Raw genomic sequence first — 56,096 nt, 5'->3', positions numbered from 1 at the left:
CGCCGCCGCAATCGTCGCCGCCACCAGCGCCGCGTCGGTCACCGTGTTGCGGTACTCGCGGTCGAGGTCGGTGCCGCCCATGCCAACCCGCGGATTGCGGTAGCGCATGGCACTCGGCACGTCCTTGAGTGCGGCGAAATGCATTTCGGTCAGTCCGGTTCTTTCCCGCACCTCGGCAATGTTGTTTGGATCGAGCCCGCCGCAGCCGAGGATGATGATGCGCTTCCCCGCCTGTCGGACGAGGTCCGCCAGCAGGGCCACGCCCTCCAAAGCGGTGTCGCGCTGGCCGCTGGTCAGCACGCGGCCGACCTTGCTGCGGATCAGCGCTTCCAGCGCATCAGTCGGATCGCGTGTCATGTCGAAGGCACGGTGGCAGGTGACGTTCAAATTCCCTGCCGCCTGCACCAATTCGCTCATCCGCTTTTCGTCGACAGTAGCGTCGGCATTCAGGCAGCCGACGACGACACCGGCGACGCCAAGCTCGCGCAGCGCGCTGATATCGGCGAGCATCGAACGGTACTCGGCGTCACTGTAGAGAAAATCGCCGCCGCGCGGCCGCACGATGACGTGGAATGGGGTCGTCGCCAGTTCGACGGCTGCGCGCACCATGCCAAAACTCGGTGTGATGCCGCCCTCGACGAGGCTGGCGCAGAGCTCGACCCGGTCGGCGCCGGCGGCTTGCGCGGCGAGCAACCCATCTATGCCTTCGACGCAGATTTCGATCAGCGGCAGGCGGGGGCGTTCGGTGTCGGTCACAGGGCGTTCCGTTGCTGACTCATGGTTTGCTGCCCTAGCATTGGGTCCTTTGCGGTGAAAGCCGGAACTATTGGCTCAGCCGGTGCTTGAGCCTGAGAGGGAATACGCGCTGTCACCCATCCAGACACGGCAGCACCGCGGCGCATCAGATCCGCAAATTGTGCGCGTTGGCGCGGACGAAATCGATGAACGCCCGCAGTTTTGGCGGGACGAGGCGGCGGCTGGGATAATAGAGGTGGAGCGGTTCGTAGCTGGGACAGAACGGCTCCAGCACCTTGACCAGCGCGCCTGAGGCGAGAAGCGGCGCAGCGAGGCCTTCGACGGCAAAGGCCAGGCCAAGCCCTTGCGCGGCGGCGGTGATGCAGAGCGGTAGGGTGTTCACGATCAGACGTGCGTCGGGCGTGAACTCGACCTGGCGTCCAGCGACAACGAACTCCCAGGGCGAGATGGCGCGGGTGCGGGTAAAGGCGAAGGCGATGCAGCGGTGGGCAGCGAGGTCGGCGGGTCGTTTTGGCGTGCCGTTACGCGCCAGGTAGTCGGGGCTGCCCAACACCACCGTCTGCAACGGCCCGCCCAGACGCGCGCCGATCATATCCTTCTCGAGAAGCTCGCCGATCCGCAGGCCGGCATCGAAGCCCTGCGCGGCGATATCGACGAAATTGTCGTCGAAGATCAGGCTAAGCCGCACCTCCGGGTAGGCATCCATGAACGGCCCCATCAGCGGCTCGATCAGCAGCGGCGCGGCGATCCACGGCAGGCTCAGCCGCAGCGTGCCGGCGGGGCGGTCGCGGGTCTCGCGCAGTGCCGCGCCGGCCGCCCGGATCTCCTCGGCCGCTGGGCGCACGTGGTCAAAATAGTGGGCGCCGGCTTCGGTCAGGCCGACGCTGCGGGTCGTGCGGTTGAGGAGCCGCACCCCGAGACGCTCCTCGAGGCCCTTGACCGCCTCGCTGAGCGAGGCCGGGGCGACGCCGAGTTCGGCAGCGGCGCGGGTGAAGCTTTTTGCTTCCGCGACCTTCACGAAGGCGACGATGCCGCTGAACTGATCGAGTCGCATTGTGAGGATATTCCAAATAGCCTTGTCGAACTCTACGGGTTTTTCCGGCGAACCAAAAGCGTCATGTTGGTCCGACGAACGGGCTTCGCTGTGGCGACGGCCCGAAAGGCAAGACGGCCCGAAAGGGAAGGAGACAGGACCGATGACCAGGCTTGCTTCGCTCGCCGCCGGCGCTCTCTTGGCGGTGTCCGCCGCCCCCGCGAACGGCGGCCCGCAGGAAGACCGCAACATCCAGTTGATCAAGGACTATTACGCAGCCTATGCGACCGGGAACCCGGAGGCGGTTCGGCCCTTCCTGGCGGCCGACATCGTGTGGCGCATTCCCGGCCACCATCCGCTAGCCGGCGACAAGCGCGGGCCGGAGGAAGTGGTCGCCTTCTTCCGTGGCCTGGCCGAGGGCAAATTCAGGGCTGAGCCGATCTTCTTCCAGGCGCAGGGCGATCTCGTCGTCGACATCCATCGCGGCTGGTCGAACGTCGGCTCGGGTCCCGAGATCGACCAGCTTTACGCCCTGATGTTTCGCATCAAGGACGGCAAGATCACCGAGGCGCAGAATTTCTTGACCGACATGTACCAGTCGGACACCTTCTACTGGACGCACTTCCCGCTGAAGCCACTACCCGGCCGACTGGCGGATGACCGCTGAGACGGCGGCCGTCGCTCCGCGCTTTTCGCTCCAGGCCAAAGGAGATTTACGATGTTGAAAATCCTGACGCTGGCCACGGCAACCGCCGTCGCCCTCGGCTCAAGCGCCTTCGCCGCATCGCGCGTCGAGCGCGTTGCTTTCGCCTCGCACGGTGAGCAGATCGTCGGCGACCTCTATCTGCCCGAGGATCTGGACCCGGCGAGACCTCGACCCGCGCTGGTGGTGACCGGTGCCTGGATGACGGTGAAGGAACAGATGCCGGCCCGCTACGCCCGCGAGCTGGCCGACCGCGGCTTCGTCGCCTTGAGCTTCGATTTTCGCGGCTGGGGCGAGAGCGGCGGCGCCCGCCGCCAGTATGAGGACCCCAGCGCCAAGGTCGCCGACATCGAGGCGGCGGTCGCCTATCTCGCGGCCCGGCCCGAGATCAGCAAGGACCGCGTCGGCGGGCTCGGCATTTGCGCCAGCTCCGGCTACATGGTCACTGTCGCCGCCAAAAATGCCGCGATCAAGTCGGTCGCTTTGGTCGCGCCCTGGCTGCACGATGCCGAGGTGGTCGAGCAGACCTATGGCGGCAAGGACGGCATTGCCAGGCTTGAAGCCGTGGGTGATGCGGCCGAGGCCGCCTATCGCCGCACCGACAAGCAGGCTTTCCTGCCCGCCGCCAGCCTGGCCGACGAGCGGGCGATCATGTTCAAGGTGCCTTACTATACAGAGGCTGGTCGCGGCATGATCCCGGCCTGGCGCAACGAGGCCGACCCGGCCTTTTGGCGTGGCTGGCTGACATTCGATGCGATCCAGGCTGCCCGGCGCCTGCATCAGCCCTTGCTGATGGTGCATAGCGAGGCGGCTGCCATCCCGCAGGGCGCGCGCAAATTCTATGCGCGGCTGACCGGTCCGAAGCAGCAGCTGTGGCTCGACAACGTCACCCAGTTCGACTTCTACGACCGCGCTGCGCCGGTAAAGTCGGCGAGCGACGTCGTTGCCGCGCATTTCCGCGCCACGCTGGGCAGTGCAGGGGAGGCGGGACAATGAGCCCCGTCACCCGCCGGTTTGTTTTGGCCTTGGCAGTTTTTGCCGCGACGCTTGCCGCTCTGCCCGCCTTGAGCACCATGCAGTCCACGGCTGCGCTGACGAGCGAAGACAAGACCGCCATCGCCGAGGCGGTGGCGGGGATCGGCCTCTATGCCGATTTGCGCGAATGGGATCGGGTAAAATCCTATTTCACGACCAGCGTCACGACAGACTATAGCAGCCTTTTCGGTGGCGAGGCCGCGACCAGCAACCGCGACGCGCTGATTGCTCAGTGGCAAGGCCTGTTGCCGGGCTTCGACGCCACCCAGCACCTTATCACCAACATCGTTGTCGAAGGCGCGGGTAACGATGCGGTCGCGCGCAGCCATGTCCGCGCCAGCCACTGGATCGGCGCCCGGTTCTGGACGGTCGGCGCCAACTATCTGCACCGGCTGGTGCGGACGCCCGAAGGCTGGCGCGTCAGCGCCATCTCGATCCATCGCTTGTACGAGGAGGGCGACCGCGCCGTGCTGGCCGCCGCTGCGGACCGGGTGGAGGCGGTGGCGAAATGACAACGCAAGCTTGCGTCGGCAATCGGCGCCGACATTGGTGGTCCGGCCACTGCCCGATCATTTCATTTCGATGTGAACTCGTTTTGGTTCGGGAGCTTTGCCTCTCCTGAACATGCCCGGCGTCATGCCATGCATGGTCCGGAACGCACGGGAAAGATGGCTCTGGTCGGCGAAACCTGCCGCAATGGCGGCCTCAGCGAGGCCGAGCCCCTGTTCGATCAAGAAACTGGCGCGACGCAGTCTCCGGTCGCGGATATAGGTTGCAGGCGTCAGGCCAATCGCTTTCTTGAAATCCCGGATGACCTGGAACCGGGTGACGCGCGCGGCGTCGGCAAGCCGCTGCAGGTCGAGCTGCGAGCCAAGGTCGCTTTCGACAAGCTCCGCGTAGAGCGAGAACCTCTGTCGCGATCCCGAGCTTTCAATCTCCTCTACCCGCCCGCTGCAATCGCCATGCCGAACGATGAGATGCCTCAATGCGACGAGCAGCGACGTCTCGGCCTGCGTCGCGTCCTGGGACGTCGAGCTCTGGTGTGCTGCCATCAATGCTGCGGCGAGATCGCTGTCTTCGATATTCGGACGTGAGAAGACCGGATCGTCAGCCCTGCCCAGCTCGTGGGCGAGGCCCGCCATCAGCGGCACCGGGGGATAAAACGTCCGATAGGCCCAGCCTTCGTCCGCACCCTGTTCCCCGTCATGCCACTCCTCGGGATTGACGACGGCAATGGTGCCTGCCGGAGCGACTATTTTGTGGCGCCCGATGCGGATGCGTTCGCAGCCGGCCGTGATCAGCGCGATCACATAGGTTGGGTGCGTGTGCAGCTCATAGCGATGCTGCGTGAAGCGCGCCTTGAACAGGCCAAGCTCAGGGGAGCAGGGGTGGCGCCAGTATTTCCTGGTCTCTGTCGCGTCCACGGCTTTTGTCCCTGCAGCGGTCAATCTGGTTCAAGACGCCTGTTGTGCGACCATCTAATCGTGATCCAGCGGATCAAACCCGCGCTTTGCCGGCGCGGAAGGAGAGCATCATGCTGCACAATGACCCGATCGCCGCTCTGACACCAGAGGTCATCGCCTGGCGCCACCATATCCATTGCAATCCCGAACTCGGATTCGACGAGAACGAAACGGCACGTTTCATTGCCGAGAAACTGCGCGCCTTCGGCTTCGATGAGGTGCATGAGGGGATCGGCGGCACCGGGGTCGTCGGCGTCCTTCGCAGCGGCACGGGCACACGCGCCATCGGTCTTCGCGCCGAGCTGGACGCGCTTCCCATCGTGGAGAGGACCGGTTTGCCCTATGCGTCCAGGAACGAGGGCGTGATGCACGCCTGCGGCCATGACGGCCACACCGCCATGCTGCTCGGCGCGGCCAGCCTGCTCAGCCAATCCCGCGCCTTCGACGGCACCGTCTACTTCGTCTTCCAGCCAGCCGAAGAAAACGAAGGCGGCAGCCTGCGCATGATCGAAGACGGCCTGTTCGAGCGTTTCCCGGTCGAGGCGATCTATGCCGTCCACAACTGGCCGGGCTTGGAGCAGGGGACGATCGCCGCTCGCGCTGGAGCACAGATGGCGGCCGTCGACAATTTCAAGCTGACCTTCGAGGGTTTTGGCGCACATGCCGCCATGCCGCAGCTCGGCGACGACCCGATCCTGGCCGCGGGCGCCTTTGTCCAGGCCGTTCAGCGTATCGTCAGCCGCTCGGTCGATCCGCAAACCGCGCTGGTCGTCAGCCTCACCCAGATCCACGGTGGCAAAGTCGGCAACATCGTGCCGGGCAGGGTCTGGCTGCAAGGCACCTGCCGGTTTTTCGAGCCCGGTCATTCCGATCATTGCGAGAAGCTGATCGGCGAGATCGCCCACGGCATTGCCGCAGCCCATGCGGTCAAGGCCACGCTCGACTACAAGAAGGGCTATCCGCCGCTCATCAACACGGCTGACGCCACGGCCCGCGCCATCGCGGCAGCCGCCGCCACCGTCGGCAGCGAGAACGTCACGACCGAGTTCAGCCCGAGCCTCGGCTGCGAGGATTTCGCCTTCATGATCCGGGAGGCAGGCGGTTGCTACGCGTGGATCGGCGTCGGCGACGTCGGGCCCGGCGAGGGCCTGCACGGCAACCGCTACGTTTTCAATGACGAGATCGTGCCGACCGTGCTGGGCTACTACGTCAATCTGGTCGAGCAGACGCTTCCCGCCTCGTGAACCGTCACAGGGAAAACTGATAGCTCAGCGGGAAGTGCCGATGTGAATGCGTTTCGTCGGCGATAGGCCGGGAAGGAGTCAGGCGCTAACCTCCCGACACAACTCAGCCGGCTGTGGCCACGAGTTGCGTTACGCGAACAGGATTTTCCAGCACTGCCTGTGCGGTATCGGCCTGATTTTCATCGACCTGCGCCATCACGAAAATGACGCCTTGTTCAACATTCGGCTCACCCGGCTGTCTGGCAACATCGGCAGATGCCTGGAGAAGCCCACCAGCAAAGCCGCCGCAGGCCCCACCGACAAGAGTTAGGCCAGCCACCGCTCCGACAGGATCAATGCCGGTGGCCTCAAAAGCACCCAGGCCGATTAACAGGCCAGCGGCCGCACCAAGCGCGGCACCGCCCGGACCGCGCAGGACAGCCCTGATTTCGTCGTCGTAAGGTCCGATGACGCTGATCTGTTCTTGAGAAACTCCTGCTGCCTGAAGCGCGGCAACGGCACACGCTGCCTGGTCGCGGGAATCGAAAAGTCTGCTGATTGTTCGCATTTTGACACTGCCCATCGCATAGTCGCCCGCCGCTCGTTTCAAAGCGGCGGGCGTCTCCTCCCCTCGCGTTCAGGTCACTGAATGATCTTGACGATCTTGCGTGTGCCGGGATCAACAAGAACGGTGCGATTGTCAACGACGACGTAGCGATACTCGACGTCGGGAACCTCGTGAAGCTCGACCGTCTCGGGTATCGTTGAACCGATATTGAGTTCCACCCCAGGGAGTTCCACGGATGCGAGCGGCTGCTTTTTCACATATTCCCTGATCACGGTCTCCTGTTCAGGCGCGATGATCACGTCCTGAGCGGCAACAGCGCCAACACTGGCCAGCAGAAAAAGGCCCGCGGCTGCGGTGGAAAGATGCATTCTCATAACTGCCTCCTTTATGTCTGTGACTTGCAAGCCCATTTGCGCTGGACGGCATCAGCGCCTTGCTTACCCAAACTGGAGGCAGCCGCAAACGTTCCTTAGCTGGGCTTCGGTCCGATTTGGCAGGCCTTTGCGTAGGACCTAAGTCTGACGCGTCGCGCCGAAAGGACGATGCCGCGGGTTTCGGGGCGCACCGACTGCACGCTTCAATTGCTATGAACCATGGGCGCTATGAAACCGTAGGCGCTTTGAACCGTAGGCGACAGCGGAACGGCAAGACGGCCCCCCCCGGCCAAGCGGCGGGCGTCTCCACCCCACGCCAATTAAGTCACACGAAGATTTTAAAGATCCAGCGTGTGCCTGGATCGACAAGAACGGTCCGATTGTCGACGACGACGTAGCGATATTGGACGTCGGGAACTTCATGAAGCTCGACCGTCTCGGGCAGCGCCGAGCCGATATTGAGCTCCACGCCAAGCAGGTTCACCGAGGCGAGCGGCTGCTTTTTCACATACTCCCTGATGACGGTCTCCTGTTCGGGCTGGATGATCACGTCCTGGGCAGCCACGGCGCCGACACTTGCCAGCAGCAGAAATCCTGCGGCTGCAGTGGAAAGATGCATTCTCATAAGTTTTTCCTTCCTGATGAGCTGTCTTGCGCTGGGACGCATCTTCGTCGCGCCAAGCTCACCTTCAACAACGAGACAGCTGCAAACGTTCCGCGGCTGGGCTTCGGTCCGACCAGAGACGCCGTGCCGATGGACCTAAGTCTGAATTGTCGTGCGCAAAGGGCGACGATGGCGTGTGGCCCGGAACCACGACTGCCAGCACTCGTTGCTCGCCGTGCGTCACGGGAGGAATCGATGGAGAATAGTGTTCACCAAGCCCGCTGGCTACTTGCACCGGTCTTCGCTGTCTCCATTGCCTTCCTGGCAATTGGAATAGTCGTCAGCTGATGAACGACCGACTTAACGATGTGGCTGATGGACGAAGATATCTGCGCAGCTAAGTCCCTTCCTGCGCCGATAAGGGACCCCCGCCATTCCTCGATTTGGCGGGTGGTCCCTCGTTTGCGTCCAATGTTCAAACGAGCTTTAGTGGGAAAACGGAAATGGACGACAACAACAAAGATCGATCGTTTCTCGACCGCGACCGCCTTTCGGTGGACCAGTATTACGAGGTGGAGCATTTCGCGCGAGAAAATGGCGTTTCGCCCAGCCAGGTCAGCAGGCTGATCAAAAAGAACGGCAACGATCGGGTGACCCTTACGCAAGCGGTGAGAGCATTGCGCGACCGGAAGTGAAAGCCGCCGCACCTTCCGCCGCGCTGCCAGGGGCGACCGGTGCCGGCAGCACGTGGTTGCGGAGTCATATTTGCTGCCTCGCTCAACCATGGCAGTGGCGCTTGCGCAAAAAACCGCAAGGTTGCGGTTTTCGTCCAGCCCGCAAGCCCTAAGTTCCCTTGTTATTGATCGGTGCAGATCAAAGATGGCGTCATTTAGCGTCGTTCGACGACAGATTGGCTGGTTCTCACGAATCGTGCCGCTGGCGCGACGCGCCGCCGACCGGGCCGGTGGAGATATGGGGAGATATGGCGCCATACAGACCGACAAGATTGCTCGATCGGTGGAATGCACTGTCGCTGGCCACTCAGTTTCTGCTCGCCGGCGGGCTGTTCTCGCTGTCGGCGATGATCGTGGTGGGAATGTCCGTGACAAGCCAGATTGAAGCCGCGGTCACCCGGAACTCGGCCGCCTCTACCGCTCTTTACGTCGACAGCGTCATCGCGCCGCTGCTTCCCGACATGCGCAGGAGCGAGATGCTGGACGAGAGCGTTGCGCACGCGCTGGATGAAACGCTGGGACAAGGCGCGCTCGGCAAAAGGCTCGAATCGTTCAAGCTATGGCGCCGCGATGGCACCATCCTCTATTCGAGCAATAAGAATTTGGTCGGGAAGCGCTTTCCACTCAGCGACAATCTCCGGGCCGCATTCGCCGGCGACATCGTTGCTGAATTGGACAGGCACTATGACAACCAGGCTGAGAGGGACAGCGGCCTGCATCTTCTTGAAATCTATAATCCGATGCTTCAGCCATGGTCGGGCGAAGTCGTGGCTGTTTTGGAATTCGACGAGATCGCCACCGATTTTGAGAAGGATCTCCGGCAGGCACTGGTTCGGACCTGGTTCGATGTCGCAGCCGTCACCGCGGTTTTTTTCCTCGGTCTTTCGGTGATCGTTTTTCGTGGCAGCCGCACGATTCGTTCGCAGAGCCGCTCCTTGAAGCAGCGCATTGCCGAACTTTCCGTCCTGGTTGCTCAAAACAGAATGTTGAGGCTGCGGGTGCAGCGTGCTTCGCAGCGCGCCACGGCACTTAACGAGCGTTACCTCAGGCGGATCGGCGCGGACCTGCACGACGGGCCGGCGCAACTGGTTGCCCTCGCTGCGCTAGGGATTGACAGCCCCGTGCTAGCCGATCCTGCCACGCCGGCTGCGGCGCGCGCGCGCGAATTGCAGGTGGTCAAAGCGAATCTGGACGATGCGATGCGAGAAATCAGGAATGTCAGCAAGGGTCTTATGCTGCCGCATGTCGAGAATGCCGAGTTGACGGAAATCCTCGAGCTTGCCGTGCGAGCGCACGAAGAGCGGACCGGCGTCAAAGTGATGCTGTCCATGACCGGGAACCACACACCCTTATCGCCAGCGGCCAAGATCTGCATCTTTCGCTTCATTCAGGAGGCGCTGAACAACGGCTTCCACCATGCCGGGGGTGCCGGTCAATCGGTCGCGAAACATTTCGACGGGGAGCGCGTTTCTATCGAGGTTTCCGACACCGGCCCAGGTTTCGACCCGAAGATCATCCATCCTGAACGGCTGGGGCTCATCGGGCTGCGTGAGCGGGTAGAAAGCCTCGGCGGCCAATTTGATGTAACATCTTCACAGGATGGCACGGTGGTGAAAATGGTTCTCAACACAGTCGAAATAGGACAGGCGTGATGGCAGCGGCCATAAAGCTCGCCATTGTCGACGACCATCCGCTGTTCAGGGAAGGTGTTGTGCGCACCCTCGAGCAGATCGGCGGGTTCGAGATCGTTGCCCAAGGCAGCAGCAGAGATGACGCCTTGCGGATATCGGAAGACCAGCAACTCGATATTCTGCTGATGGACATCTCGGTGCCTGGAGGGGGCCTCAGCGCGGTCGAGCCGGCTCTGGAGCGGCACCCGGATTTGAAAATCGTGATGCTGACCGTTTCGGAGGAAAACCAGCACGTCATGACCGCCTTGCAGAGCGGGGCAAGAGGCTACGTCCTGAAGGGTGTCGGGTCGAGAACCCTGGCCGCCATACTGCGCACGGTGGCGATGGGCGAACGGTATGTTTGTCCGCAATTGTCGGCGCGCGTGTTGGTCGACCTGTCCAGCCAACCAACCGCGATCGAGAAACCCGACGTTCTGGCCGAACTCACCAGTCGCGAAAGAGAGATCCTGACGCTCGTTGCCGCGGGATTGAGCAACAAGCGGATCGGTCTTCAGCTGAAGCTGCACGAGAAAACCATAAAGCACCACATGACGCGGATTCTGGCCAAGCTCAATGTGAGCAACCGGACCGAAGCCGCGATGACATTGCGCGACGCGACCGAGCATCAGCATCCGCCTGTCCGCGATCCTGCATGAAGCAAGACAGCCTTGCGGCCTGTGGAACGCGCCATCACTCGATCATCCGGAGCAGTCTTGCCCGATCGGATTTCTTTGCCTGCCGCCGAATGATGGTGCGGCCCATGGCATCGCGCATCTCGTAATGGCCGCCGTCGATGCGCTCGCTCAGCCCGTTGGAATGCACCACACCCACGCTTGCCCCGCGCACCTCGATCCGGTCTCCAGTGGTCGCGTTGATATACGTCTTGGGCTTGTTGCCAGGATTTAGCGCGGTAGCCGGATTTGTCGGGGGAGTGACGTTCAGTGCTTTTGTTTTGTTCGCATTGCCGTTCGGGTCCGTGGCCTGTGGGGCTGCGGCATTTCCAGGGTCTGTGGCATTTCCAGGGTCTGTGGCATTTCCAGGAGCGTTTCCAGAATTGTCGGGGCTTTCAGTGTCTCCTGAGTTGCCGGAGCCAGAGTTGCCGGAGCCAGTGTTGCCGGAGCCAGAGTTGCCGGAGCCGGAGTTGCCGGAGCCGGAGTTGCCGGAATCAGAGTTGCCGGAGTCTGAGTTCCCAGCGTTCCCAGAGTTCCCTTGTGCCCAGGCGGCCTGTGGGCTTAGCGTCAGGGACAGGCCGTCCTGTGCCACACGGTAGGGGCTGACGACGAGAACCAAGGCCGATGCGCTCAGGCAGATGGCGACGCGAAGCCCTCGAAGAGATTTGAGACTGCGCTGCGATTGAGGCCGGGCAGGCCGCGCACCGGCGAGAACTCTTGTCTCACAATGCTTCGGGCGCTGCGGCCGTATTGCGTCTGTGATCAATGAATTTGCCAATAGCACGCCAGAATATCCTTTTACCGTCACGCCCTATGTTGCATCTCTGCCTATTTCGAATTCGCCCAAGTCAATCCTTCGCCCAAGCCAATCTTCTGAACTGCACCGATTTATCAGGCTTTCGCCATCATCGGGCTGTGTCAAGACCCACCAGTCTCGAGGGGGAGAACCGGTGGGTCTCGCTGGCGCAGGAAGGGACTCATGACTGCGCGAGTGCGTTGCCTTCATCGGTGGACCTCATCAGCCGATGAAAAGCCCAACGGCTGCAACCCCGAACGCCAGGCAAAATATCGGAAAAAGCAGCCAACGTGCCTGGTGAATGCTGGGGTCCATTGCAGCCTCCTGTCACGGTGTCGGGATCGCAACGACGCCAGCAGGAGCTCGGTTCCTACAAACTCCCCCATTTCAGGCTTTTGCCATAGCGGTCCCGGACCAAAGCACTGCCTGGGCCAGCCCATGGTCGGCAAGCGGCCAGACCGAAGTCCTAGCTCAGGCCTTTTGAGCAGGGAGGACGCCGTCCAGATGTAATCCAGGTGGGAAGCGGCTGAAGAAACCTCGACACGCAGAAAGCCTGTCAGTTTGAACAGGCGTAATAGCCGTGCCTTTGGTGGCAGAGACTGGTCCATGCAAACGAGGGCTCCGCCGTGGGGGCAGCGGACCCCTCGTTTAGCCCGAACTAGGGCGTCAGGCCAGAATAAGGACGATCTTGAATGTATCCGGGTCGACGATGACGATACGGCCATCGGCCAACACGAAATACTGGTACTCTTCGTAAGCCGGGACGATCTCGATGATTCGCCGTGGCAGAGGACGCAGTTCAAGCCTCTGCCGCGGAACCTCGACACCCACTGAGATGTCAAAATCGACGTCGGCAACCGGTTCGACCTTTTCCTCCTTGAGGATCTGGGTGATTTCCGTTTTCTGTTCAACGGTCACATTGCTGATCGCGCCGGTCTCCGTCTCATCCTGTGACTGAGTAGTGCCGCCCTGGGTCTGCTGCTCGGTGGTGGTACCGGCCTCGCCCTGGGTCTGCTGCTCGGTCTGGGTCTTGGCCTTGTCCTGCGCCTGTTGCTCGGTCGTGGCGCCAGCCTCGCCCTGGGTCTGCTGCTCGGTCTGGGTCTTGGCCTTGTCCTGCGCCTGTTGCTCGGTTGTGGCGCCTGCCTCGCCTTGAGTCTGCTGCTCGGTGGTTACGCCGGCTTTACCCTGGGCTTGCTCGTCTGTCTGCATCTTCGCCTTGCCTTGAGCCTGCTCCTCGGTGGTGGCGCCGGCCTTACCCTGTTTGCCCATCGCACCTTCCGGGCAACCGGCCGAGCCAGCCGGGCAGTCGGTGCCGGACTGGCTTTGGGCCGGCTGCTGTTCCTGAGCGAATGCTGCGCCACAGCCAACGCCTATGGCCAGCATACTGGTGATCAGAACTTTTTTCACGAGACGTCTCCTTCGAAAAGTCTGTCCCTTCATGGGGAAAACCACCTCTGGAATGTTTTGTTCCAGGCGAATTGACCGGGCGGCGCCGAAGCCGCGTCCAGGCGCGCCGGACTGAGCCGCTGCAAACCGCAGCCGAGGACGGTCTGCACGCATCGCTCCCGATGAAACCGAACTCGAGGTTTGCTTCAGTCCCGAATTGGCCGTTCCTTGACAGCAAAAAAGTGCGCTTCACATATTTTCCGCAGCCGTTGCTCACGGCTCTCGTGGAAGCTCAAACACTCGTTCAGTTGAATGGAGGTTGTAATGAACGACAGGACTTTCGACCGGCCTGTTTTCGTCAGGAAAGGGGAGTTCATGGTGGAGGAAATCGAATGCTTGGCCGATGCTTTCGAGTTCCTGCAGGAATGGCCGAACAATCGCAGAGGGCCAATCTTTGACACGGCGTTCCGCGCCTGCCAGCGCGCCTATGATGGCCAGGTTCCCATTTCAGTTGCACGCGAGGCCTTCGCCGGCTTCGCGAGATCGGCCAAGATCCTCGAGGACGTCTCTGCAGCAATGCCCTGGATGACGGCACAGAAAACCGGTCGCGGTGGCGTTACTGCCTAACCGATGTAGCTGCCTAAAGCGCGTCGCGTTGGAATGGACCCATGCGATGCTTCAACGCTGCTCAGGCTGTCATTCAACCGCCGACCAGAAAAAAGCCGGCCCCGGCCTCGGCGGTATTGTCGGACGGCCGGCCGGATCTATGGAGGGGTACCGTTATTCGAAAGCCCTGAAGTCGTCCGGATTGGTATGGGACGAGGCAAGGCTGGACCGGTTTCTAGCGGCGCCCGGCGAGGTTGTTCCGAAAACGACGATGACGATGGCCGTGTCCAGCCTGAGGACCGACAGAATATTGTCGCATACCTGAAGTCCTTGTCGCAGTAGACTCGAATTTGCATCCCGGAATGCGGGCATCGTTTTCGAACCCGCCCGCCGCCATGCGCCGGCCTCCAACCCTGAGCACGTGCAGTCTCTGCGACCTGCGGCAACGGACCCGCTTTGTTCCGACGACGCATTGGACAACGACACTCGTATTCGCCTTCAACAGTCCGGGAAGAAGTGGGCTTGCCAAGTCCCCAAGTGGATGATGATTGCGTTGTTCTTAGCAGTCGCAGGGTTGGTTGCGGCCGTCGTGCTCTACCCCAGCGAGTTTCTGGTTGTTCTGACTGTCCTTTATCTCGCCTCCATTCCGATCAGCTGGATCAGTTTCCGTCATAATGAGAAAATTCACGACGGAATCGATGTCGAAACCGCTCAGGTAGTGGAATGACATCTGGAAGCCTTGATGGCTGTCCAGTTCTCGGCTCGGGCAGGCAGCAACTACCTCGCGGCAACCGCCGCCTCCCACCTATGGCGACCTTCCAAACATCTGCAACGATTAGGGCCGCGCCACTCTTCCCCGATCTGTGAGGACAGTCTCGGGCGGGTACCAAGCGTCGGATTCAATGCGCTGAACGTTTGGCGGCCTGAGGTGTCTTTCGAAGCGGAAGCAACAGTCCTTTTCAGGGCCGTTCGCCGCAACTGGCGCATCTACTGCTATTCGATCCCAGTGAACGGCAATGCCGGCGCTGACCGCGCAAACGCGGACGTGCCTCGCCTGTGTGACGCATTCAGAAATCACGTTTCTAAGGTCATGCAAATTGCGCAGTCTAATCCAGAATCGCCCGGCGAGCTAGCTTTAGCGCTAGCCACCAGATTGCCAATGTCTCAGTCGGCCGGGAAGCTCCAGGCCGCTTGGGAAGCCTATTCGGGTGGAGCAACCCAGGAGAACCTATCGGCCATGATCTCATTGAATATCAACGGGCGAGAGCACGAAGTTGACGTTGACCCCGAAACTCCGATCCTTTGGGTCCTGCGTGACACGCTAGGAATGAGCGGCACCAAATTCGGCTGCGGCGCAGCGCTCTGTGGCGCCTGTACGGTGCATCTGGATGGCGAGGCAATCCGCTCGTGCAGCACACCGGTTTCCGCCGTTGAAAGCGGCAAGATCACCACGATTGAAAAGACAACCGACGGCACCGACCGTGTCGGCGCGGCTGTCCACGCTGCATGGGTCAGGCACGACGTGGCACAATGCGGCTACTGTCAGAGCGGCCAGATCATGAGCGCGACGGCCTTGCTCGCGTCGCTGTCGCCCGGAGCGCAGCCGACCGCCGAAGAGATCGACTCCGCCATGGCCGGAAACATCTGCCGCTGTGGAACCTATGCCCGTATCCGCGCCGCTATAGCCGACGCCGCCAGCACCCTCGTCTGAAGGAGACGCATATGTTCCCCAACATGGATCACAAAGAGCTGCCGCGTGCGCTGCAGTACATCATGGAACGGGGCCGTTCAACGACGGTCCAGGCGATGCCACGCCGCAGCTTTCTCAAGCTGACGGGGATCCTCGGCCTGGCTGTCGGCATTTTCCCTGATTTGGCCGTCGCGCAGTCGTCCGAGGCCGATGAGGCGGCAGCCAGTCTGAAGCCGACCGAGCAGTCCTCTGCATTTGTCCACATCGCGCCCAATGGGGAGGTTACGGTCACAATCAACCGGCTGGAGTTCGGTCAAGGCGTCCAAACGGCATTGCCCATGATCCTTGCCGAAGAACTCGATGCGGACTGGAACCTGGTGCGCAGCCAACTCGGCACCAATGACATCGCCTATGTCGATCCGCTCTTCGGCATACACCTTACCGGCGGTTCGAACACAATCAAGAACAGCTTTACGCAGTATCGCGAACTGGGTGCTCGTGTTCGCGCCATGCTGCTGGCGGCCGCGGCGACCCGCTGGAACGTGGAGGCGTCCACTCTGCGAACCGAGGCCGGCGCGGTTCTGGCCTCCGATGGCCGCAAGCTCGGTTATGGAGAACTTGCCGAAGCGGCCATGGCCTTGCCAGTGCCGCAGAAGATTGCGCTGAAGGATCCCAAGGATTTCCGCATCATCGGCCAGCCCACCCGGCGTTTGGACGCTCAAGCCAAGAGCAGCGGCCAACAGAGTTTTGGCATCGACTTCAAGCTGCCGGGACAGTTGACGGCCGTGGTGGCTCGTCCTCCGGTCTTCGGAGCCAAGATAGCCACCCTGGACGACAGCGCAGCCCGCGCCGTCAAGGGCGTGAGGGCCGTCCTGCGCGTGCCGCTGGATCGCGGTGCCGAGGGCGTGGCCGTCGTGGCCGACGGATATTGGCAGGCGTCTCAGGGCCGCGATGCCCTTAAGGTGGAGTGGGACACATCTGCCGTCGAAAAGGTCGATAGCGAACGGCAACTCGCGCACTATCGCGAGATGGCCAGTCGGCCCGGCCCGCGCCAGTTCGATTCAGACATGGTGCCATTGGAAACGGCGCCGCTGAAGCTGGAAGCTGAGTTCGTGTTCCCGTATCTCGCCCACGCGGCGATGGAACCGCTGAACTGCACGGTACGGCTTGCCGATGATCGTGCCGAGATCTGGATGGGAAGCCAAAGTGCCGGACCTGATGCCGCCGCTGCCGCAGCCGCGCTCGGCCTCAAGCCGGAACAGGTCGTGCTTAACGTGCAGATGTCGGGCGGCGGCTTCGGTCGGCGCTTTTCCAGCACCTCCGACACCGTGGTCGAGGCCTGCGAAATAGCCAAGGCCGCCAGGTCGGCGGGGCTGAATGCACCGATCCGTACGCTTTGGAGCCGCGAGGACGATATGAGGGGCGGCTACTACCGTCCACTGCACCTGCACCGCGCCCGCATCGGCTTTGACAATAAAGGCAAGGTGCTGGCCTGGGATCACAGCATCGTCGGCCAGTCGATACTTACCGGAACCGTGTTCGAGCAGTTCATGGTGAAGAACGGCATCGACGCCGCCACGACGGAGGGCATGCGGGCTCCCTATCCGCTTCCAATGCGGCTGACGGTGCATCATCCCAAGGACAACGTGCCGGTTCTGTGGTGGCGCAGCGTCGGCTCCACCCATACGGCTTATGTGATGGAGACCCTGCTCGACGATATAGCGCGTGCAACCGACCAAGACCCTGTAGCCTACCGCATGCAGCTCTTCGGCGATCAGCACATCCGCCATCGTGACGCATTGCAGCTGGCCGTCGACAAGAGCGGGTACGGCAAGACGCAATTGTCCGAGGGGCGGGCCTGGGGTGTGGCGGTGCACGAGTCCTTCAGCTCAGTGGTCGCTTACGTAGTGGAAGCCTCTGTTGCCGATGGACAGCCTAAACTGCATCGGGTCACGGCCGGGGTTCACTGCAATCTGGCCGTCAACCCTCTGACCGTGGAGGCGCAGGTACAGGGCGCGGCGATCATGGGCTTGTCGATGTGCTTGGCAGGCTCTGCAATAACGCTCAAGGACGGCGTCGTCGAGCAGAGCAACTTCAGTGACTATACGGTGGCGCGCATCACGGACGTGCCGGAATTCGACATCCACATCGTCCCTAGCGCCGAACCGCCCACGGGCATGGGCGAGCCCGGCTTGCCACCATTGGCGCCGGCATTTGCCAACGCAATAGCACGGCTCACGGGAAAACCGCTGCGTCAATTGCCGTTCAATCTGACGTAGCCGTTTTTACGCCAGACCGCTTCTGCTCGCTGCTTGCTGTTCCGGCAGCGAGCAAGGCAGATAACGCCTTGTCGGCGCTCGGCTGCCATCGGGGCGTTCGGAATCCGCGCAGTACCAGGCAGTCCTGATGCTGACTCGTGCCGTCGGGGCTGCGCGGAGCATAAATATGACGAGACAGGCATGCTGATTATCCGCCATAATCCTCATGGATACAGAAATGAGGTTTATAGGTGAGAAAAGGCGACTTCAGCGAATGGGCTGTGTTTATCGCGGTTGCCGAGGAGGGGAGTTTTACACGCGCGGCCGCGAAGCTCGGCCTCTCCCAATCCGCGCTCAGCTATGCGGTGCGCATGCTCGAACAACGGATCAGTGTGCGGTTGATCTCGCGAACGACGCGCAGCCTGTCGCTGACCGAGGCAGGCGAAAGGCTGCTTATCAGCCTGCGGCCGGCATTCGACCATATTGACAGTGAAATTGCTGCGCTCACCGCGCTTCGCGACAAGCCTGCAGGCACGATCCGCATCACCACGTTCCGGCATGCCGCCCAAACTGTCCTGTGGCCCGTATTGTCGAAACTGCTGCAGAATTATCCCGACATCACGGTTGAGGTCCATGTCGATGAAGGTCTCACCGACATTGTCGCAGAGCGCTTCGACGCCGGTATCCGCATGGGTGAACAGGTGCAAAAGGACATGGTTGCGGTCCGCATCAGCCCAGACGTCAGGATGGCAGTCGTGGGATCCCCGGCCTACTTTGCCAATCGTCCCGCCCCGCAGACACCCCGCGACTTGAGCGAACACCGATGCGCAAGCTATCGCCAGAACACCGGGGGCGGCCTTTATGCCTGGGAGTTCGAACAGGACGGTGTCGAACTTGAGGTCCGGGTCAATGGACCGGTTATTTTCAACGACAGCGAGATGCTCTTGCATGCCGCAGTCGATGGCTTGTGTTTGGTGTACACGTTCGAAAACCAGATATCCCAGCATATTGCGGACGGCCGCCTGGTCCGGGTGCTGGAAGACTGGTGCCCGCCATATTCTGGTTACCACCTCTATTATCCAAGTCGGCGGCAGCATACTGCCGCCTTTACGCTTCTGGTCGACGCTCTCCGATACAGGGGGTAAGGGGCGGCCGACCATTTTTCTAACTTCATGCCGATTATGCCGTCTAATCGGCCGGCGCGCCATCACCTAACTTCCTGATCATCGAAAACAGGAGTTGGAGATGAGCAAAGTCTGGTTCATCACAGGGGCTGGCAGCGGCATCGGCGCCGAAACCGCCAGGGCGGCACTGGGAGCAGGCGATCGGGTGGTCGCCACCGGCCGCAATCCCGACAAGATAAGGAACGCCCTGCGTGGTGTCGCCAGCGACAGACTTGCGGTCGTCCAGTTGGACGTGGCCGATGCAATTCAGGCCAAGGCGGCCGTCGACAAGGCGATGGAGGCGTTCGGCCGCATCGACGTTCTGGTCAACAATGCCGGTTACAGCCTGCTCGGCAATTTCGAAGAGTTGACCACCGCTGAAATCGATGGGCTGATTTCGACCAATCTGCACGGCGTGGTTCACGTCATGCGTGCGGTCATTCCGGTCATGCGCAAGCGGCGCTCAGGACACAGTATCAACGTCAGTTCGCTCGCCGGAATCATCGGCTTCAAGCATTGCGGAGCCTATAGCGCCGCCAAGTTCGCCGTCGAAGGCCTTTCGCAGTCGGTGGCTCAGGAAGTCGCTCAATTCGGCATCATTGTCACAGCCGTCGCGCCGGGCTTTTTCCGCACCGACCTCCTCGACGATCAGAACGCCAGGTACGGCAGCAGCACCATCGACGACTATGCTGCAGAAGGCAGCGCCAAAGCCATGTGGTCCGGCTACAACGGCAAGCAGCAGGGTGACCCCGCCAAACTTGGCGACGCCCTTGTGAAAATCGCCGGCATGGACAATCCGCCCAAGCAGTTTCTGGCCGGTAGCGACGCCGTTACGGCGAAGTGCAAGCGCAACACGAACAACATCACCTGGACCAATCTGACAGAGCAGGGCGAGGACACCCAGGCAGCCATACGAGAAGTTGGGGCTGGGATCATCCGACTGTGCTGCAGAGCAACCGTGTGGTCAGTTTTACGAGCAGCAGCAGCGCGCTCGTTTCGATGCTCCTGCAATCGTACCCGAAGTACTAGTCAGGGTGGCTCGCCGACCAGCCATTGCAATGGCCGATTTCGTGGCGAAGGACTGCCTTCGGCGTAGCTAGCCCAAAGGTCTTGTCGATCACAATCACGGTGCAGGATGTCTTGTTGGTGATCGCTGAGCACCCGCGCTGGGTAAAGGATGACTTCGTCGCAACCTTGTATTCGGCAAACAGCTTTGCGCAAGCCGTGACGACCTTCTTCTGAGGCAGATAACGCACGGTCAACTGGCCGGTATAGGCGTGATCGAAGCGGGCGGGCGGGTTCCACTCGGCATAGTTCTTCCCGGCCATGGCCAATGAGGGCTGAGGAAAAGAACCACAAGGAGGAAAAAGTGCCGAGACATATCACATCCGATGATGTTGCACATCGGATGTGGGATCTTGAATCAGCAGATGCAAGGGGGTACATCATCATTTGCGGTGTTTTTCGCAGGAGAAATGATGATGTCCGACGATGTTTCCCCCACCGCGTTCTATGAGGAAAAAGCAAAAAACATTCTGAAGGGCGAGCTGAAACGCCGGGGCATAACCTATGCGCTGCTCGCCGAGAAATTGAATGAACGAGGGGCGCACGAGAGCGAGCGCAATCTGGCCAACAAGATAAGCCGGGGCAGCTTCACCGCCGCGTTTTTCATGATGTGCATGGAAGTGATCGGCGTCCGGCAAATCAGCCTAGAAGTTTAGGCAGGCCCAACGGGCCATGCTCTTCATCGGCGTCGCACTGCTTGTCTGGGTGGCTGGTTGAGGGTTGGTTGTGTCGTTCCCCGACAGCCGCCTTTCCTTACCACGCCGTTGAGGTGGCCGGATCTGGTCAAAATTTCACATTAGAAACTTGGAACATAAGTGAGGCAGAGAACATTCTTGACGCCATGGACAAGAACGATGGCGACAATCTTCCTGAGGGGTTTCCGGGCAACCTGCCCGAGGATCCAGTGATCCTAGCCGATATCACGAAAAGAATTTCGAGAGAGATCGACGGTAAAATTGGGCCGGACGGTTTGGCGGTCACGGAGGCCAGGCGGGATCGCAATCTGGTTGAGGAATGGGAAGAAGCTGACCCCGCCATCGACAGCCAGCCGCCCGTGGTTCCGTTGTTTCTGGTTCTGTATGCGCTCTTTATGTTGGGCTTGGCAGGGTACGCCCTCGCTAGTTGGTATCTTCCATAGCGCGCTTTGAGTTTCCGTTGCGCCAGCCTCTGGCAATAAGCCGAGCGATGTCACGCGCTTGGGAACAAGCGCTAGATAGCGAAGTTACCAACGTAAGGAGTTTCTCCTATGGCTGACGAACAGGACAGAACGCCGAACAACCCTGAAGTCGTCGTTCGACGCTTGGTCAAAGAAACCGGCATTACTGAAGAACAGGCCCGAGAGCTTATCTTTTCCTCGGGCTCCATTGGGCATCGCTGCTCCGGGAAGCAAAGGCCCTCGCTGCCAAGCGGTAGGCGGGCTTTTCCACCAACTTCCGAATAGACTCCTCTGCCCGATCTCGTACAATAAACCGTCGCCTGCTTTCGAACGGCACAGGGGCGATTGAAAGTGTCGATCGCTTTCGCCCTAACGCAAAAGGGAGTTGGCCCGATGCCTTTCACAGGAATAGCTGACCCGGAACAGCTCAGCATTCTTCGCCAAGCTTTGGACGAGTATTGCCTCACTCGTGGGATTTCGGACGAGCAAGGCCGTGACGACGCCGCGTGGCTAGTCATGTTGCTATTTAGAAATGGCGCGAACAGCCTGGAGGCACTCAGGGCAGGGCTGGGGTCCGAAGAGCGTCGCCGAGCTTAGGCGTCACGGATTTTCGCTGTCGCGGCGCTCTAGCCTTGCGACGGTCTCAATGATTGCCTTCGCAAGTGCTTCGCCCTCGTGGATAGGGCGTATTACAAGTTTTAGGCGCAGTGCTTTCTTCGCTCGGCAGCCACCATCTTGCTCAGCAACTTGGAACATAAGTGAGGCAGAAACATTGTTGGCGCCATGGACAAGAACGATGGCGACAATCTTCCTGAGTGGTTTCCGGGCAACCTGCCCGAGGATCCAGTGATCCTAGCCGATATCACGAAAAGAATTTCGAGAGAGGTCGAGGGTAAAATCGGGCCGGACGGTTTCGCGGTCACGGAGGCGTGGCGGGATCGCAATCTGGTTGAGGAATGGGAAGAAGCTGACGCCGTCCTAGACAGCCAGCCGCCCGTGCTTCCGTTCCTGGTTCTGTATGTGCTCTCAATGTTGGGCTTGGCATGGTACGCCCTCGCTGGCAGGTATTTTCTATAGCGCCTGAGTTTCCGTTACGCACGGCGAAGGTGTGCACGTCGCAGCCCGAGCTTTGAGTAGCGAGAGCGAGAGTCAATGGGCGGCCCAGCAGTCAGTTGGAGTTGGGCGGGTGGCCGCTGGGCCTGACCGGCGAGGGGGCGTCTGCGGGACGGTCGCCGGCTACTTCTACGATAGGCGGCTAAACGCATCATTTGTAATTTAGTAAAATGGTCACGTTCCGTTCCCCTGGCTGTCAAATCGGATGAGCCTAGAGTCAATTTGGTGCCTAAAAGAGTGAGTGCCGGCGCTGGCACAAGGGGCCGCCAGGACGCGCGAGGTGCTTCGGCGGTGTAGGACAGCGGCCAGCGGGAACGCACGCTGGCGAGGCTCTGTACGGCACGGAAAAACCACGGCGCCCGTGGGCCTGTCCCACAGTGGGTCATTTGCTGCTGGCGCCGCAATTGCATGGTCAGCATCGGGGCGAGTGGGGGGCCCCGCCGCTTCGCAAATGGAGCGGCGGGGCTTTTTGCATTTCAGCCATCACCGCAAGTTCGAGCGGCCCGACAGCCACTATTGGGGGTGATCAACAGCCGGCCGCCGGGCCTAACCAGCAAACGGGGTAGGTTCGCCGGCTGGGAAGACTGTAGGCCGCTCAAGCATCGCTGCTAACTTAGCAAGACGGCTATGTTCGGTTCCTCTAGCCCTCAAATCGGATGAGCCTAGACTCGGTTCCATGAGTGGGTGTCGGGCAGGCTTGTTCAACGCTTTAGTCAGAACGCGCATTTCTTGTATTTAAAGGCACCAACCATCGCATCAAAGCGCTCAAAGTGGGTTGCGTCGATGATGCGGAATGACCATGAAAAGTTCCGGGATACAACAGCGTCCGCACAGGTTAATAGGGCGGAGAAGCGGTCGTTCTCCTCGTTGACTTGCGAGATCGTGCAGGCGCCCCCAACCGGGCCCTTTCCCTTGTTGCCGGTAATGATGAAACCGTGCTCGGACGCATAGGTACGGTCCTTGAAGCGGACTTTCCCCTGGATCTTCTCGAACACCCTCGTGCAGTCGGTGCGTTCCCCGACCCATACGCCTTGCAAAACCTCAAGAGCATCGGCCCATGCTACGGATGCGCTAGCGGCGAAAAGTGCCGATCCCAGGAGCAGTGCTGCCTTCGAACGATTGGACTGCCATCTCAGTGCTGCTATGACGAGGTGCATCAGGAATCTCCAAAGCCGTTTCAGTTGATGCCCCTCCAACCGCAAAAGCGGAAGTCACTAGAAAGCTTTTACCGGCAGAATGTTGAACGACTAGGCCACTAGCTTTGGTTCGATGCAAGCTTCCTCCGAATTGCGCTAATGGCATTGACGATCGCCTCAGCTGCCTGGCGGTCAAGCGCAACATCCAGGCGGCCTTCTGTCGTCTGGATTGAGAGGATTCCGAGATTGCCGATCTTGTCCGTGACCGTTCCGACATGAATCTCTGTCGGCACATAAGGCGGCTTTTCCATAGGACCCATCGCTTACCTCCTGGTAGCGGTGTGCTGCTGGAGATCTCTCCTTTGACAACTCCCAAGGGCAGCATCGCGCCGATCTGGCGCAAAGGCAAGCCAGAGCAATCCGCATAAAGGGTTATCGCATAAAAGTGTAGTTTCAAGTGCAAGGGCGCGCTGACGATTTCCGCGTTATTTCTTCCTCAACCTCACCCCGGCGCCGCCGCCGTTCTCGGGGATGAACTCGACCCCGGCGGATTCGAGGGCTGCCTGAAGGTCAAGCAGAGTGCGGTCATACGGCGCCCGCTGCCTCACGGTGGCGGGCTATTTGACCAAGGCGGGGTGTCTTTAGAATTTTCGTTGCGGTCTAGTGTCGATCGACCGGGCGATCTTGTTCAATTCCTCCAAGTCCTCGCGGGAGGTACCGGCGGAGGATCCCCCCGGCTTCCACCCTTTCATTCGCAGTTGCATTTGGTCCCACATTGGCTGGAGCAACTGGTTCAGCGGGAAGCCTTTTGAAATTGCCGGCAACAAGCCAGCGTTGTTACTCCGCTGGCCGTTGGCATCGTAGGCAATGTGCGCACCTACGCCTCCGGCGAATTTCCATGCGCAAACTGCCTCAGGCCCGACAGTTGCGGACTCTTTCGCGCTGATCTCTCGGTTGATGTGGTTAAACCACGCGCAAAGACGATCCGCAGCAACTTCTTTCGTGCGAGCCTTGGCAGACTGCCTCGCCATCATCTGTATAATTGCGTGCGGCGGGAAATGTTGGGCACCGCTCCCACGAGCGAGCGCAATTGTCTACTCGGTCGCCGAGGTTGAAATTCATCACCCGAAACCTGGTGTGGCCTCCGGTGTCCACCGGCGAGTTCTTGTCTTTGACCCGCATTCGCATTTCATCTCGCGATGTGATCGCGTGCAACCTGGGTTTCCCGTCCACGAAGCCCGCGTAGCCGAAAGTGTGGCCAGCAGCATGGCTATCCAAACGTTGCTCCTCAGCAGCAGCAGCAATCTCCAACAAGGTCTGATTTAATGTCCGGTTGGCACCACGCAAAACGCGCTCGATCCACTCACTGACCTCGAACGGCTTTCGGCCCGACCTGGCGCCAGCGCCAGCGTAAGTGATGAAACCTTGACCGTCGGACGTCTCAAGGCTGCACAGCTTGGTAGCTAGAAGGCCATGCGCGTCGGGCGCACCGCTTAAGCGCCGGTCAGCTGCGACGAACGCCAATCGTCGAGTGACGAAAGCAAACGCGAAAGTCACTTGTTGCCTCAGATGTAGCCCGGAATGTAGCCCAGAGCGAGTTGTCTGCGAAATTGCAGAGTTCAGATTGGTATCTAAGTGCTTGAAAATGTTGGCTCCCCGGGCCGGATTCGAACCAGCGACCAACCGGTTAACAGCCGGTTGCTCTACCACTGAGCTACCGGGGAACAGAGGCTCTCATGTGAGTGGCGCAGCCTATAGCAAACCCGTTTCGGCTTTGCAAAGAAGCATTTCGTATTTTTCGACGCTTTTTCGCGCCACGATTTCTGGCAATCATGTGCGCGCGTCCTCATATGAGCCGTCTGACGGGGTGCGCGGAACCGAAAACGCGGTTGCGGCTTTCGTCAGCTGGTGCTTTTACCTTGCCCGAACGGACCATTAACCAGACATGAGCGCAGCGAGCCACAACCATCCACCGGCACGGAAAATATCGGTCTTCGGCCGTCAGTTCACCATGCCGCGTTCGCGCGGCCTCAGGATTGCGATCGGCGTCGTGCTGATCTTCGGCGGCATTCTCGGCTTCCTGCCGATCCTGGGGTTCTGGATGGTGCCGATCGGATTGCTGGTGCTCTCCTACGAGTTTGCCTTGGTGCGCCGCCACCGGCGCCGGCTTGTCGTGTGGTGGGAGCGGCGGCGGCGGCCGAACTGACGGGTTTGCACCGCAGGGGCAAGCTTCTGTGAAGGGGCGTCTTTCCGGCTCGACTAAATCTGGCCAATGCCCGGAGCGCTTTTCCGGCCCTCGCAGCTCTCCTTCAGAATGGCGGACCTTCTGCTTACCCCACGTAAAGTCCAGGTCCCGGGCTTCCCTTTGCGATACTCCGTACTTAACAATTAACTAATATCTTAATTGCAGGATGCGTATCGACGTTTCGATGCGTGGCATCATGGCCAAGGGGAAACCGTCCGGAATGCACCATGGCCGCTTGACGGCATTTTCGCCGCAACCTATTGGAACCGGGTGGAACGCCGGGAGCAATGAGGCCTCGTGGCGGAGTGGTTACGCAGAGGACTGCAAATCCTTGCACCCCGGTTCGATTCCGGGCGAGGCCTCCAAATGCCCAAGCTCCCGCGCACCAGCGCCAGGGGGCTTGAGTTCCGGTCGAAATGAGCCGCGGTCTTGGCGCGGCAAGCAGATTGGTTTTGGGCGGATTGGTTGGACATGAGCGCTGATTTTGCCGAACGTCGGGTGAAAATGGTCGATGGCCAGATCCGCACCACCGATGTGACCAGTGCGCCGCTGCTCGAGACGATGCTTGTCGTGCCGCGCGAGGCCTTTGTCGCCCCCGGCCAGCGCGATCTGGCCTATATCGACGAGGACATCCGCATCGCGAATGCAGCGGACGGCCCACGCTATCTCATGGAGCCTTCGCCGCTGGCCAAGCTGATGCAACTGGCGGAGATCGGCCCTGGCGATTCGGCGCTCGATGTCGGCTGCGGCACCGGCTATGCGGCGGCGATCCTGTCGCGGCTGGCAAAGTCGGTCGTCGCGCTGGAAAGCGATCCGGCATTGGTCGAGACCGCCATGTCGACGCTTTCGGCGCTGGGCTGCGACAATGTCAGCGTGGTCAAGGGGTCGCTGCCGGAAGGCCATGCCGCGGGAGCACCCTACGACGTCATTTTCATCGGCGGCAGCGTCGAGAAAGTGCCGGAATCGCTGCTCGACCAGCTTGCGGAAGGCGGCCGGCTCGTCGCCGTCGAAGGGCAGGGGAATTCGGGTGTGGCCCGATTGTTGTTGAAAACAAGGGGGGTTGTAACCGGAAGAGGCGCATTTAATGCGGCAATTAAGCCACTACCGGGATTTGAACGTGCTCATGCGTTTGAATTCTGAGTAATTTTGGCTTGCGGCAAAGGCGTTGTCATGTTCGCTTGCGCTTGAACAATCGTTGCTGATCCGCATAACCGGGGTGTTCTTTTGGGGGCTGACAGCAGGGGACCTGAAACACACCGCGCCGGCTGCTCGAATGGGAGAAGCCGGCGCGGTGTGGTTCCCATGCAAAACGAATGAGGGAATAACGTGCCGTCTTTACGCAAGAGCCTTTTTGCCGCCGTCCTCTTCTCGGCGACCGCGCTTTCTCCGCTGGCCGCCTCGGCGGAAACCATTCTCGGTGCACTTTCAAAAGCCTACCAGAACAATTCCGAGCTCAATTCGGCTCGCGCCGGCGTCCGCGTCACCGATGAGAGCGTTGCCATCGCCAAGTCCGGCTGGCGCCCGACCATCACCGGTTCTGCCAACATCGACTACTCCAGCGAACATTTCAATGCCCGCGGCAATGTACCCGGCGCGAACCGAAGCACGCGTTTGACCACCGGCAACTTCGGCGTCCAGATCGACCAGACCCTGTTCGACGGCTTTCAGACCAGGAACAACGTCGCTGCAGCCGAATCCCAGGTCCGCGCCTCGTTCGAGAGCCTGCGCAACACCGAAGAGAACACTCTGTTCAATGCGGCAAGCGCCTACATGGACGTGATTCGCGACCGCCAAGTGGCGGTGCTGACGGAGCAGAACCTGCAGTTCCTGACCGAGCAGGCGCGCGCTGCGCGTTCGCGCTTCGAAGTCGGCGAAGGCACCCGCACGGACGTGGCCCAGGCCGATGCCGAGCGCTCCTCCGCTGTGGCGGAACTGGCCGCCGCCCGCGCGCAGGCGCTGGCAAGCGCTGCGACTTATCGCCAGATCGTCGGCGATGAGCCAGGCAGGCTCAGGGCCGCTTCGCCGCTATCGAAGCTGTTGCCGTCGAACCTCGATGCGGCGATCGCGATTGCAGCCAGCGAGCACCCGGCCATCCTCTCCACCCAGCATCTGGTCGACGCGGCGGCGTTTTCGGTGAAATCGGCCGAAGGCGCGCTGCTGCCGCAGCTTTCGGCTTCCGCCGGCGTTTCCAGCGACTATCTCAGGGAGAGTCCGGGCTTCGATCTCGGGACGGGGCAGGATGGCACAACCAATTCGGCCAGCATTGGTGCCACCTTGACTATACCGATCTATTCGGGCGGGCGGACGTCGGCGATAGTGCGTCAGAACAAGGAATCGCTCAGCCAGGCCCGGATCGAGGTCGATGTAAGCCGCGACACCGTGCGGCAAGCCGTGACCTCGGCGTGGACGCAATATATCGCCGCCCAGCAAACCGTGGTGGCCAACAGGCAGGTGATCGCCGCCGCGCAGCTTGCCTTGAGCGGGGTCATCGAGGAGCGCAATGTCGGCCAGCGCACCACGCTCGACGTTCTCAACGCCCAGGCCACCCTCATCAACGCCAAGATCAACCAGGCCAGTTCCGAACGCGATTTGGTGGTGGCGAGCTATGCCATCCTGTCTGCTATCGGTCGCCTTTCGGTCGATCGTCTCGCCCTTCAGGTGACGAAATACAGACCCGAAGAACATTACAACGCGGTCAAGGACAAGTGGTTCGGCCTGCGCACGCCAGACGGCCGCTGATCACCTGATAAGTTTCAACTTCCGTCCAGTTTCAAGCCATTTAGAGCCCGCGCCTCCAAAAAGGACGCGCGGGCTCTAATCTGTTGAAATCCAACATGCCCTCAGATTGGGGATTCTCGTAAGTCGATCCGTGGGTTACGCTGTTGCCATGATTCGAATCCGGGTTTGGCCGGACAGGAAATCTGCAACGAGTCACAAGGGCGGCGGATGTGACGATGGCGACGGCAAGCAGCGTACAGCGCGAACCTTCCATGGAGGAGATACTGGCTTCCATCAGGAGGATCATCGAGGACAACGACACCGGCCGCAAGCAGCCGGACGATACGGACGACCTGCTGCAGGATCTGACGTCGGTAGCCATGCCGGCACCGGCGGTAGCCGTGCCGGCACCGGCGGCAGGCGAGGCGCCGCCGGAGGCAGGCGGGGCGCCACCAGCGGCAGGCGCGTTTCGCGCCGAGTTGCGTCCGGGATTCGACGCCAGGAGGCCGGCCACGCTGACCGAGGTGCAGGCGCAATCCTCGGCTGTCGAGCCTGTCATCGCGCGCGTGGAGCTGCCGGTGCGTTCCGATCCGGCTCCGGTCAAATCGCCCGTGACACTTGCTGGTGACAGGGTCGCGGCCGAAGCGGCCCCGGCCGCCAAGCCGGAGCCGAATGCGCCTGCGATGGCAAGGGTTGCGGAGACGACCGACAGTATCGTTGCCGGGTGGCGGCGTGACATCGCCGCAATCAGCGAAGCGAAGACCGCGGCCAGGCCGGACAGGGCCCCAGACAGGGCTGAGCTGCGACAGACGCCGGATGCCGAACGGAAGGCTGAGGTTTTGGAGGACGCGGCCGAACCTGCTTTCGAGCCGGCCGTGCCGCGAAGCGGGTTGGCGCGCCCGGCGACGAGCGAGGCACCGTCCGCTCGTCCGGCGATCCTTTCCGAACATACGGGCCGGCAAGTTGCCGCCGCCTTCGGCGAGCTTTCCGATGCGTTCGCCAGCCGCAGCAAGAAAACCTTCGACGAGATGGCTGAGGAGATGCTGAGGCCCATGCTGCAGGACTGGCTGGACAACAATCTGCCGACGCTGGTCGAGCGGCTGGTACGCGAAGAAATCGAACGCGTGGCGCGCGGCGCGCAGTAACCGGCAAATCGCCGAAGTCGGCGCCGCCCCTCATCTGCCTGCCGGCATCTTCTCCCCGTATAGGGACGGGGAGAAGGGGCTGGCCGCAACCTAGGCGCACTTTCTGCAACGCTGGAAATTGGCGAAATCTTTTGCGATGTGTCTTTCTCCCCGTCACTATACGGGGAGAAATGCCCGGCAGGGCAATGAGGGGCAGCGCAAGCCTCTAAGCGATTGCCCTGCGACGCTCACATCTGCAAGTTGCCCCGATCTGCCCAGGCGCTATTTGCTGGCATGGCCGTCTGCCGCTCGCTTGCGGTTGACTTGGCCAAAACCTTCCGATTTACACCGGACCAGCAAAAACCCGACAGCCCGGACGCCTTTCCATGCTCGAAAAAACCTACGACGCAAAAATCGTCGAGCCGAAGATCGCCAAAGTCTGGGAGGAGGCCGACGCGTTTCGCGCCGGCGCAGGCGCTGAGGAGGGCGCGGAAGCCTTCACCATCGTCATCCCGCCACCGAACGTCACCGGTTCGCTGCATATGGGCCATGCGCTCAACAACACGCTGCAGGACATTCTGGTGCGCTTCGAGCGCATGCGCGGCAAGAACGTGCTGTGGCAGCCCGGCATGGACCACGCCGGCATCGCCACGCAGATGGTGGTCGAGCGCCAGCTCATGGAGAAGCAGATCCACCGCCGCGACCTGACGCGCGATGAGTTCATCGAGAAGGTCTGGGAGTGGAAGGCCGAATCCGGCGGCGCGATCTTCAACCAGCTGAAGCGGCTGGGGGCCTCGGCCGACTGGAGCCGAGAGCGTTTCACCATGGACGAGGGTCTGTCCAGGGCGGTGCTCGAAGTGTTTGTCACCCTCTACAAGCAGGGCCTGATCTACAAGGACAAGCGCCTCGTTAACTGGGACCCGAAGCTGTTGACTGCGATTTCCGACCTCGAGGTCGAACAGCAGGAGGTCAACGGCAATCTTTGGCATTTCCGCTATCCCGTCGAGGGCGAGGTCTTCGATCCGGAAAATCCAAAAACCTTCATCACCGTGGCGACGACGCGGCCCGAAACGATGCTGGGCGATACGGCGGTGGCGGTGCATCCCGACGACGAGCGTTTTCGGCATCTGGTCGGAAAGAACCTCGTCCTGCCGATCGTCGGCCGCAAGATCCCGGTGGTGGCGGACCAATATTCCGATCCGGAGAAGGGCAGCGGCGCGGTCAAGATCACGCCGGCGCACGACTTTAACGACTTCGAGGTCGGCAGGCGCCACAAGCTGCCGGCCATCAATATCCTCACCGTCGAGGCGGCGGTCGCCCTCACCGACAATGACGAGTTTCTCGCCAGGTTGGAGATAACGCCCGAGCGTCGGGCCGTCTGGGATGAGCTCAACGGGCTCGATCGTTTCGTCGCGCGCAACAAGATCGTCGAGCTGATGGAGGCGGGCGGTTTCCTCGAAAAGGTCGAGCCGCATCGCCATGCCGTGCCGCATGGCGATCGCGGCGGCGTGCCGATCGAACCGTTCCTGACCGAACAATGGTATGCGAACGCGGCGGAGCTCGCCAAGCCGGCGATCGCCTCCGTGCGCGAGGGCCGTACCAGGTTCGTGCCGAAGAACTGGGAGAAGACTTATTTCGACTGGATGGAGAACATCCAGCCCTGGTGCATTTCGCGCCAACTCTGGTGGGGACACCAGATCCCGGCCTGGTACGGGCCGGACGGCCGCATCTTCGTGGAGAAGACCGAGGAGGAGGCGCTCGCCGCCGCAATCGAATATTATCTGGCGCTGGAAGGGCCGTGGAAGGCCTGGGTCGAGGACAAACTCGAGAATTTCAAGCCGGGCGAGATCCTGACCCGCGACGAGGATGTGCTCGACACATGGTTCTCGTCGGCTCTGTGGCCGTTCTCGACGCTCGGCTGGCCGGACCAGACGCCGGAGCTGAAGACCTATTACCAGACCGACGTGCTGGTAACCGGCTTCGACATCATCTTCTTCTGGGTCGCTCGCATGATGATGATGGGCCTGCATTTCATGGGGGAGGAGCCGTTTCATACCGTCTATGTCCATGCGCTGGTGCGCGACAAGAACGGGCAGAAGATGTCGAAGTCGAAAGGCAACGTCATCGACCCGCTCGATCTCATCGACGAATATGGCGCCGACGCACTGCGCTTCACGCTGACGGTGATGGCCGCGCAAGGGCGTGACGTGAAGCTCGATCCGGCTCGTATCGCCGGCTACCGCAATTTTGGCACCAAGCTGTGGAACGCGACGCGTTTTGCCGAGATGAACGACGTCGCGAGAAACGACGATTTCTGGCTGAACGACGCCAAGCTGGCGGTCAACCGCTGGATCCTGACCGAACTGACGCGCGCGGCGCGTGAAATCACCGATGGCATCACTTCATACCGATTCAACGAGGCTGCGACTGCTGCCTACCGCTTCGTCTGGAACCTGTTCTGCGACTGGTACCTGGAACTGCTGAAGCCGGTCTTCATGGGCGCGGACGAGGCTGCCAAGGCCGAGAGCCGGGCTTGCGTCGCCTTCGTGCTCGACGAGATCTACAAGCTGCTGCATCCGATGATGCCGTTCATGACCGAAGAGCTGTGGGCTGAGACATCAGGTGAGGGCAAGCAACGGCCGTCGCTGCTTTGCCATGCCGCGTGGCCGTCGCCCGACTTCGAGGACGAGGCAGCGGCCGCCGACATCAACTGGCTGATCGACCTGGTCTCAGGCATCCGTTCCGTGCGTTCGGAAATGAACGTGCCGCCGGCGGCGATCGCGCCGCTGATGGTGATCGGCGCCAATACCGCAACCCGCGAAAGGCTTGAGCGTCAGGCATCGGCCGTCAAGCGACTGGCGCGGGTCGGCGACATCTCGCTTGTCGATACGGCGCCCAAGGGCTCCGCCCAGATCGTGCTCAACGAAGCCACCATCTGCCTGCCGCTCGGCAGCCTGATCGACCTTGCCACCGAGGCGGCGCGGCTGCAGAAGGAATTGGTCAAGGTGACCGAAGAGATCGCCCGCCTGCACAAGAAGCTGTCCAACGACAAATTCGTCGCCAACGCGCCGGAAGATGTCGTCGAAGCCGAGCGCGAAAAACTCGCTGAGTATCGCGAGGCGCAAGAGAAGCTTTCGGTGGCGCTGACACGCGTGCGCGAAGCCGGTTCACCCATCTGTGGTATTTGAGAACCGAATTGGCGGAGGAGCGGATTTGCCAACCGGCTTCCGCTTCTTGGGCGCCTGATGCTCAGGATTCGCGAGTTCTGTGAACGCGCTTTTCGGGCGGGCTTCCTGCACGAAAAATAGGCATTCCGCAGGGTAAATCTTGACGTAAACGGAATGTTTTAGCCCCATTGTTGCCATAATGTAACAATGGGCTCAGTTGCCGCAAAACGGGCGGTTTTTGCGCCGTTCCATGTGCGTTTTTCCGAGTTTTTGCTCGATTTGCCGCACACAAGCCGTTTTCCGGCTTTGCTGTGGAGCTGTCACCCTGTCTGAAATGCGGTCGGCGAAGGCGTACATGTACGCATCGAGAATTCGTTGTTGCGCCGTTAACCTGAATTGGGTCTAGCTCAGTCCATTCGTACTAGGGGAGGAGATTCATGAACAATTTGCGTCTGAAAGCGCTGCTGGGGGCGGGGTGCTTTTCGCTATTGATGTCGGGCGTTGCCAACGCCGGCGGCTTCGACCGGGGCGGTGTCAACATCGACCAGTTGTTCGATGCCGCGCCATATTCGTTCGACGCCGGCGTCACCTATGTTTCGCCACAGCGCACACTGAAGAATGTGCAGCGCCTGGATTCTCCGCCAGCCCCGGTTGCGTTGTCGTCCTCGTCGGTGGACGTTGGCGGCGACTATGCGGTGCCGCGCGTCGGCATCAAGGCTAACATTTTTGAACCAGTGGATTGCCTTGCGACCTATACGGAACCGTATGGCGCGGAGGCGGACTTCGGAATGAACAATGCCTATTCGCCATCAGCGGTCGAATACTACGTCAGAACAAATGATTTCGGCCTTACCTGTTCCTACAAGGTGAATGTCGGCAAGGGAGCCCTGCGGTTCATTGGCGGGATCTCCTACCAGGAGGTCGATGCATTTCTGTCGCGCCAGACCTTGCTGGCCTTCGGCAATACCGGCCTTGGCAAATTCCAGCTTTCCGATGAGGCATGGGCTTGGCGCGTGGGTGCCGCCTATGAAATTCCCGAAATCGCCTTGCGCGCAAGCCTGGTCTACTCTTCGCGCTACAAATATGACGAGTTGTCGGGAACCGTCGACTCCACCGGTTTCAGGGGCACCCCTCCGGCGGATCTTGTTCCAGGCTCTACCGGGGTGTTCCCTGTGTCCGCCTCGGCCGAAATACCCCAGGCCGTGGAACTCAAGCTGCAGAGCGGCATAGCGCCGGGCTGGCTGGCGTTTGGTTCTATCCGCTGGCAGGAATGGAGCAAGCTTGGCATAATTCCGATCCAAGGTGTCCGCAGCCCTATAACCGGCGGCATACCTGGCTCCCCAGACTCGCCCGTTTCCTTCGACCTGCTCTATCGCGACGGCTGGACGGTTTCGGGCGGCATAGCGCACAAGTTCACCGACCAGTTGTCGGCCGCGGTTTCGCTGACCTGGGATCGTGGAACCTCGACGACCTCCGGCTATCAGTCGGACACCTGGTCCGTGGCCAGCGGCGTCTCCTATTCGCCGAACGACAAGATCGAGGTCAGACTTGGTGGCTCGATCGGTGTCCTGACCAGTGGGTCGTCGACCTTCACCGGTGTTGGCGACACGGCAAATGCCGTCACCTACACATATGACGACGATCTGCTCCTTGCTGGCTCAGCTTCGGTTAAGGTCAAGTTCTAAACATCTGTTTTTAACAGCAAAAGGGCCGGGCAATGCCCGGCCCTTTTGCTTGAGGGGCTTGCCCGCGACCAGGCGGCGCTGCAACGACGCCGATTCCCTCTGTCTCACGCGATCGTGATGTTTTGGCAACAGTTTCTGAACAACCCTCGCGCCACAACCGCGCCCGCCGACATTGCCTACTTCCCGCCATAAACCCGGCGCACCTCGAATGCGTCCCAGGGCATGCCAAAAGGCTCGGCGTTGGGGCAGGTCGCACCGCTCGCGGCAAGGGAAGAGAATGAACGCCAGAGTCATCTCCAAGGCCAAGCTGCCCAGCCGCTATGTGACCGTCGGTCCGGCGCGTGCGCCGCACCGATCCTATCTTTATGCGATGGGCTTGTCGGCGGCCGAGATCGCGCAGCCACTGGTCGGCGTCGCCAGCTGCTGGAACGAGGCGGCACCCTGCAACATCTCGCTGATGCGCCAGGCGCAGGTGGTCAAGAAGGGCGTTGCCGCGGCTAGCGGCACGCCGCGCGAATTCTGCACCATCACCGTCACGGACGGCATCGCCATGGGCCACCAGGGCATGAAATCGTCACTGGTGTCGCGCGAGGTCATCGCCGATTCGGTCGAACTCACCATGCGCGGCCATTGCTACGATGCGCTGGTCGGCCTTGCCGGTTGCGACAAGTCGCTGCCCGGCATGATGATGGCCATGGTGCGGCTCAACGTGCCGTCGATCTTCATTTATGGCGGCTCGATCCTGCCCGGTTCCTACAAGGGCCGGCAGATCACCGTGCAGGATGTGTTCGAGGCCGTCGGCCAGCACTCGGTCGGCACGATCGGCGATGCCGAACTCCTCGAAATCGAGCAAGCCGCTTGTCCGTCGGCCGGCTCCTGTGGCGCCCAATTCACCGCCAACACCATGGCCACCGTCGCCGAGGCGATCGGGTTGGCGCTGCCCTATTCCTGCGGGGCGCCGGCGCCCTATGAGATGCGCGACCGCTTCAATTTCGCCTCCGGCGAAAAGATCATGGAGCTGATTGCAAAAAATATCCGCCCGCGCGACATCGTCACTCTGGAGGCGCTGGAGAATGCGGCGACCGTGGTCTCGGCCACCGGCGGCTCGACCAACGCGGCGCTGCATCTGCCGGCGATCGCGCATGAGGCGGGGATAAAGTTCGACCTGTTCGACGTCGCCAGGATCTTCGAGAAGACGCCTTATATCGCCGACCTGAAGCCGGGCGGCAAATATGTCGCCAAGGACATGTTCGAGGCCGGCGGCATTCCGCTCTTGATGAAGACGTTGCTCGACCACGGCTATCTGCATGGCGACTGCCTGACCGTGACCGGCCGCACTTTAGCCGAAAATATGGAGCACATTGCCTGGAATGATAGCCAGGATGTGGTCCGTCCCGCCAACCGACCAATCACCCGAACGGGTGGCGTCGTGGGCTTGAAGGGAAACCTTGCCCCCGAAGGCGCGATCGTGAAGGTCGCGGGCATGTCGGAGCTTAAATTCTCTGGCCCGGCACGCTGCTTCGATTCGGAAGAGGAATGTTTCCAGGCGGTTACGGATCGCAGCTACAGCGAAGGCGAGGTCCTCGTGATCCGCTACGAGGGACCGCGCGGCGGTCCGGGCATGCGCGAAATGCTGTCGACGACGGCGGCTCTCTATGGCCAGGGCATGGGCGGCAAGGTGGCTCTCATCACCGACGGGCGTTTTTCGGGCGCGACACGCGGTTTCTGCATCGGCCATATCGGGCCGGAAGCCGCCGTGGGTGGCCCAATCGGGCTGCTCAGGGATGGCGACTTGATCTCGATCGACGCGGTGAACGGCACCATCGACGTGGCGCTGTCCGACACCGAACTGGCGACCAGGGCACAGGCATGGAAGGCGCGCGCGACCGACTATCAGTCGGGCGCGATCTGGAAATATGCACAAACGGTAGGGCCTGCCCGCGACGGGGCGGTCACCCATCCCGGTGGTGCGAGAGAAACACATTGTTATGCGGATATCTGAGTTGCTGAGGCTGTCTGTCTTTTCGGCACTGGTCGCGATCGCCACTTTTGGCGCGACCTTGGGCGCCGCAGGCCAGGCCATGGCCTTCGATGACAAGGTGTTCGACGACAAGACCGGCGTGAAGCCGCAGTCGAGCCCGTGGGCGGTGTTCCAGTTCGGCTTCTCCGCCTACAAGAACGGCCGCAAGGAGCAGGCTGCTGAGGCTTATAAATACGCGGCCGAAAACGGCCAGATCGGCGCCACCTGGAAGCTTGCGCGCATGTATGCCGAGGGTGACGGCGTCGAGCGCGACGACTACGCGGCGTTCAAGTTCTTCAGCGAGATCGTCGACCAGGACGTCGAGCCCGGTTCGCCGGAAGAGAGCTATGTCTCGGACGCGCTCGTGGCGCTCGGCGACTATCTGAGGAAGGGCATCCCCGGCAGCCCGATCAAAGAGAACGAGGTGGCGGCCCAGGAGTACTACATGCGCGCCGCCGCCAACTACCGCAACCCGAATGCCCAGTTCGAGATGGGCCAGATCTTCCTGAATGGCAAGGGCGGCGTCAAGGCGAGCATTAAGCAGGCCGGACGCTGGTTCCAACTCGCTGCGGAAAAGGGCCATGCCGGCGCGCAGGCGACGCTCGGCCACCTGCTCTTCCAGAGCGGCAAGATCGTTCGGGGGCTGGCGATGATGACCGCGGCGCTTGAACGAGCCGCGCCTTCCGACCAGCCATGGATACGCGGCATGCAGGAAGAGGCGTTCGCCGCCGCGGGCGAGGCCGACCGCCGCACCGCGATTTCGCTGGCCGACGACATCCTCACCAAGGGTGGCGGCGACCGGTAGTCGCGAAGCCAGCACGAAGCCAACAGCTGGGAAAGACTGGGTCAATAGTCAGGAAGAGTGGGCTCTCGAAAAAGTCGGGATCAATTCTCGGTCGGTTTTGTCGGAACGGGACCGGACTCCGGCGTTGAAATCGGCGTGGCCGGCGGTGCCAGCGGGGTTTTAGGACAATCGTCCCGGATCCTTGTCCATGACGTGTTGTTGAGCACCATGTCGCAGCGGGCGAGATGGCTCCGGCCGGAAAGCGTCAGGCAGGCGACCTGGCCGATCTGGAATGATGTTCCGTTGGCCAGGCATGCAGGATTGGCAAACGCCGACGTTGCCGCGAGGGCGAGCGCGGCGGCACATGGGCAAATCGCAAACCTGATCGTCATCCTGAACCCCAGCCGAACCCGGATTGCAGCGGAAACCCCGATTGTGGCGATATGACGGTCTATCAAGGCAATGCGGCGGTTCTGGGCGCGAAACGATCAGATTGGCGCATAACCCAGTTCGATGGCCACCGGCACGTGATCCGAGGGTTTTTCCCAGGCGCGCACATGCTTTTCGATCGAGGCCGAGGAAAAGCGATTGGCGGCCTCGGGCGAGAGCAGCAAGTGATCGATGCGGATGCCGTTGTTCTTCTGCCAGGCGCCGGCCTGATAGTCCCAGAACGTAAAAATGTCCGGCGAGTCGCTGACCGCGCGCACGGCTTCGGTGAAGCCGAGGTTCTTCAGCCGGCGGAACGCCTGCCTGGTCTGCGGCTGGAACAGCGCATCACTGAGCCAGTTCTCCGGGAACTTCGCATCGATCGGTTCGGGGATGACATTGTAGTCGCCGGCCAGCACCAGCGCCTCTTCGAGCACGAGCCTTTCCTCGGCCCAGCGCTCCAGCCGCGCCATCCAGGACAGCTTGTAGGAGAACTTCTTCTCGTCATCGATCGGATTGCCGTTCGGCAAATACAGCGAGGCAACGCGCAACGCGCCCTTGTCGGTCGAGAACACGCCCTCGATGAAACGCGCCTGATCGTCGGCATCGTCGCCCGGCAGGCCCCTGATGACCTCGTCGAAGCGCAGCTTCGACAGGATGGCGACGCCGTTGAATCCCTTTTGGCCATAGATTTCGACGTTGTAGCCAAGCGCCTCGATCTCGGCCCGCGGAAACTGCTCGTCGACCGTCTTGATCTCCTGCAGGCAGGCAATATCGGGCGCGCTTTCCGTCAGCCAGTGGGTCAAATTGCCGATACGGGCCCGAACACCATTGATGTTCCAGGTGACGATTTTCATGACGGCCTCATTGCTGCTCGGGCGGATGGCGTTCGACGAGGCCGATCGTATTGCCTGCCGGATCCTTTAGAAAGGCCATCCATTCGCTTTCCCCCGCCGGCCCGAACAGGCCCTCGGTATCGCGGTGGACGAGCATCGGCGGCGCGGTGAAGGGGACACCGGCGGCTTTTGCCGAGGCGTGGAAATCGTCAAGGCCCGAAATGTCGAGATAGACGGTGCCGGCCGGCAGGCCATCGGTGAACAGCAGCCGCACATCGCCGGCCATGATGAAGGCGATGCCAGGCGGATCGAAGCGCACGTGCACGGCCATGCCAAGCACGTCTTGCCAGAACGCCAGCGTTGCATCGAGATCGCGCCCGGCTGAAAGCGCGACCTGACGGACCGCGCTAATGGTAGGCATTCTCTAAATACTGAAGCTGGTGCCGCAGCCGCACGAGGCGACCGCATTCGGGTTCCTGATCTGGAACGACTGGCCCATCAGATCGTCGACGAAATCGATCACCGAGCCGCCCATATAGACCAGCGAGAGGTCATCGATCAGCACGGTGGCGCCGTCCTTCTCAATGGCGACGTCGTCATCGTTGCGGGTGTTGACCAGGTCGAACTTGTAGGAAAAGCCGGAACAGCCACCGCCCTCGACCGAAACACGCAGCGCCGTCTTGCCGACTTCGCCAGACACAATCTTGGCAATCCGCCTGGCGGCGGCGTCGGTCATCTCGACTTTCATGGCGGTCTTGGCATCAGCGCCCATGGGCGTCACCTTGCTTTCGGTTTCACATGATAGGTATGAAGCGCGAGGGGGCAAGTCAACTGCGTCGTAGGCTATGGAAAATTGATTGGGGCTATGGAAATTGGTTGGGGTTATGGAAATCGGTTGGGGCGATGACAAATGAGTTGGGCGACATCGGATTCGGCTATCGGCCACGCGCGGCCTATGCCTGCGATCCGGCAAAGTCGCGCGGGCGGCTGTCCGACGAGGTGGAGAGCCCGACCCGGACGCCGTTCCAGCGCGACCGCGACCGCATCATCCATTCGACGGCCTTCCGCCGGCTGAAGCACAAGACGCAGGTGTTCGTCGCGCATGAGGGCGACCATTACCGCACCCGGCTGACGCATTCGATCGAGGTGGCGCAGATCGCGCGCGCCCTGGCGCGGGCGCTGCGCGGCGACGAGGACCTGGCAGAGGCGGTGGCGCTGGTGCACGATTTCGGCCACACGCCCTTCGGCCATACCGGCGAGGATGCGCTGAACAAGAAGATGGCGGCCTGGGGCGGCTTCGACCACAATGCACAGTCGCTGCGCGTGGTGACGCGGCTGGAGAGCCGCTATGCCGAATTCGACGGGCTGAACCTCACCTGGGAGACGCTGGAGGGGCTGGTCAAGCACAACGGACCGCTGACCGACGCCAGCGGAAACGGGCTGAAGGGGCCGGTGCCGCAAGCGATCCGCGACTATTCGGAATTGCACGACCTCGAACTTGACCGCTTCGCCGGCATCGAGGCGCAGTGCGCGGCGATCGCCGACGACATCGCTTACAACAGCCATGACATCGACGACGGCCTAAGGTCGGGCCTTCTGAAGCTCGACATGCTGGAAAATGTCTCGCTGCCCGGCTCGATCCTCGACGGCGTGCGTCAGCGCTATCCGGCGCTGGACGATGTGAGGACAGGGCACGAACTGATGCGCCGGCAGATCACGATGATGGTCGAGGATGTCATCGTCTCCACCACCGCCAATCTGGCCCGCATCAAGCCGGACAGCGCCGACGCGGTGAGGGCGGCAGGCGAGACGATGGTGACCTTTTCAGCCGAAATGGCGGCTTTCGAAGAGGAATTGAAAGCCTTTCTCTACAAGCATCTCTATCGACACAGCGAAGTCGTGCGCGTGCGCAACCAGGCCGAGCAGATCGTCAACGACCTGTTCGAGGTCTATTTCGCCGATCCGCGCGCCATGCCCGATGGCTGGCGCGAAGGGCTCGACCGGGCTGATGATCGCATCAAGGCGCGCAGCGTCGCCGATTTCCTGGCGGGCATGACGGATACCTACGCTTTGAAGGAACACCGCCGTTTGTTTGACCATACGCCTGAATTAAGCTAGGCGGGGCTCGATTTTGCCGGCCAATAGACCGGATTCCCGCAAAGCCGCCAGAGCCAGGGCCACACCAATGAACATCTTCGCCGATTTCAACGCGCGAATTATAAAGGCCGTCGAAGCGCTTGATTTGAAAGACAAAGACGGCGGTTCGCTGGACTTGTCGCGCGTCGCCGTCGAGCCGCCACGCGACGCCAGCCATGGCGACCTGGCGACCAATGCGGCAATGGTGCTGGCCAAGCCGACCGGCCAGCCGCCGCGCGCACTGGCTGAAAGGCTGGCGCAAGCGCTGCGCGCCGACCCGGACATCGCCGCTGCAGACGTTGCCGGTCCGGGCTTCGTCAATCTCAGGCTCAAGGACGCGTTCTGGCAGGTGCATCTGACTGCGCTGCTCGGCGAAGGCCGCAACTACGGCCGCTCGACCGTTGGCGGCGGCAAGAAGGCCAATGTCGAATATGTCTCGGCCAACCCGACCGGACCGATGCATGTCGGCCATTGCCGCGGCGCGGTGGTGGGTGATGCGCTCGCCAATCTGATGGCCTTCGCCGGTTATGACGTGATCAAGGAATATGTCATCAACGACGCCGGTTCGCAGATCGACGTGCTCGGCCGCTCGGTCATGCTGCGTTACCGCGAGGCGCTCGGCGACGACATCGGCGAGATTCCTGCCGGGCTCTATCCGGGCGACTATCTCGTGCCGGTCGGTCAGGCTTTGGCGAGCGAATTTGGCCGTTCCTTGCTGCAGATGCCGGACGAAGAAGCGCTTGCCATTGTCAAGGACAGGACGATCGACGCGATGATGGCAATGATCCGTGAGGATCTGGCGCTGCTCAATGTGCATCACGACGTCTTTTTCTCGGAGCGCACCCTGCACGCCGACAACGCCCGGAAAATCCGCTCGGCGATCAACGACCTGACCCTCAAGGGCCATATCTACAAGGGCAAGCTGCCGCCGCCCAAGGGCGAGAAGCCGGACGACTGGGAGGATCGCGAGCAGACGCTGTTCCGCTCGACAGCGGTCGGCGACGACATGGACCGGGCGCTGGTCAAGTCGGACGGCACCTTCACCTATTTTGCCGCGGACGTCGCCTATCTGAAGGACAAGGTCGATCGCGGTTTCGTCGAGCTGATCTATGTGCTTGGCGCCGATCATGGCGGTTATGTGAAGCGCCTGGAAGCGCTCGCCCGGGCGATTTCCGGCGACGAGGTGAAGCTCACCGTGCTGCTTTGTCAGTTGGTAAAGCTTTTTCGCGAGGGCGAGCCGGTGCGCATGTCGAAGCGGTCGGGCGATTTCGTAACGCTGCGCGAAGTGGTGGAGGAGGTCGGTCGCGACCCGATCCGCTTCATGATGCTCTACCGCAAGAACGATGCGCCGCTCGATTTCGACTTCGCCAAAGTGACCGAGCAGTCGAAGGACAATCCGGTGTTCTACGTCCAGTACGCCTCGGCGCGCTGCCATTCGGTGTTCCGGCAGGCGAGCGAACAGCTGGGCGAGGCCAATTTCGACCGCAATCGGCTGGCCGCCGCCACCGCTTCGCTGACCGACGAAGGCGAGATCGGCCTGATCAGGAAGCTTGCCGAATATCCGCGGCTGATCGAATCCGCGGCACTTGCGCTCGAGCCGCACCGGCTGGCATTCTACCTCTACGATCTCGCCTCCAGCTTCCACGGACATTGGAACCGCGGCACCGAAAATCCCGACTTACGTTTTGTTAAGGTTAACGACCGACAATTGACCCATGCCAGACTAGGGCTGGTGCAGGCTGTATCGGACGTTTTGACGTCCGGCCTGACGCTGATCGGAGCCGATGCGCCCACCGAAATGCGTTAGGTTTGACTAAAAAACCTGTCACCTTTTGCCCACATTGCGCTGGTAAGGGCCAACCCTGCGCGACGTCCACGGCGTCCGAATGAGTGCGAGTTCGGGAACAATAATGGCAGACAGAACCCAGCTGAAAGCAGCCGCCCAAAACGATATCGCCAGCGATGATCCGTTCGCGGAACTGACCAGGATCATGGGCTTCGACCCGCGCGAGCCGGTCAAGCCGCAGGCCCAGTCGACGGCGGCTGCAGCAAGTCAGCCAGCGGACGACGGCGATTTCGGCATCGACCTCGAGAAGGAGTTGATGGGCGAATTCGGCGGCGACGCCAATGACGGCGCAGCCGAGCTTCGCGAGCCGGCTTTCGACGCGGCTGCTACTGACCCAATCGACGACGAGCTTGTCGCGTCGCTCGAACAGGATCTCCTGCTCGACGACGATGCGGTAGACGAAACCGCCGTTGCCATTGCTGCCGACGATGTGCGCTCTGGCGTTGCCGGAACTCCCTCGGCTGCTGAAGCTGCTTTCGACGACGATTTCGACGAAGCGCTCGCCAGTTCGCTCGAAGACGTGTCGCTATTCGAAGACGATTTGCCGGTGGACGACAGGCTTGGAAACGACGAGCTTGGGAACGACGAGCTTGCCGCGTCGCTCGAACAGGATTTCCGGCTGGACGACGACACGGCGGACGAAACTGCCCATGCCGTTGCCGCCGCCGACCTGGGTTCCGGTGTTGCCGGAGTATCCGCGCCGGCTGTTGAAGCGGTGTTCGACGACGATTTTGACCATGCGATCGCCAGTTCGCTCGAAGACGTGTCGCCGTTCGAAGACGATTTGCCGGTAAACGACGAACTCTCTGCGTCGCTCGAACAGGATTTCCGGCTGGACGACGATGCGACGGACGAACAGAATACCGCCGCCGACATCTCCGCGCCGGCCGCTGACCCCGCCTTCGACGATGAATTCGACAACGCCGTCGCAAGCTCGCTCGAAGACGAACTGACGCTCGACGAGCACGTGCCGGTGGAGCAGGCCGCCGAAGCCGCAGACATCGCCGTGCCGGGCGCCGAACCCGCGTTCGACGATGAATTCGACAACGCCGTCGCAAGCTCGCTAGAAGACGAGCTGACGCTCGACGAGCATGAGCCGATCGAGGCCGCTGTTGAAGCTCCTGCTGCGCCCATTCGGGCCGTTTCGGATGAGTCCGACGAGGACTTTGCCGACCACGACACCATGCCCGACGTCGATATGGATGACGTCGACATGGATTTCGACATTCGCACGGCTGAGCCGGTCGAAGTCGACGAGCCAGAAATTGACGAGCCGGATTCTATCGACGCCAAGGACGACGAGCCTTCCACCGCGACCCCGGAACATGCGTTCGACGACGATCTTGAATTGAGCTTCGACGACACGCTTGCCGATGAAGCCGAGGCGCCGGCTACTCAGGCCCCCGGCGTTGCAGCCGAACCGACGGCGTCAGCCGCCATCGCTGAGGAGCGGAGCCTCGAAGACGAATTGAACGCGCTGTTGGGCACCATGAGCGCACGGGCTGCCCCGGTGGCAGGGTCCGCGGCCGCCATGGTTCAGCAACCTGTAGCCGCGGCTGGAGAAGCCGCCGACGAACCAGTGGATCCCACCGACGAACTGGCCGGGAGCCTTGACGAGCAAGACCTTTCGGAGCAGTCGAATGAAGACGCGGTCCAGGCCGCCGACGCCGATCTCGACACCGTTCTCCTCGACGGGCTCGAGGGCCATGATTTCGGCGCTGAAGAAGCTGCCGGACCGGCTGATATCGATTTCGACGACGATGCATTGCACGCCGCCTTCGCCAAGGACATCGGTCTGGATCATGGCGATGACGTTGCGGCCGCCGCTCCACAGCAGGATCCGAATGATTCGCTCAGCTGGATGACGGCACCCTCCGCCGCGCCTGCGCCGGCCCGTTCGTGGAGCCGCGTAACGCCGGTGGCACAGCCGCAACCCGCCTTTGCAGCCCAGCCGACGGCTTCGGCGACCACAGAAACAACGACACCGCCAACCGCTGCGGCACCCTCCTATCAGGATGAGCCGGCCTATCAGGATGAGCCGGCCGAAGACGATGCCGCCAATGCGGCACCTGCGCCAGCGCAAAGCGAACAAGCCTCTGCATATGACGAGATGCCCGATGTCGAGACGGTCGATGTGCCCGAGCGCGTCGTGGCGCTGGCGGACGACCTCGATATTCCGGAACTCGACTCCAATGAAGACGAACCGCCGGTGCCTGCCTATGACGATCTCGATACCGAGTTCGCCAACCTTCTCTCGGAAATGAATGCCGTGGACGTCGCTGCCGGGCCGGCGCGCAGCGCGGTCTATGACGACGAATCCTACAATACCGGATTCAAGCCGGGGGCCGGACCCCAGCCGGGGGCAGGGTTCCAGTCAGCGGCCGGGTTCCAGTCAGGCCATGAGCCCGACCGCGTTGAAACGCGGACCTATGCGGCGAGACTGGCAGCAGCGCCCGTCAGTGCGTCTTACGCCGATGCCGCCAGCGGCTTTGATCTGGGCGACTTGCCCAGCGGTCGGCCGGTTTCGCAAGCGCAAGCCAACGATTTTGCCCTGGACGAACTCGACTACGACCCCGAACTGGATGAGGCCATGTCGGTTCCAGGCCTGGCCGAGCAGCATGCCGCGAGGCCCCGGAGCCGCGGCCTCCTGGTCGCCGCAGTCGTCGGCGCCGTGGCGATCGCCGGCGGTCTCGGCGCCTTCGCGCTGTCTTTCGGCGGCAACGGCGGCACCGATGCGCCGGTCATCGTCAAGGCGGACAACGCACCGATCAAGGTCAGGCCGGAAAACCCGGGCGGCACCGTCGTGCCGAACCAGGACAACAAGGTTTACGACGCCGTGGCCAAGGGGGGCGCGAGGCCTGCCGAACCGGTCCAGGAAAAACTGGTCACCAATACCGAAGAGCCGGTGGACGTGGCGGCCAGGGAACCGCCGCAGAGTCGTGTGGTCGATCTTTCGCCCGACGACATCGACACGGCTGAAGCCGCCGATGCGGCCGGCGGCACGCAAGCGGCCGGCGGCACGCAAGCGGCCGGGAATGCCGACGCCGCCGCGCCAGCACCCAAGTCCGAGGATCGTATCGCCCAGGTTCTGCAAGAGGCCGAGCAGGGCATCGAGCCGGATGTCGTCGCCGTTGCGCCACGCAAGGTGAGAACCATGGTGGTCAAATCTGATGGTTCACTGGTTGCGCGCGAGGATCCGGCGCCTGCGGTATCGCAGGTGGCTGCCGTCGAGCCTGTCGATCCGGCGCCGCAGCTTGTCGCCCCAGCGGGTCAGGCCGGCGAAGCGGCGCAGACCGGTACCGTAGCGTCTGTTGCCGACCAGGCAAGTGGCGACCTGTTGGGCGGCGACCCGGTGGGCGAGCCAGCGGCCGGCGACCGGGCCGAAACCGCCGCGCCGGAAGCAGTCAATCTGGCCGCCGTGCCCACGGCTGAGGCTGAAGCTCAAACCAACCAGCCTGCCAACACGCCGGCCACGGTTCCGGTGGCGCCGCAGCGTCCGTCCGACCAGCCGGTCGACGTCGTCGGTGAGGTCAAGCCCGACCAGGTTGCGTCCATCAGTCCGGCGGCGGCCTCGACCGGCGGTGGCTCGTGGTCGATGCAGATCGCCTCGCAGCCGACCGTCGAAAGCGCCCAGTCGACCTATCAGGATCTGCAGCGTCGCTATGGCAGCGTGCTTTCCGGCCACACGGCCAACATCGTCAAGGCCGAGATCGCCGGCAAGGGAACGTTCTATCGCGTTCGCGTCCCGGCGAAGTCGCGCAACGATGCGATCAGCCTGTGCACCAACTACAAGGCTGCCGGGGGCAACTGTTTCGTGTCGCGCTAACCATTTTCAAATCTCCCGCCCTTGGGCCGAAAGAACCGGCGCGGTCACAGACCGCGCCGTTTTTCTATGGTGGAAGGAGTTCCTCGTGTGGAAGGATTCCGGCTCGAGCGATGTGGCTCGATGCGATTCCCTTTGTCTGCGTGAAGCTCTAAACTCCCGCCCATGACCGAATCAAAATCCATGATCCTTGGCTGCGCCGGGAAATCACTCACACGCGACGAAATCAGTTTCTATCGCAGCGAATGCCCGTGGGGATTCATCCTGTTTGCCCGCAACATCGGCGAGGCCGAGCAGATCCGCGATCTGGTCGCCGCGATGCGCGATTGTGTCGAGCGCCCGGACGCCCCGGTGTTCATCGACCAGGAAGGCGGCCGTGTGCAGCGCCTGCGGCCGCCGCTGGCACCGAATTATCCGGCCGGTGGCGCGCTCGGCGCCTTGTGGCGCAACGACCATGATGCCGGCAACCGCGCAGCATGGCTGATGGCGCGGCTGCATGCTTTCGACCTGCTGCGCTACGGCATCACGGCTGATTGCCTGCCGGTGCTCGACGTGCCGATCGAGGGCGCCAGCGACGTCATCGGCGCGCGCGCCTATGGCAAGGAGCCTCGTGCCGTCATCGAACTGGGCCGCGCCGCGGCGGAGGGCCTGATGTCGGGAGGCGTGCTGCCGGTGATGAAGCATATTCCCGGGCATGGACGGGCCTTTGCCGACACGCATTTCGAACTGCCGACCGTCGATGCCTCGATGAGCGACTTGCAGCGGCATGATTTCGCCCCGTTCAGGGAGCTCAATCATTTGCCGATGGCGATGACGGCGCATGTCGTCTACAGCGCGATCGACCCGAAGAACCCGGCCACCACCTCCGGCAAGGTCATCGACGAGATCATCCGCGGCGAAATCGGTTTCGACGGGCTGCTGATGAGCGACGACACGTCGATGAAGGCACTTTCTGGGGATTTCCCGACAAAGGCGGCGGCGATCCTTGCGGCGGGCTGCGATCTGGTCCTTCACTGCAACGGCGTTTTCGAGGAGATGGTCGGCATTGCGTCGCGCACAACGGGGCTTGAAGGCACGTCGCTGCAACGCGCGCAACGGGCGCTGACCTATATCAAGAACCGCGATCGGGCTGATGAAGCCGAGATACGCGCCGAATTCGCCACCTATTTCGATGCGGTGGCCTAGATCATGATGCCGAAAAGGGTGAGCCGGTTTTTCGGAACCGATCACGGTCAAACAAGAAGATAAAAGCAAAGGACGCGACAGGAAGTGGCGGAAACGTTGGACAGCAAGGCCGGCAAGGCCGCACCGATGGACCGTCTTTGGGCCGAGAACGACGATTCGCGGCTGACCGGCGATCCCGCGCTGGTCGTCGATGTCGACGGTTTCGAGGGCCCGCTCGATCTTCTGCTGCATCTTGCCCGCAACCAGAAGGTCGATTTGTCGCGCATCTCGATCCTGGCGCTTGCCGAGCAATATCTGGCCTTCGTCGAAAAGGTGAGGGCGCTCAGGCTGGAGCTTGCCGCCGACTATCTGGTGATGGCGGCGTGGCTGGCGTTTCTCAAGTCGAAGCTCTTGATCCCCAAGCAACCCGGCGACGACGGTGAAAGCGGCGAGGAACTGGCGGCGGTGCTGCAATTCCGGTTGAAGCGGCTGGAAGCGATGCGCGACGCGGCGGCGCGTCTGGTCAACCGCAACCGGCTCGGACGCGACGTGTTCGCCCGCGGCATGCCGGAAATGGTCATCGTCGAGAAACGCAACGCCTATTCGGCCTCGCTCTACGATCTGCTGACCGCCTATGCGGCGCAACGCCAGAAGCAGGCGATCACCAATGTGACGATCGCCAGGCGCGGCGTGTGGTCGCTCAAGGATGCGCGCGACATCCTGAACAGGCTGATCGGCACGCTTGCCGACTGGACGGCGCTGGACCGTTTCCTGGTCGAATATCTGACCGACCCGGACGAGCGGCGCACCGCGATTGCCAGTTCGTTTGCGGCGACGCTGGAACTGGTGCGCGAAGGCAAAATGGAAATGCGGCAGGACGACGTGTTCGCGCCGCTCTATCTGCGCGGTCGTGCGCAAGGCATCAGGGCAGTTGAGGTGGCATCATGAGCGAGCGCACCAACGCTTCGGTCATTCCGTTCAAGGTCGACGACGAGACCGAAGACGGCGTGCTCGCCGAGATGCCGGCAGAAAGTCAGGCCCAGAACTTGTCCCAGAATCCCGGCGAGCGGCTGCATATGGCAGAGGCCGTGCGCATGGCCGAGGCGATCGTTTTCGCCAGCGCCGAACCGGTCAGCGAAAGGCAGCTTGCCGGGCGCCTGCCCGACGGCATCAATATTGCCGCGGCGATGGCTGAGCTGCAGCAGATTTATGCGCGGCGCGGCGTCAATCTGGTGCGCGTCGGCGATGCCTGGGCGTTCCGCACCGCCGGCGATCTCGCTTTCCTGATGAGCCGCGACACGGTGCAGCAGAAGAAGCTGTCCCGTGCGGCGCTCGAAGTGCTGGCGATCATCGCCTACCACCAGCCGGTGACGCGCGCCGAGATCGAGGATATCAGAGGCGTCGAGACCTCGAAGGGCACCCTGGACACGCTGATGGAGACCGAATGGGTGAAGATGCGCGGCCGGCGCCGCACGCCCGGCCGTCCCGTCACCTACGGCACCACCGACATCTTCCTCGACCATTTCGCGTTGGAGGAGATCCGCGATCTTCCCGGCATGGAGGAATTGAAGGGTGCCGGGCTGCTTTCGGGCCGCATGCCGTCGAATTTTTCCATTCCGATGCCGCCGGCCGACCCGGACGTGCTGACCGATGACGAGGATCCGCTGACCGACATCGACCTTGAGGAACTCGGCCTGTTGACGCCGCGCGTCGAGGAAGATTGACCGCAAACGACGTGCCGAAAGCGATGGTATTTAGCGGCTGCGCCGATAGGTAGCGGGCTGAGGCGCCGAAACTGCGTGACTTCGGCCACTCATTTATAAACTCTGTCGCGGTTGTGTTTGAATCCCGGCGCGAAAGCGCATAGATCATCGTCAGAGAAAACTTTCGAGAGAGATTGTTATGGGTTCATTTTCGATTTGGCATTGGCTGATCGTGCTGGTGATCGTGCTGCTGGTGTTCGGTCGCGGCAAGATTCCCGAGCTGATGGGTGACATGGCCAAGGGTATCAAGAGCTTCAAGAAGGGCATCGCCGACGACGAGGTTGCCGAGGACAAGCGCACCGTCGAGCACCGTGCCGACGAAACCGTTTCGGCAGCGAAGGAAAAGGCCAGCAAGAGCTGAGCCCAAAACTTTAGTCGGAACGTATCGCCATGTTCGACATCGGCTGGACCGAGATGCTGGTGATCGCGATCGTCATGATCGTGGTCGTCGGGCCCAAGGATTTGCCCAAGATGCTGCGCACTTTTGGCCGCACGACGGCGAAGATGCGCGGCATGGCCGCCGACTTCCAGAAACAGTTCAACGATGCGCTGAAGGAGGCCGAGCTTGACGACGTCAAGAAGTCGGTCGATTCACTCAGAAGCCTCAACCCGGCCGCCGAGATCAGGAAACAGCTCAACCCGTTCGAGCAGGCGGCGGCCGACGTCCGTTCAGGCGTCGACGCGGTGATGAAGCCGAAGCCGGCCGCAGACCCGGTCGCGCCGGCTGCTTCGACGCCGCAGGATACCGAGCTGAACAATGGCGCGACGGTGCTGCCGGGCGTCGATGCCCCGGAAGCGGCGCCGGCGGCGCCGACCTTTCCGGCGATGACCGATGGTTCGGTGACACCGCCTGTCGCGACGGCGGCGCCGGCCGCATCGCCAAACGCCTCGGCGGCGAAGACGGGTGCCGCGCCAGCGAAAGCGATGCCGGCCTCCAAGGCCGCAGCGAAGCCAGCGGCAAAACCTGCTGTGACAAAGACCGCGGCTAAAAAGGCCGAGCCGAAGCCCGCACCAGCAACGGTTAAGAAGCCGGCCGCAGCCGCCAAAAAGACGGCGGGAGCCGCCAAGTGAGCATTTCGGAAAAGGACGAGATCGACAAGTCGGCGGCTCCGCTGATGGAGCATCTGATCGAGTTGCGCCGGCGGCTGATGTGGTCGATCGGCGGGTTCTTCGTCGCCTTCCTGTTCTGCTTCTTCTTCGCCAAGCAGTTGTTCAACCTGCTGGTCATCCCGTTCAAATGGGCGACGCAATGGGCAGGGCTCGACCCGCACAAGGTCGAGCTGATCTACACGGCGCCGCAGGAATTCTTCTTCACCCAGGTCAAGCTGGCGATGTTCGGCGGCATGGTGATCGCCTTTCCGCTGATCGCCACCCAGATCTACAAATTCATCGCGCCCGGCCTCTACAAGAATGAACGCAACGCCTTCCTGCCGTTCCTGATCGCTTCGCCGATCCTGTTCCTGATGGGCGCGTCGCTGGTCTATTTCTTCTTCACGCCGATGGTGATGTGGTTCTTCCTCGCCATGCAGCAGGCCGGCACCGACGACCAGGTGCAGATTTCGCTGCTGCCGAAAGTGTCGGAATATCTCAGCCTGATCATGACGCTGATCTTCTCCTTCGGTCTGGTGTTCCAGTTGCCGGTGGTGACCAGCCTGATGACGCGGGTGGGCATGCTGTCGTCCGAGGCGCTGGTCGAAAAGCGCAAATGGGCAATCGTCATCGCTTTCGTCGTCGCGGCTATTCTGACGCCGCCCGACCCGATAAGCCAGATCGGCCTGGCCGTTCCCACGATCCTTCTCTACGAGGTCTCGATCTGGTCGGCCCGGCTGATCGAGCGCAGCAAGGAACGGGAACGTCTGGCGCGCGAGAAGCGGGAGGCTGCGGAAGCGGCGGCCGAAAAGCCGGCGGACGCGTCATCGACCTAGCGGCATCGCCGTTATCTTCAGGTTTGCGGGACAGCGCGGGGCGCGAGGGAACTCGATCTTCACATCTTGCATCGGTCAAGGATGCGGTTTACGCCCCCTCTAGCCTACTTGAGGACGAACAGACCATGCTTGACATCAAATGGATTCGCGACAATCCGAAGGCCCTCGTCGAGGCGCTCCAGAAGCGCTCGTGGCAGGTTGCGGAGGCGCAGTCCACGGTCGATGATCTGATCGCCAGGGACGAGGCGCGGCGCGAACATCTGACCGAGCTGCAGACCAGGCAGGAGCGCCGCAACGCCGCCTCGAGAGAAATCGGCAACGCCATGCGCTCGGGCGACGCCGCCCTTGCCGAAAGACTGAAGGCCGAGGTCGGCGAGATCAAGGCCTTCATCCAGAACGGCGAGGCGCGCGAACGCGAGCTCGACAAGGCGCTGAACGACGCATCGGCGGTGCTGCCCAACGTGCCGTTCGACGACGTGCCGGTCGGCAAGGACGAGCACGACAACGTCGTCAAGCGCACCGTCGGCAAGGTGCCGGCCCGCCCGAACTGGGTGAAGGAGCATTTCGAGATCGGCGAAGCGCTCGGCATGATGGATTTTGAGCGGGCGGCGAAACTGTCCGGTTCGCGGTTCACGGTGCTCAAGGGCGGACTGGCACGGATGGAGCGCGCGCTCGGCCAGTTCATGCTGGACCTGCATACGACCGAGCATGGCTACGAGGAGGTCCAGCCGCCGCTGATGGTGCGCGACGAAGCGCTTTTCGGCACCGGGCAACTGCCGAAGTTCGAGGAGGATCTGTTCTTCGCCCCGCATGGGGACGGCAGGCTTGGCCTCATTCCCACCGCCGAAGTGCCGCTGACAAATCTCGTGCGCGAAGACATCACGCCGCATGAAAGACTGCCGCTGCGCTATACCGCGCTGACGCCGTGCTTCCGTTCGGAAGCGGGCTCGGCCGGGCGCGATACGCGCGGCATGCTGCGCCAGCACCAGTTCTACAAGGTCGAACTGGTGTCGATCACCGACCAGGACACCTCGCTTGCCGAGCACGATCGGATGACCGAATGCGCTGAGGAAGTGCTGAAGCGGCTCGGCCTGCCGTTCCGCACCGTGACGCTGTGCACCGGCGACATGGGCTTTGGCGCGCGCAAGACCTATGACATCGAGGTCTGGCTGCCGGGCCAGAACGCCTATCGCGAGATTTCGTCCTGCTCGGTCTGTGGCGATTTCCAGGCGCGGCGCATGGATGCCCGCTACAAGGATAAGGACGGCAAGGGCAACCGCTTCGTCCACACGCTGAACGGTTCCGGCACCGCCGTCGGCCGCGCCCTTATTGCCGTCATCGAAAACTACCAGAATGAGGATGGCAGCGTAACCATTCCTGAAGCGCTTCGGCCTTACATGGGCGGTCTGGAAAAGATCGAATCGAGATAATGCGCATCCTCCTGACCAATGATGACGGCATCCATGCCGAGGGCCTTGCATCGCTCGAACGCATCGCCCGCACGCTGTCGGATGATGTCTGGGTGGTGGCGCCAGAGCAGGATCAGTCCGGCTATGCGCATTCGCTGTCGATCTCGGAGCCGCTGCGCCTGAGAAAGATCGGCGAAAAGCACTTTGCCGTGCGCGGCACGCCGACCGACTGCGTCATCATGGGCGTAAAAAAAATCCTGCCCGCAGCACCAGACCTGATCCTGTCCGGGGTCAATTCCGGCGCCAACATCGCCGACGACGTCACCTATTCGGGCACCGTTGCCGGCGCCATGGAAGGCGCATTGCTCGGCGTGCGCTCGATCGCGCTCAGCCAGGCTTATTCCTATGTCGGCGAGGATCGCCTCGTCCCTTACGAGACCACCGAGGCGCTGGCGCCGGCGCTGCTCAAAAAACTGGTCGCCATGCCGCTGCCGGATGGCGTGCTGCTCAACGTCAATTTTCCGAATTGCCTTCCCGAAGAGATCGCCGGCACGGTGGTCACCTCGCAAGGCAAGCTCGTCCACAGCCTGTGGGTCGACGAGCGCCGCGACGGCCGCGGGCTTCCCTATTATTGGCTGCGCTTCGGCCGCGAGCCGGTCGAGGGCAAGCAAGGCACTGATCTCCATGCCATGCGCAACCGGCTGGTGTCGGTGACGCCGCTGCAGCTCGATCTCACAGCGCACGAAATCCGCGATCAACTGACCAAGGCGCTCGCATGAACCTGAACCATGGTCCGACGGCCGATGACCGCGAAGGCTTCGCCGCTTTCCTGCTCCGCCTGCGTGGCAAGGGCGTGGTGCCGAAGGCGCTGATCGCCGCCTTCGAGGCGACGCCGCGGCGCGGCTTCCTTTCCGCACAGTTCCATCCGATCGCCTGGTCGGACCGCATGCTGCCGATCGAATGCGGCGAGGCGATCGAGGGCGCCGATCTGCAGGCTGCGGTGATCGCAGCACTTGCCATCGAGCCGGGCAACCGGGTGCTCGAGATCGGCACCGGGTCGGGCTACACGGCGGCGGTGATGTCGCGGCTCGCCGCGCGCGTCGTCACCATCGATCGCTACAAGACGCTGGTCGAGCAGGCCAAACAGCGCTTCGAGGCGCTCGGCATCGGCAATGTCATCGTGCGCCAGGCGGACGGCTCCAACGGACTGGCCAATGAAGCGCCGTTCGACCGTATCGTCGCGTGGGCGGCCTTCGACAGCCTGCCGCGCTTCCTGCTCGATCAATTGTCGAGCGGCGGCATCGTCATCGCCCCGATCGGACCCGAGGAGGGCGAGCAGGTGCTGGCCAAGCTGACCAAGGTCGGCAGCCGCTTCGAACGCGAGGACATCGGTCTCGTACGCCTGCAGCCGATCCTGCGCAGCGTGGCCGCCGTCATCTAGGATCTGTCGATATTCAGGTGATGCCCGCAACTTACCTGTCTGGTCCGTCTCCGGCTTACCTGAGCTGGACCACGCCCGTCCAAGCAGCTTTAAATATTTTAAGAAAATTTGCGTCTGATTCTAGAGGTTTAACCGGCCGGTAACATTAACGCGCTTTAATCACGGTCAGTCTGTACCGGGTATCTGCGGGTAAATGCGATGCAATTCAGTATTTTGAAGGCAAACGGACGCAACCTGGCGCGGGGTATCGCCGTCCTGATGGTTGCGGGCACTACGGCGGGATGCAGTTCCCAGGTCTCGCGGTTCAACAGCGTCGACGATGTCTTCACGTCGTCGACAAACAACCAGCGCGCCATAATCGACAAGCAGGACGCCGCCCAGCCCTATCCCGGCGATGCCGCCGCGGTTTCGGCCGCGCCGTCCGACGGCAGCCACACCCAGTCGGTAAGCCGTTCAAGCCTCGAACCGGTCACGACGCAGCAATTGCCGCCGGTCGACCAGGCGCAGCCGGCTACCGCGTCGGCGCCCGCCGCCAGTCCGGCTCGCACCGCTTCGGCGCCAGCCGCTCCCCGGGTCGACCGGACTGCGACCGGAACCGTGGCAAAGCCGTTCAAAGAGTCACAGCCCGATGCTCCGCGCATGGCGACTGCGGGCGGCGAGCCGCGTGCCACCGAGATCATCGTCAAGGACGGCGAGACAATTTCCGGCCTGTCGCGGCGCTACGGTGTGCCCGCCGACGCGCTGATGAAGGTCAATGGGCTAAGCGCGACCAACGGGCTGAAGACCGGCCAGAAGATCGTCATCCCGGCCTATGCCTATTCGGGCAAGAAACCGGCCCCGAAGCTTGCCGACGCCAAGCCTGCGAACGACACCAAGCACGATGTGCCGGCCAAGGCACCGGAGATGGTCGCCGTGCTGCCGCAGCAGCCCAAGCTCAAGGAGGGCAAGTCCACCGCGCAGGTGGATGCATCGGCCGCAGCAAGCCAGCCGAAGGACGCCGCACCCAAGGCGGCTGGTGCCGGTGGCTCCTACACCGTGCAGCAGGGCGATACGCTGTCGGCCATCGCCAGGAAGACCGGCGTCGGCGTGGTTGCGTTGAAGCAGGCGAACGGCATGCAGGACGGTCTGCTCAAGATCGGCCAGACATTGAAGGTGCCGGCCGGCGGAACCGCGACAGTTGCCAACGCCAAGCCGGCAAAGGTCGATCCGGTAACAACTGCCACCACCCCGCCTGCGGCGAAGACGACGCCGTCGGAAACGCTCGCCGCCTACACGCCGCCGAAGAAGGAAAAGGTCATCCAGCAGGCCGAGGACGACGACGCGGTCGCGCCGAACGCCACCGGTATCGGCAAGATGCGCTGGCCGGTGCGCGGCCGCGTGATCTCCAGTTTCGGCGGCGGCAAGGACGGTGTCGACATCGCCGTGCCGGAAGGAACGCCAGTCAAGGCGGCCGAGAACGGCGTCGTCATCTATGCCGGCGATGGCCTCAAGGAATTCGGCAATACGGTGCTGGTGCGCCACGAGAACGGTTTGGTCACAGTCTATGGTCACGCCCGTTCGATAGAGGTCCAGCGCGGCCAGAAGGTCAAGCGCGGCCAGGAAATCGCGCAGTCCGGCATGAGCGGCACCACCGACTCGCCGAAACTGCATTTCGAAGTGCGCAAGAATTCGGCGCCGGTCGATCCTTCGACCTATCTTGAATAAAGAAAGTCGATCGTTCGACCTATCTTGAATAGAACAAGAAAAGCGATTGCGGGCCGCCTGACCTCCAGTCCGGCCCGCCGCTCAGCCCGCTCCGCAAGGGGCGGGCTTTTTTAGGGGCTTTTCCGGACCATGATCTTGTCCGAAAACCGGGCTCCACTTTTTGCTACGCTGACCTTCGGTTCGGGATCATGGTCTAATCCTGGAGCGACTTGCCGAGCCGGCCTGCCAGATCCTGGGTGTACTGCCAGGCGACGCGGCCCGAACGGCTGCCGCGCGTCGTCGCCCATTCCAGCGCCTCGGCGCGCAGCGTCTCGGGATCGATGGCAAGTCCGTGATGGCGGACATATCCGCCGATCATGTCGAGATACTCGTCCTGCGAGCATTTGTGGAAGCCGAGCCAGAGGCCGAAACGGTCGGAGAGCGAGACTTTTTCCTCGACCGCTTCCGACGGGTTGATGGCGGTCGAGCGCTCATTGTCGATCATGTCGCGCGGCAAAAGGTGGCGCCGGTTCGACGTGGCGTAGAAGATCACATTCGCCGGGCGGCCCTCGACTCCGCCTTCGAGCGCCGCCTTCAGCGACTTGTAGGACGTGTCGTCGTGGTCGAATGAGAGGTCGTCGCAAAACAGGATGAAACGGTAAGGCGCTGCCTTCAGCAGCGCCATCAGCTTCGGCAGC

Annotated in this window: 53 protein-coding genes, 2 tRNA genes and 1 pseudogene (2 of these 56 only partly in view); 38 read left to right on the top strand and 18 right to left on the bottom strand. The window is 61.9% G+C overall.

From position 1 onward, the window contains the following. Positions 1-756, bottom strand: partial view of a copper homeostasis protein CutC gene (locus AC0L2K_RS08675; RefSeq protein ID WP_128166739.1) — the 5' portion only. The gene continues 9 nt to the left of window position 1, outside the view; 756 of the gene's 765 nt are visible here — the first part of the coding sequence; it begins with the start codon at positions 754-756; the stop codon falls past the left edge of the window. Between the two features lie 145 nt (positions 757-901). Next, positions 902-1,810: a LysR family transcriptional regulator gene (locus tag AC0L2K_RS08670; protein WP_128166737.1), complete on the bottom strand. Its 909-nt coding sequence runs from the start codon at positions 1,808-1,810 to the stop codon at positions 902-904. Positions 1,811-1,952: 142 nt separating this feature from the next. On the opposite strand from AC0L2K_RS08670, the gene AC0L2K_RS08665 reads away from it, so the two are divergent. Genes AC0L2K_RS08665 through AC0L2K_RS08655 form a run of 3 tightly spaced genes read left to right on the top strand, consistent with a single transcriptional unit; the run spans position 1,953 to position 4,039 of the window. Continuing rightward, positions 1,953-2,456 (top strand): nuclear transport factor 2 family protein, encoded by a 504-nt coding sequence (locus AC0L2K_RS08665; RefSeq protein WP_128166735.1) that lies wholly within the window; start codon positions 1,953-1,955, stop codon positions 2,454-2,456. 51 nt (positions 2,457-2,507) lie between these two features. Further along, positions 2,508-3,488, top strand: coding sequence for an alpha/beta hydrolase (locus tag AC0L2K_RS08660; protein WP_128166733.1), 981 nt, complete (start codon positions 2,508-2,510; stop codon positions 3,486-3,488). Continuing rightward, a complete protein-coding gene (locus tag AC0L2K_RS08655; RefSeq protein ID WP_473531127.1) occupies positions 3,485-4,039 on the top strand; it encodes a nuclear transport factor 2 family protein in 555 nt (184 codons plus the stop codon). The genes AC0L2K_RS08660 and AC0L2K_RS08655 overlap by 4 nt, the downstream gene beginning before the upstream one ends. 57 nt (positions 4,040-4,096) lie before the next feature. On the opposite strand, the gene AC0L2K_RS08650 is transcribed toward AC0L2K_RS08655, so the two are convergent. Then, the gene (locus tag AC0L2K_RS08650) at positions 4,097-4,951 is read right to left on the bottom strand and encodes an AraC family transcriptional regulator (RefSeq protein ID WP_473531126.1); all 855 of its coding nucleotides are present in this window, start codon (positions 4,949-4,951) and stop codon (positions 4,097-4,099) included. Positions 4,952-5,061: 110 nt separating this feature from the next. On the opposite strand from AC0L2K_RS08650, the gene AC0L2K_RS08645 reads away from it, so the two are divergent. Then, positions 5,062-6,234, top strand: a complete 1,173-nt coding sequence (locus tag AC0L2K_RS08645; protein WP_473531125.1) for an amidohydrolase — start codon at positions 5,062-5,064, stop codon at positions 6,232-6,234. Between the two features lie 103 nt (positions 6,235-6,337). Here AC0L2K_RS08645 and AC0L2K_RS08640 read toward each other — a convergent pair whose 3' ends face one another. The 3 genes from AC0L2K_RS08640 to AC0L2K_RS08630 form a co-directional block, all read right to left on the bottom strand. Continuing rightward, positions 6,338-6,823 carry a hypothetical protein gene (locus tag AC0L2K_RS08640; protein WP_473531124.1) on the bottom strand — a complete coding sequence of 162 codons (486 nt, stop codon included), beginning with the start codon at positions 6,821-6,823 and terminating at the stop codon, positions 6,338-6,340. 32 nt (positions 6,824-6,855) lie between these two features. Next, positions 6,856-7,155: a DUF1236 domain-containing protein gene (locus tag AC0L2K_RS08635; protein WP_031256955.1), complete on the bottom strand. Its 300-nt coding sequence runs from the start codon at positions 7,153-7,155 to the stop codon at positions 6,856-6,858. A gap of 325 nt (positions 7,156-7,480) precedes the next feature. Beyond that, on the bottom strand, positions 7,481-7,780 hold the full coding sequence (locus AC0L2K_RS08630; RefSeq protein ID WP_473531123.1) for a DUF1236 domain-containing protein: 300 nt from the start codon (positions 7,778-7,780) through the stop codon (positions 7,481-7,483). A gap of 482 nt (positions 7,781-8,262) precedes the next feature. On the opposite strand from AC0L2K_RS08630, the gene AC0L2K_RS08625 reads away from it, so the two are divergent. The 3 genes from AC0L2K_RS08625 to AC0L2K_RS08615 all read left to right on the top strand — a co-directional run bounded on the left by AC0L2K_RS08625 (position 8,263) and on the right by AC0L2K_RS08615 (position 10,819). Further along, positions 8,263-8,454 carry a DUF3606 domain-containing protein gene (locus tag AC0L2K_RS08625; protein ID WP_128246898.1) on the top strand — a complete coding sequence of 64 codons (192 nt, stop codon included), beginning with the start codon at positions 8,263-8,265 and terminating at the stop codon, positions 8,452-8,454. Positions 8,455-8,741: 287 nt separating this feature from the next. Beyond that, positions 8,742-10,145 (top strand): sensor histidine kinase, encoded by a 1,404-nt coding sequence (locus AC0L2K_RS08620; RefSeq protein WP_473531138.1) that lies wholly within the window; start codon positions 8,742-8,744, stop codon positions 10,143-10,145. Beyond that, positions 10,145-10,819 (top strand): LuxR C-terminal-related transcriptional regulator, encoded by a 675-nt coding sequence (locus AC0L2K_RS08615; protein WP_473531122.1) that lies wholly within the window; start codon positions 10,145-10,147, stop codon positions 10,817-10,819. The genes AC0L2K_RS08620 and AC0L2K_RS08615 overlap by 1 nt, the downstream gene beginning before the upstream one ends. A gap of 34 nt (positions 10,820-10,853) precedes the next feature. Here the strand turns inward: AC0L2K_RS08615 and AC0L2K_RS08610 are convergent, their stop codons facing one another. Together AC0L2K_RS08610 and AC0L2K_RS08605 are read right to left on the bottom strand one after the other, a co-directional pair. Continuing rightward, positions 10,854-11,453 (bottom strand): hypothetical protein, encoded by a 600-nt coding sequence (locus tag AC0L2K_RS08610; protein WP_473531121.1) that lies wholly within the window; start codon positions 11,451-11,453, stop codon positions 10,854-10,856. A gap of 843 nt (positions 11,454-12,296) precedes the next feature. Beyond that, positions 12,297-13,037: a DUF1236 domain-containing protein gene (locus AC0L2K_RS08605; RefSeq protein ID WP_473531120.1), complete on the bottom strand. Its 741-nt coding sequence runs from the start codon at positions 13,035-13,037 to the stop codon at positions 12,297-12,299. 303 nt (positions 13,038-13,340) lie between these two features. Between AC0L2K_RS08605 and AC0L2K_RS08600 the strand changes: the two genes are divergently transcribed. From AC0L2K_RS08600 to AC0L2K_RS08560, 9 genes are all read left to right on the top strand, one after another. Next, on the top strand, positions 13,341-13,643 hold the full coding sequence (locus AC0L2K_RS08600) for a DUF982 domain-containing protein (protein ID WP_023803628.1): 303 nt from the start codon (positions 13,341-13,343) through the stop codon (positions 13,641-13,643). Between the two features lie 451 nt (positions 13,644-14,094). Next, on the top strand, positions 14,095-14,349 hold the full coding sequence (locus AC0L2K_RS08595; RefSeq protein WP_473531119.1) for a hypothetical protein: 255 nt from the start codon (positions 14,095-14,097) through the stop codon (positions 14,347-14,349). Between the two features lie 510 nt (positions 14,350-14,859). Then, positions 14,860-15,333 (top strand): (2Fe-2S)-binding protein, encoded by a 474-nt coding sequence (locus tag AC0L2K_RS08590; RefSeq protein ID WP_091600597.1) that lies wholly within the window; start codon positions 14,860-14,862, stop codon positions 15,331-15,333. An 11-nt stretch (positions 15,334-15,344) separates the two neighbouring features. Beyond that, positions 15,345-17,591, top strand: coding sequence for a xanthine dehydrogenase family protein molybdopterin-binding subunit (locus AC0L2K_RS08585; RefSeq protein WP_473531118.1), 2,247 nt, complete (start codon positions 15,345-15,347; stop codon positions 17,589-17,591). 230 nt (positions 17,592-17,821) lie between these two features. After that, positions 17,822-18,715 (top strand): LysR family transcriptional regulator, encoded by an 894-nt coding sequence (locus AC0L2K_RS08580; protein WP_473531117.1) that lies wholly within the window; start codon positions 17,822-17,824, stop codon positions 18,713-18,715. Positions 18,716-18,815: 100 nt separating this feature from the next. Then, the gene (locus tag AC0L2K_RS08575) at positions 18,816-19,829 is read left to right on the top strand and encodes an SDR family NAD(P)-dependent oxidoreductase (RefSeq protein WP_473531116.1); all 1,014 of its coding nucleotides are present in this window, start codon (positions 18,816-18,818) and stop codon (positions 19,827-19,829) included. Between the two features lie 322 nt (positions 19,830-20,151). Further along, positions 20,152-20,454 carry a DUF6471 domain-containing protein gene (locus AC0L2K_RS08570; RefSeq protein ID WP_287285440.1) on the top strand — a complete coding sequence of 101 codons (303 nt, stop codon included), beginning with the start codon at positions 20,152-20,154 and terminating at the stop codon, positions 20,452-20,454. A 185-nt stretch (positions 20,455-20,639) separates the two neighbouring features. Continuing rightward, the gene (locus AC0L2K_RS08565) at positions 20,640-20,936 is read left to right on the top strand and encodes a hypothetical protein (RefSeq protein WP_473497669.1); all 297 of its coding nucleotides are present in this window, start codon (positions 20,640-20,642) and stop codon (positions 20,934-20,936) included. A gap of 801 nt (positions 20,937-21,737) precedes the next feature. After that, positions 21,738-22,031: a hypothetical protein gene (locus AC0L2K_RS08560; RefSeq protein ID WP_473531115.1), complete on the top strand. Its 294-nt coding sequence runs from the start codon at positions 21,738-21,740 to the stop codon at positions 22,029-22,031. Between the two features lie 749 nt (positions 22,032-22,780). Here AC0L2K_RS08560 and AC0L2K_RS08555 read toward each other — a convergent pair. The 5 genes and pseudogenes from AC0L2K_RS08555 to AC0L2K_RS08535 form a co-directional block, all read right to left on the bottom strand. After that, positions 22,781-23,224, bottom strand: coding sequence for a hypothetical protein (locus AC0L2K_RS08555; RefSeq protein ID WP_128246819.1), 444 nt, complete (start codon positions 23,222-23,224; stop codon positions 22,781-22,783). Positions 23,225-23,322: 98 nt separating this feature from the next. Further along, positions 23,323-23,523 carry a hypothetical protein gene (locus AC0L2K_RS08550; RefSeq protein ID WP_128170874.1) on the bottom strand — a complete coding sequence of 67 codons (201 nt, stop codon included), beginning with the start codon at positions 23,521-23,523 and terminating at the stop codon, positions 23,323-23,325. 165 nt (positions 23,524-23,688) lie between these two features. After that, positions 23,689-23,805, bottom strand: a pseudogene (locus tag AC0L2K_RS08545) (XRE family transcriptional regulator); the annotation flags it as partial. Positions 23,806-24,166: 361 nt separating this feature from the next. After that, positions 24,167-24,760, bottom strand: a complete 594-nt coding sequence (locus AC0L2K_RS08540) for a hypothetical protein (RefSeq protein WP_473531114.1) — start codon at positions 24,758-24,760, stop codon at positions 24,167-24,169. A 92-nt stretch (positions 24,761-24,852) separates the two neighbouring features. Further along, positions 24,853-24,927, bottom strand: a tRNA-Asn gene (locus tag AC0L2K_RS08535). 221 nt (positions 24,928-25,148) lie between these two features. Between AC0L2K_RS08535 and AC0L2K_RS08530 the strand changes: the two genes are divergently transcribed. The 9 genes from AC0L2K_RS08530 (at position 25,149) to AC0L2K_RS08490 (ending at position 36,967) form a co-directional block, all read left to right on the top strand. Further along, a complete protein-coding gene (locus AC0L2K_RS08530; protein WP_287240641.1) occupies positions 25,149-25,409 on the top strand; it encodes a hypothetical protein in 261 nt (86 codons plus the stop codon). A 330-nt stretch (positions 25,410-25,739) separates the two neighbouring features. Continuing rightward, positions 25,740-25,813 (top strand) — tRNA-Cys (locus AC0L2K_RS08525). A 106-nt stretch (positions 25,814-25,919) separates the two neighbouring features. Beyond that, positions 25,920-26,588, top strand: a complete 669-nt coding sequence (locus AC0L2K_RS08520; RefSeq protein ID WP_473531113.1) for a protein-L-isoaspartate O-methyltransferase family protein — start codon at positions 25,920-25,922, stop codon at positions 26,586-26,588. A gap of 186 nt (positions 26,589-26,774) precedes the next feature. Then, a complete protein-coding gene (locus AC0L2K_RS08515) occupies positions 26,775-28,187 on the top strand; it encodes a TolC family outer membrane protein (protein WP_473531112.1) in 1,413 nt (470 codons plus the stop codon). Between the two features lie 215 nt (positions 28,188-28,402). After that, positions 28,403-29,311 (top strand): PopZ family protein, encoded by a 909-nt coding sequence (locus AC0L2K_RS08510; protein ID WP_473531111.1) that lies wholly within the window; start codon positions 28,403-28,405, stop codon positions 29,309-29,311. Between the two features lie 365 nt (positions 29,312-29,676). Next, positions 29,677-32,478, top strand: coding sequence for a valine--tRNA ligase (locus AC0L2K_RS08505; RefSeq protein WP_473531110.1), 2,802 nt, complete (start codon positions 29,677-29,679; stop codon positions 32,476-32,478). A 416-nt stretch (positions 32,479-32,894) separates the two neighbouring features. Continuing rightward, a complete protein-coding gene (locus tag AC0L2K_RS08500; protein ID WP_287240630.1) occupies positions 32,895-34,142 on the top strand; it encodes an OmpP1/FadL family transporter in 1,248 nt (415 codons plus the stop codon). A gap of 277 nt (positions 34,143-34,419) precedes the next feature. Next, positions 34,420-36,144 carry a dihydroxy-acid dehydratase gene (ilvD, locus tag AC0L2K_RS08495; RefSeq protein WP_473531109.1) on the top strand — a complete coding sequence of 575 codons (1,725 nt, stop codon included), beginning with the start codon at positions 34,420-34,422 and terminating at the stop codon, positions 36,142-36,144. Then, complete coding sequence (locus AC0L2K_RS08490; RefSeq protein ID WP_023802582.1) at positions 36,131-36,967, top strand: tetratricopeptide repeat protein; 837 nt, start codon at positions 36,131-36,133, stop codon at positions 36,965-36,967. Before ilvD ends, AC0L2K_RS08490 begins: the two co-directional genes overlap by 14 nt. 80 nt (positions 36,968-37,047) lie before the next feature. On the opposite strand, the gene AC0L2K_RS08485 is transcribed toward AC0L2K_RS08490, so the two are convergent. The 4 genes from AC0L2K_RS08485 to erpA form a co-directional block, all read right to left on the bottom strand. Then, the gene (locus AC0L2K_RS08485; RefSeq protein WP_128176484.1) at positions 37,048-37,338 is read right to left on the bottom strand and encodes a hypothetical protein; all 291 of its coding nucleotides are present in this window, start codon (positions 37,336-37,338) and stop codon (positions 37,048-37,050) included. Between the two features lie 96 nt (positions 37,339-37,434). Then, positions 37,435-38,229: an exodeoxyribonuclease III gene (xth, locus tag AC0L2K_RS08480; RefSeq protein ID WP_473531108.1), complete on the bottom strand. Its 795-nt coding sequence runs from the start codon at positions 38,227-38,229 to the stop codon at positions 37,435-37,437. 7 nt (positions 38,230-38,236) lie between these two features. Beyond that, positions 38,237-38,629, bottom strand: coding sequence for a VOC family protein (locus AC0L2K_RS08475; RefSeq protein ID WP_023802579.1), 393 nt, complete (start codon positions 38,627-38,629; stop codon positions 38,237-38,239). A 3-nt stretch (positions 38,630-38,632) separates the two neighbouring features. Then, entirely contained in the window at positions 38,633-38,980 is a 348-nt protein-coding gene (erpA, locus tag AC0L2K_RS08470; protein WP_473531107.1) for an iron-sulfur cluster insertion protein ErpA, read from the bottom strand. Between the two features lie 131 nt (positions 38,981-39,111). On the opposite strand from erpA, the gene AC0L2K_RS08465 reads away from it, so the two are divergent. The 13 genes from AC0L2K_RS08465 (at position 39,112) to AC0L2K_RS08405 (ending at position 55,419) form a co-directional block, all read left to right on the top strand. Then, complete coding sequence (locus AC0L2K_RS08465) at positions 39,112-40,326, top strand: deoxyguanosinetriphosphate triphosphohydrolase (protein ID WP_473531106.1); 1,215 nt, start codon at positions 39,112-39,114, stop codon at positions 40,324-40,326. 67 nt (positions 40,327-40,393) lie between these two features. Continuing rightward, positions 40,394-42,151 (top strand): arginine--tRNA ligase, encoded by a 1,758-nt coding sequence (argS, locus tag AC0L2K_RS08460; protein WP_473531105.1) that lies wholly within the window; start codon positions 40,394-40,396, stop codon positions 42,149-42,151. Between the two features lie 103 nt (positions 42,152-42,254). Beyond that, positions 42,255-46,016, top strand: a complete 3,762-nt coding sequence (locus AC0L2K_RS08455; protein WP_473531104.1) for an SPOR domain-containing protein — start codon at positions 42,255-42,257, stop codon at positions 46,014-46,016. 162 nt (positions 46,017-46,178) lie between these two features. Next, on the top strand, positions 46,179-47,198 hold the full coding sequence (gene nagZ / locus AC0L2K_RS08450; protein ID WP_236388649.1) for a beta-N-acetylhexosaminidase: 1,020 nt from the start codon (positions 46,179-46,181) through the stop codon (positions 47,196-47,198). 126 nt (positions 47,199-47,324) lie between these two features. Beyond that, entirely contained in the window at positions 47,325-48,125 is an 801-nt protein-coding gene (locus tag AC0L2K_RS08445; protein ID WP_023802574.1) for a segregation and condensation protein A, read from the top strand. Beyond that, on the top strand, positions 48,122-48,901 hold the full coding sequence (gene scpB / locus AC0L2K_RS08440; protein ID WP_473531103.1) for an SMC-Scp complex subunit ScpB: 780 nt from the start codon (positions 48,122-48,124) through the stop codon (positions 48,899-48,901). Before AC0L2K_RS08445 ends, scpB begins: the two co-directional genes overlap by 4 nt. Positions 48,902-49,079: 178 nt before the next feature. Next, entirely contained in the window at positions 49,080-49,301 is a 222-nt protein-coding gene (locus tag AC0L2K_RS08435; protein ID WP_023802572.1) for a twin-arginine translocase TatA/TatE family subunit, read from the top strand. Between the two features lie 29 nt (positions 49,302-49,330). Beyond that, positions 49,331-50,011, top strand: coding sequence for a Sec-independent protein translocase protein TatB (gene tatB / locus AC0L2K_RS08430; protein WP_473531102.1), 681 nt, complete (start codon positions 49,331-49,333; stop codon positions 50,009-50,011). A 44-nt stretch (positions 50,012-50,055) separates the two neighbouring features. Then, positions 50,056-50,865, top strand: coding sequence for a twin-arginine translocase subunit TatC (gene tatC / locus AC0L2K_RS08425; protein ID WP_051407946.1), 810 nt, complete (start codon positions 50,056-50,058; stop codon positions 50,863-50,865). A 125-nt stretch (positions 50,866-50,990) separates the two neighbouring features. Beyond that, a complete protein-coding gene (serS, locus tag AC0L2K_RS08420) occupies positions 50,991-52,295 on the top strand; it encodes a serine--tRNA ligase (protein WP_287229319.1) in 1,305 nt (434 codons plus the stop codon). Next, entirely contained in the window at positions 52,295-53,053 is a 759-nt protein-coding gene (gene surE / locus AC0L2K_RS08415) for a 5'/3'-nucleotidase SurE (RefSeq protein ID WP_027156218.1), read from the top strand. The genes serS and surE overlap by 1 nt, the downstream gene beginning before the upstream one ends. Further along, positions 53,050-53,715 (top strand): protein-L-isoaspartate(D-aspartate) O-methyltransferase, encoded by a 666-nt coding sequence (locus AC0L2K_RS08410; protein WP_027156219.1) that lies wholly within the window; start codon positions 53,050-53,052, stop codon positions 53,713-53,715. Before surE ends, AC0L2K_RS08410 begins: the two co-directional genes overlap by 4 nt. A 198-nt stretch (positions 53,716-53,913) precedes the next feature. Next, positions 53,914-55,419 carry a peptidoglycan DD-metalloendopeptidase family protein gene (locus AC0L2K_RS08405; protein WP_473525095.1) on the top strand — a complete coding sequence of 502 codons (1,506 nt, stop codon included), beginning with the start codon at positions 53,914-53,916 and terminating at the stop codon, positions 55,417-55,419. Between the two features lie 193 nt (positions 55,420-55,612). On the opposite strand, the gene AC0L2K_RS08400 is transcribed toward AC0L2K_RS08405, so the two are convergent. Beyond that, positions 55,613-56,096, bottom strand: partial view of an ATP-binding protein gene (locus AC0L2K_RS08400; protein WP_473531101.1) — the 3' portion only. Its footprint extends 392 nt past the window's final position; the window shows 484 of its 876 coding nt (coding positions 393-876); its start codon lies beyond the right edge, outside the window — the gene reads right to left on this strand; the stop codon is at positions 55,613-55,615.

The organism is Mesorhizobium sp. WSM4817 (assembly GCF_055811135.1).
Note: the sequence above shows the minus strand (reverse complement) of the source record. Positions and strands in the feature narration are given on the sequence as shown.

What these genes read in the sequence shown, in the direction of transcription:
- ilvD (WP_473531109.1), top strand. Translation starts at nt 34,420, where the DNA reads ATGAACGCCAGAGTCATCTCCAAGGCCAAGCTGCCCAGCCGCTATGTG.
- xth (WP_473531108.1), bottom strand. Translation starts at nt 38,229, where the DNA reads ATGAAAATCGTCACCTGGAACATCAATGGTGTTCGGGCCCGTATCGGC.
- AC0L2K_RS08630 (WP_473531123.1), bottom strand. Translation starts at nt 7,780, where the DNA reads ATGAGAATGCATCTTTCCACTGCAGCCGCAGGATTTCTGCTGCTGGCA.
- AC0L2K_RS08405 (WP_473525095.1), top strand. Translation starts at nt 53,914, where the DNA reads ATGCAATTCAGTATTTTGAAGGCAAACGGACGCAACCTGGCGCGGGGT.
- AC0L2K_RS08645 (WP_473531125.1), top strand. Translation starts at nt 5,062, where the DNA reads ATGCTGCACAATGACCCGATCGCCGCTCTGACACCAGAGGTCATCGCC.
- tatC (WP_051407946.1), top strand. Translation starts at nt 50,056, where the DNA reads ATGGAGCATCTGATCGAGTTGCGCCGGCGGCTGATGTGGTCGATCGGC.
- AC0L2K_RS08635 (WP_031256955.1), bottom strand. Translation starts at nt 7,155, where the DNA reads ATGAGAATGCATCTTTCCACCGCAGCCGCGGGCCTTTTTCTGCTGGCC.
- AC0L2K_RS08475 (WP_023802579.1), bottom strand. Translation starts at nt 38,629, where the DNA reads ATGCCTACCATTAGCGCGGTCCGTCAGGTCGCGCTTTCAGCCGGGCGC.
- AC0L2K_RS08670 (WP_128166737.1), bottom strand. Translation starts at nt 1,810, where the DNA reads ATGCGACTCGATCAGTTCAGCGGCATCGTCGCCTTCGTGAAGGTCGCG.
- AC0L2K_RS08455 (WP_473531104.1), top strand. Translation starts at nt 42,255, where the DNA reads ATGGCAGACAGAACCCAGCTGAAAGCAGCCGCCCAAAACGATATCGCC.
- erpA (WP_473531107.1), bottom strand. Translation starts at nt 38,980, where the DNA reads ATGGGCGCTGATGCCAAGACCGCCATGAAAGTCGAGATGACCGACGCC.
- AC0L2K_RS08485 (WP_128176484.1), bottom strand. Translation starts at nt 37,338, where the DNA reads ATGACGATCAGGTTTGCGATTTGCCCATGTGCCGCCGCGCTCGCCCTC.
- AC0L2K_RS08660 (WP_128166733.1), top strand. Translation starts at nt 2,508, where the DNA reads ATGTTGAAAATCCTGACGCTGGCCACGGCAACCGCCGTCGCCCTCGGC.
- AC0L2K_RS08510 (WP_473531111.1), top strand. Translation starts at nt 28,403, where the DNA reads ATGGCGACGGCAAGCAGCGTACAGCGCGAACCTTCCATGGAGGAGATA.
- AC0L2K_RS08505 (WP_473531110.1), top strand. Translation starts at nt 29,677, where the DNA reads ATGCTCGAAAAAACCTACGACGCAAAAATCGTCGAGCCGAAGATCGCC.
- AC0L2K_RS08585 (WP_473531118.1), top strand. Translation starts at nt 15,345, where the DNA reads ATGTTCCCCAACATGGATCACAAAGAGCTGCCGCGTGCGCTGCAGTAC.
- AC0L2K_RS08500 (WP_287240630.1), top strand. Translation starts at nt 32,895, where the DNA reads ATGAACAATTTGCGTCTGAAAGCGCTGCTGGGGGCGGGGTGCTTTTCG.
- AC0L2K_RS08410 (WP_027156219.1), top strand. Translation starts at nt 53,050, where the DNA reads ATGAACCTGAACCATGGTCCGACGGCCGATGACCGCGAAGGCTTCGCC.
- AC0L2K_RS08575 (WP_473531116.1), top strand. Translation starts at nt 18,816, where the DNA reads ATGAGCAAAGTCTGGTTCATCACAGGGGCTGGCAGCGGCATCGGCGCC.
- AC0L2K_RS08565 (WP_473497669.1), top strand. Translation starts at nt 20,640, where the DNA reads ATGGACAAGAACGATGGCGACAATCTTCCTGAGGGGTTTCCGGGCAAC.
- tatB (WP_473531102.1), top strand. Translation starts at nt 49,331, where the DNA reads ATGTTCGACATCGGCTGGACCGAGATGCTGGTGATCGCGATCGTCATG.
- AC0L2K_RS08625 (WP_128246898.1), top strand. Translation starts at nt 8,263, where the DNA reads ATGGACGACAACAACAAAGATCGATCGTTTCTCGACCGCGACCGCCTT.
- AC0L2K_RS08600 (WP_023803628.1), top strand. Translation starts at nt 13,341, where the DNA reads ATGAACGACAGGACTTTCGACCGGCCTGTTTTCGTCAGGAAAGGGGAG.
- AC0L2K_RS08445 (WP_023802574.1), top strand. Translation starts at nt 47,325, where the DNA reads ATGGACCGTCTTTGGGCCGAGAACGACGATTCGCGGCTGACCGGCGAT.
- AC0L2K_RS08465 (WP_473531106.1), top strand. Translation starts at nt 39,112, where the DNA reads ATGACAAATGAGTTGGGCGACATCGGATTCGGCTATCGGCCACGCGCG.
- scpB (WP_473531103.1), top strand. Translation starts at nt 48,122, where the DNA reads ATGAGCGAGCGCACCAACGCTTCGGTCATTCCGTTCAAGGTCGACGAC.
- AC0L2K_RS08620 (WP_473531138.1), top strand. Translation starts at nt 8,742, where the DNA reads ATGGCGCCATACAGACCGACAAGATTGCTCGATCGGTGGAATGCACTG.
- serS (WP_287229319.1), top strand. Translation starts at nt 50,991, where the DNA reads ATGCTTGACATCAAATGGATTCGCGACAATCCGAAGGCCCTCGTCGAG.
- AC0L2K_RS08530 (WP_287240641.1), top strand. Translation starts at nt 25,149, where the DNA reads ATGAGCGCAGCGAGCCACAACCATCCACCGGCACGGAAAATATCGGTC.
- AC0L2K_RS08560 (WP_473531115.1), top strand. Translation starts at nt 21,738, where the DNA reads ATGGACAAGAACGATGGCGACAATCTTCCTGAGTGGTTTCCGGGCAAC.
- surE (WP_027156218.1), top strand. Translation starts at nt 52,295, where the DNA reads ATGCGCATCCTCCTGACCAATGATGACGGCATCCATGCCGAGGGCCTT.
- AC0L2K_RS08655 (WP_473531127.1), top strand. Translation starts at nt 3,485, where the DNA reads ATGAGCCCCGTCACCCGCCGGTTTGTTTTGGCCTTGGCAGTTTTTGCC.
- AC0L2K_RS08520 (WP_473531113.1), top strand. Translation starts at nt 25,920, where the DNA reads ATGAGCGCTGATTTTGCCGAACGTCGGGTGAAAATGGTCGATGGCCAG.
- AC0L2K_RS08550 (WP_128170874.1), bottom strand. Translation starts at nt 23,523, where the DNA reads ATGGGTCCTATGGAAAAGCCGCCTTATGTGCCGACAGAGATTCATGTC.
- nagZ (WP_236388649.1), top strand. Translation starts at nt 46,179, where the DNA reads ATGACCGAATCAAAATCCATGATCCTTGGCTGCGCCGGGAAATCACTC.
- AC0L2K_RS08590 (WP_091600597.1), top strand. Translation starts at nt 14,860, where the DNA reads ATGATCTCATTGAATATCAACGGGCGAGAGCACGAAGTTGACGTTGAC.
- AC0L2K_RS08665 (WP_128166735.1), top strand. Translation starts at nt 1,953, where the DNA reads ATGACCAGGCTTGCTTCGCTCGCCGCCGGCGCTCTCTTGGCGGTGTCC.
- AC0L2K_RS08615 (WP_473531122.1), top strand. Translation starts at nt 10,145, where the DNA reads ATGGCAGCGGCCATAAAGCTCGCCATTGTCGACGACCATCCGCTGTTC.
- AC0L2K_RS08435 (WP_023802572.1), top strand. Translation starts at nt 49,080, where the DNA reads ATGGGTTCATTTTCGATTTGGCATTGGCTGATCGTGCTGGTGATCGTG.
- AC0L2K_RS08490 (WP_023802582.1), top strand. Translation starts at nt 36,131, where the DNA reads ATGCGGATATCTGAGTTGCTGAGGCTGTCTGTCTTTTCGGCACTGGTC.
- AC0L2K_RS08555 (WP_128246819.1), bottom strand. Translation starts at nt 23,224, where the DNA reads ATGCACCTCGTCATAGCAGCACTGAGATGGCAGTCCAATCGTTCGAAG.
- argS (WP_473531105.1), top strand. Translation starts at nt 40,394, where the DNA reads ATGAACATCTTCGCCGATTTCAACGCGCGAATTATAAAGGCCGTCGAA.